This is a genomic window from Lactococcus sp. EKM203L (assembly GCF_011800585.1).
Classification (GTDB): domain Bacteria; phylum Bacillota; class Bacilli; order Lactobacillales; family Streptococcaceae; genus Lactococcus; species Lactococcus lactis.
In genome coordinates, this window is sequence record NZ_JAALEQ010000004.1 from 54379 (window position 1) to 112049 (window position 57671).

The 57671-nt window shown below is 34.8% G+C and carries 56 protein-coding genes and 1 tRNA gene (1 of these 57 running past the window's edge); 46 read left to right on the forward strand and 11 right to left on the reverse strand.

Features of this window, described 5'->3' with window-relative positions; genetic code table 11:
• The 8 genes from rpsK to radA all read left to right on the forward strand — a co-directional run.
• Positions 1-160, forward strand: the 3' portion of a protein-coding gene (gene rpsK, locus HFD15_RS08565) for a 30S ribosomal protein S11 (RefSeq protein ID WP_010906297.1). Its footprint begins 224 nt before the window's first position; 160 of the gene's 384 nt are visible here — the last part of the coding sequence; its start codon lies beyond the left edge, outside the window; the stop codon is at positions 158-160.
• 47 nt (positions 161-207) lie between these two features.
• Complete coding sequence (locus HFD15_RS08570) at positions 208-1146, forward strand: DNA-directed RNA polymerase subunit alpha (RefSeq protein ID WP_003130557.1); 939 nt, start codon at positions 208-210, stop codon at positions 1144-1146.
• 18 nt (positions 1147-1164) lie between these two features.
• Positions 1165-1545 (forward strand): 50S ribosomal protein L17, encoded by a 381-nt coding sequence (gene rplQ, locus HFD15_RS08575; protein ID WP_003130558.1) that lies wholly within the window; start codon positions 1165-1167, stop codon positions 1543-1545.
• A gap of 185 nt (positions 1546-1730) precedes the next feature.
• Positions 1731-1803, forward strand: a tRNA-Thr gene (locus HFD15_RS08580).
• Between the two features lie 419 nt (positions 1804-2222).
• Positions 2223-2477 carry a hypothetical protein gene (locus tag HFD15_RS14345; protein ID WP_058207951.1) on the forward strand — a complete coding sequence of 85 codons (255 nt, stop codon included), beginning with the start codon at positions 2223-2225 and terminating at the stop codon, positions 2475-2477.
• 2 nt (positions 2478-2479) lie between these two features.
• The gene (locus tag HFD15_RS14350; RefSeq protein ID WP_074453832.1) at positions 2480-2710 is read left to right on the forward strand and encodes a hypothetical protein; all 231 of its coding nucleotides are present in this window, start codon (positions 2480-2482) and stop codon (positions 2708-2710) included.
• Positions 2711-3008: 298 nt separating this feature from the next.
• Complete coding sequence (locus HFD15_RS08590; RefSeq protein WP_023188599.1) at positions 3009-3236, forward strand: heavy-metal-associated domain-containing protein; 228 nt, start codon at positions 3009-3011, stop codon at positions 3234-3236.
• 161 nt (positions 3237-3397) lie between these two features.
• Complete coding sequence (gene radA, locus HFD15_RS08595) at positions 3398-4759, forward strand: DNA repair protein RadA (RefSeq protein WP_003130563.1); 1362 nt, start codon at positions 3398-3400, stop codon at positions 4757-4759.
• 42 nt (positions 4760-4801) lie between these two features.
• On the opposite strand, the gene HFD15_RS08600 is transcribed toward radA, so the two are convergent.
• The gene (locus HFD15_RS08600; RefSeq protein WP_167593409.1) at positions 4802-5488 is read right to left on the reverse strand and encodes a YoaK family protein; all 687 of its coding nucleotides are present in this window, start codon (positions 5486-5488) and stop codon (positions 4802-4804) included.
• Between the two features lie 230 nt (positions 5489-5718).
• Between HFD15_RS08600 and HFD15_RS08605 the strand changes: the two genes are divergently transcribed.
• From HFD15_RS08605 to HFD15_RS08625, 5 genes are all read left to right on the forward strand, one after another.
• Positions 5719-6804, forward strand: a complete 1086-nt coding sequence (locus HFD15_RS08605) for a PIN/TRAM domain-containing protein (protein WP_012898597.1) — start codon at positions 5719-5721, stop codon at positions 6802-6804.
• A gap of 64 nt (positions 6805-6868) precedes the next feature.
• Positions 6869-7498 carry a hypothetical protein gene (locus HFD15_RS08610; protein WP_023188601.1) on the forward strand — a complete coding sequence of 210 codons (630 nt, stop codon included), beginning with the start codon at positions 6869-6871 and terminating at the stop codon, positions 7496-7498.
• A 119-nt stretch (positions 7499-7617) separates the two neighbouring features.
• Positions 7618-7980, forward strand: coding sequence for a PadR family transcriptional regulator (locus HFD15_RS08615; RefSeq protein ID WP_003129889.1), 363 nt, complete (start codon positions 7618-7620; stop codon positions 7978-7980).
• Positions 7967-8314 (forward strand): DUF1048 domain-containing protein, encoded by a 348-nt coding sequence (locus HFD15_RS08620; protein WP_058207950.1) that lies wholly within the window; start codon positions 7967-7969, stop codon positions 8312-8314. Before HFD15_RS08615 ends, HFD15_RS08620 begins: the two co-directional genes overlap by 14 nt.
• Positions 8301-8624 carry a DUF1048 domain-containing protein gene (locus HFD15_RS08625; protein WP_003129893.1) on the forward strand — a complete coding sequence of 108 codons (324 nt, stop codon included), beginning with the start codon at positions 8301-8303 and terminating at the stop codon, positions 8622-8624. Before HFD15_RS08620 ends, HFD15_RS08625 begins: the two co-directional genes overlap by 14 nt.
• A gap of 91 nt (positions 8625-8715) precedes the next feature.
• On the opposite strand, the gene HFD15_RS08630 is transcribed toward HFD15_RS08625, so the two are convergent.
• On the reverse strand, positions 8716-9210 hold the full coding sequence (locus tag HFD15_RS08630; RefSeq protein WP_012898594.1) for a GNAT family N-acetyltransferase: 495 nt from the start codon (positions 9208-9210) through the stop codon (positions 8716-8718).
• A gap of 196 nt (positions 9211-9406) precedes the next feature.
• Here HFD15_RS08630 and HFD15_RS08635 point away from each other — a divergent pair, with 196 nt between their 5' ends.
• The 4 genes from HFD15_RS08635 (at position 9407) to HFD15_RS08650 (ending at position 14003) form a co-directional block, all read left to right on the forward strand.
• On the forward strand, positions 9407-10330 hold the full coding sequence (locus HFD15_RS08635) for a phosphatase PAP2 family protein (RefSeq protein WP_023188605.1): 924 nt from the start codon (positions 9407-9409) through the stop codon (positions 10328-10330).
• 98 nt (positions 10331-10428) lie between these two features.
• The gene (locus HFD15_RS08640) at positions 10429-10959 is read left to right on the forward strand and encodes a cysteine hydrolase family protein (protein WP_074453830.1); all 531 of its coding nucleotides are present in this window, start codon (positions 10429-10431) and stop codon (positions 10957-10959) included.
• Between the two features lie 163 nt (positions 10960-11122).
• On the forward strand, positions 11123-12574 hold the full coding sequence (gltX, locus tag HFD15_RS08645) for a glutamate--tRNA ligase (RefSeq protein WP_010906290.1): 1452 nt from the start codon (positions 11123-11125) through the stop codon (positions 12572-12574).
• 106 nt (positions 12575-12680) lie between these two features.
• Entirely contained in the window at positions 12681-14003 is a 1323-nt protein-coding gene (locus HFD15_RS08650; RefSeq protein WP_167593408.1) for an FAD-dependent oxidoreductase, read from the forward strand.
• Positions 14004-14090: 87 nt separating this feature from the next.
• On the opposite strand, the gene HFD15_RS08655 is transcribed toward HFD15_RS08650, so the two are convergent.
• The 3 genes from HFD15_RS08655 to HFD15_RS08665 all read right to left on the reverse strand — a co-directional run bounded on the left by HFD15_RS08655 (position 14091) and on the right by HFD15_RS08665 (position 18086).
• Positions 14091-14933 (reverse strand): amino acid ABC transporter substrate-binding protein, encoded by an 843-nt coding sequence (locus tag HFD15_RS08655; protein ID WP_039116268.1) that lies wholly within the window; start codon positions 14931-14933, stop codon positions 14091-14093.
• Positions 14934-15082: 149 nt separating this feature from the next.
• Positions 15083-15793 (reverse strand): gamma-glutamyl-gamma-aminobutyrate hydrolase family protein, encoded by a 711-nt coding sequence (locus tag HFD15_RS08660; protein WP_058207948.1) that lies wholly within the window; start codon positions 15791-15793, stop codon positions 15083-15085.
• A 1-nt stretch (position 15794) separates the two neighbouring features.
• Positions 15795-18086, reverse strand: a complete 2292-nt coding sequence (locus HFD15_RS08665; protein WP_058207947.1) for a Xaa-Pro dipeptidyl-peptidase — start codon at positions 18084-18086, stop codon at positions 15795-15797.
• Between the two features lie 171 nt (positions 18087-18257).
• On the opposite strand from HFD15_RS08665, the gene gla reads away from it, so the two are divergent.
• Entirely contained in the window at positions 18258-19127 is an 870-nt protein-coding gene (gla, locus tag HFD15_RS08670) for an aquaglyceroporin Gla (protein WP_012898588.1), read from the forward strand.
• A gap of 42 nt (positions 19128-19169) precedes the next feature.
• Here gla and HFD15_RS08675 read toward each other — a convergent pair whose 3' ends face one another.
• Entirely contained in the window at positions 19170-19955 is a 786-nt protein-coding gene (locus tag HFD15_RS08675) for a CPBP family intramembrane glutamic endopeptidase (protein WP_004254455.1), read from the reverse strand.
• 353 nt (positions 19956-20308) lie between these two features.
• Between HFD15_RS08675 and HFD15_RS08680 the strand changes: the two genes are divergently transcribed.
• The 8 genes from HFD15_RS08680 (at position 20309) to murC (ending at position 31469) form a co-directional block, all read left to right on the forward strand.
• Complete coding sequence (locus tag HFD15_RS08680) at positions 20309-21088, forward strand: CppA N-terminal domain-containing protein (RefSeq protein ID WP_023188612.1); 780 nt, start codon at positions 20309-20311, stop codon at positions 21086-21088.
• 72 nt (positions 21089-21160) lie between these two features.
• The gene (locus HFD15_RS08685; RefSeq protein ID WP_012898586.1) at positions 21161-22147 is read left to right on the forward strand and encodes a serine hydrolase domain-containing protein; all 987 of its coding nucleotides are present in this window, start codon (positions 21161-21163) and stop codon (positions 22145-22147) included.
• A gap of 196 nt (positions 22148-22343) precedes the next feature.
• A complete protein-coding gene (spxB, locus tag HFD15_RS08690; protein ID WP_012898585.1) occupies positions 22344-24047 on the forward strand; it encodes a pyruvate oxidase in 1704 nt (567 codons plus the stop codon).
• Between the two features lie 415 nt (positions 24048-24462).
• Positions 24463-24744 (forward strand): hypothetical protein, encoded by a 282-nt coding sequence (locus HFD15_RS08695; RefSeq protein WP_167593379.1) that lies wholly within the window; start codon positions 24463-24465, stop codon positions 24742-24744.
• A gap of 87 nt (positions 24745-24831) precedes the next feature.
• On the forward strand, positions 24832-25767 hold the full coding sequence (locus tag HFD15_RS08700) for a hypothetical protein (protein WP_039116261.1): 936 nt from the start codon (positions 24832-24834) through the stop codon (positions 25765-25767).
• A gap of 253 nt (positions 25768-26020) precedes the next feature.
• Entirely contained in the window at positions 26021-29125 is a 3105-nt protein-coding gene (locus HFD15_RS08705) for a DEAD/DEAH box helicase (protein ID WP_017865107.1), read from the forward strand.
• Between the two features lie 215 nt (positions 29126-29340).
• A complete protein-coding gene (locus HFD15_RS08710; RefSeq protein WP_010906281.1) occupies positions 29341-29934 on the forward strand; it encodes a hypothetical protein in 594 nt (197 codons plus the stop codon).
• Between the two features lie 203 nt (positions 29935-30137).
• Complete coding sequence (gene murC / locus HFD15_RS08715; protein WP_025016838.1) at positions 30138-31469, forward strand: UDP-N-acetylmuramate--L-alanine ligase; 1332 nt, start codon at positions 30138-30140, stop codon at positions 31467-31469.
• Positions 31470-31649: 180 nt separating this feature from the next.
• Here the strand turns inward: murC and argR are convergent, their stop codons facing one another.
• Positions 31650-32108, reverse strand: coding sequence for an arginine repressor (gene argR, locus HFD15_RS08720; protein WP_004254487.1), 459 nt, complete (start codon positions 32106-32108; stop codon positions 31650-31652).
• A gap of 67 nt (positions 32109-32175) precedes the next feature.
• On the opposite strand from argR, the gene argS reads away from it, so the two are divergent.
• From argS to dinB, 10 genes are all read left to right on the forward strand, one after another.
• The gene (gene argS, locus HFD15_RS08725; protein ID WP_010906279.1) at positions 32176-33870 is read left to right on the forward strand and encodes an arginine--tRNA ligase; all 1695 of its coding nucleotides are present in this window, start codon (positions 32176-32178) and stop codon (positions 33868-33870) included.
• A 301-nt stretch (positions 33871-34171) separates the two neighbouring features.
• A complete protein-coding gene (arcA, locus tag HFD15_RS08730) occupies positions 34172-35404 on the forward strand; it encodes an arginine deiminase (RefSeq protein WP_004254504.1) in 1233 nt (410 codons plus the stop codon).
• Between the two features lie 183 nt (positions 35405-35587).
• Positions 35588-36652: an ornithine carbamoyltransferase gene (gene argF, locus HFD15_RS08735; RefSeq protein WP_004254507.1), complete on the forward strand. Its 1065-nt coding sequence runs from the start codon at positions 35588-35590 to the stop codon at positions 36650-36652.
• A gap of 130 nt (positions 36653-36782) precedes the next feature.
• Positions 36783-38363 carry a basic amino acid/polyamine antiporter gene (locus tag HFD15_RS08740; protein WP_167593418.1) on the forward strand — a complete coding sequence of 527 codons (1581 nt, stop codon included), beginning with the start codon at positions 36783-36785 and terminating at the stop codon, positions 38361-38363.
• Between the two features lie 16 nt (positions 38364-38379).
• Positions 38380-39324: a carbamate kinase gene (gene arcC, locus HFD15_RS08745; RefSeq protein WP_038602274.1), complete on the forward strand. Its 945-nt coding sequence runs from the start codon at positions 38380-38382 to the stop codon at positions 39322-39324.
• A 31-nt stretch (positions 39325-39355) separates the two neighbouring features.
• Positions 39356-40300 carry a carbamate kinase gene (arcC, locus tag HFD15_RS08750; protein ID WP_167593407.1) on the forward strand — a complete coding sequence of 315 codons (945 nt, stop codon included), beginning with the start codon at positions 39356-39358 and terminating at the stop codon, positions 40298-40300.
• Between the two features lie 262 nt (positions 40301-40562).
• Entirely contained in the window at positions 40563-41693 is a 1131-nt protein-coding gene (locus tag HFD15_RS08755; RefSeq protein WP_014570781.1) for an aminotransferase, read from the forward strand.
• Positions 41694-41884: 191 nt separating this feature from the next.
• Positions 41885-43378: a basic amino acid/polyamine antiporter gene (locus tag HFD15_RS08760; protein WP_015427125.1), complete on the forward strand. Its 1494-nt coding sequence runs from the start codon at positions 41885-41887 to the stop codon at positions 43376-43378.
• A 78-nt stretch (positions 43379-43456) separates the two neighbouring features.
• Complete coding sequence (locus HFD15_RS08765; protein WP_010906273.1) at positions 43457-43948, forward strand: prolyl-tRNA synthetase associated domain-containing protein; 492 nt, start codon at positions 43457-43459, stop codon at positions 43946-43948.
• A 78-nt stretch (positions 43949-44026) separates the two neighbouring features.
• On the forward strand, positions 44027-45121 hold the full coding sequence (dinB, locus tag HFD15_RS08770) for a DNA polymerase IV (protein WP_023164600.1): 1095 nt from the start codon (positions 44027-44029) through the stop codon (positions 45119-45121).
• On the opposite strand, the gene HFD15_RS08775 is transcribed toward dinB, so the two are convergent.
• Positions 45072-45737 (reverse strand): A24 family peptidase, encoded by a 666-nt coding sequence (locus HFD15_RS08775; RefSeq protein WP_033900770.1) that lies wholly within the window; start codon positions 45735-45737, stop codon positions 45072-45074. The genes dinB and HFD15_RS08775 overlap by 50 nt on opposite strands.
• 166 nt (positions 45738-45903) lie before the next feature.
• On the opposite strand from HFD15_RS08775, the gene HFD15_RS08780 reads away from it, so the two are divergent.
• A complete protein-coding gene (locus HFD15_RS08780; RefSeq protein WP_004254538.1) occupies positions 45904-46350 on the forward strand; it encodes a DNA starvation/stationary phase protection protein in 447 nt (148 codons plus the stop codon).
• A gap of 82 nt (positions 46351-46432) precedes the next feature.
• Here the strand turns inward: HFD15_RS08780 and HFD15_RS08785 are convergent, their stop codons facing one another.
• Genes HFD15_RS08785 through HFD15_RS08795 form a run of 3 tightly spaced genes read right to left on the reverse strand, consistent with a single transcriptional unit; the run spans position 46433 to position 48048 of the window.
• Positions 46433-46819 carry a rhodanese-like domain-containing protein gene (locus tag HFD15_RS08785; protein WP_004254540.1) on the reverse strand — a complete coding sequence of 129 codons (387 nt, stop codon included), beginning with the start codon at positions 46817-46819 and terminating at the stop codon, positions 46433-46435.
• 2 nt (positions 46820-46821) lie between these two features.
• Positions 46822-47793, reverse strand: coding sequence for an ROK family glucokinase (locus HFD15_RS08790; RefSeq protein WP_017865099.1), 972 nt, complete (start codon positions 47791-47793; stop codon positions 46822-46824).
• A gap of 33 nt (positions 47794-47826) precedes the next feature.
• On the reverse strand, positions 47827-48048 hold the full coding sequence (locus tag HFD15_RS08795; RefSeq protein ID WP_010906270.1) for a YqgQ family protein: 222 nt from the start codon (positions 48046-48048) through the stop codon (positions 47827-47829).
• A 191-nt stretch (positions 48049-48239) separates the two neighbouring features.
• On the opposite strand from HFD15_RS08795, the gene HFD15_RS08800 reads away from it, so the two are divergent.
• From HFD15_RS08800 to HFD15_RS08840, 9 genes are all read left to right on the forward strand, one after another.
• Positions 48240-48968, forward strand: coding sequence for a LytTR family transcriptional regulator DNA-binding domain-containing protein (locus HFD15_RS08800; RefSeq protein WP_023188628.1), 729 nt, complete (start codon positions 48240-48242; stop codon positions 48966-48968).
• Positions 48969-49267: 299 nt separating this feature from the next.
• Entirely contained in the window at positions 49268-49594 is a 327-nt protein-coding gene (locus HFD15_RS08805; RefSeq protein ID WP_058207945.1) for a lactococcin 972 family bacteriocin, read from the forward strand.
• A 9-nt stretch (positions 49595-49603) separates the two neighbouring features.
• Positions 49604-51580: a bacteriocin-associated integral membrane family protein gene (locus HFD15_RS08810; RefSeq protein ID WP_238785342.1), complete on the forward strand. Its 1977-nt coding sequence runs from the start codon at positions 49604-49606 to the stop codon at positions 51578-51580.
• On the forward strand, positions 51581-52207 hold the full coding sequence (locus HFD15_RS08815; RefSeq protein WP_167593405.1) for an ABC transporter ATP-binding protein: 627 nt from the start codon (positions 51581-51583) through the stop codon (positions 52205-52207).
• 156 nt (positions 52208-52363) lie between these two features.
• Positions 52364-52822 carry a hypothetical protein gene (locus HFD15_RS08820; protein ID WP_058207943.1) on the forward strand — a complete coding sequence of 153 codons (459 nt, stop codon included), beginning with the start codon at positions 52364-52366 and terminating at the stop codon, positions 52820-52822.
• A 187-nt stretch (positions 52823-53009) separates the two neighbouring features.
• A complete protein-coding gene (gene typA, locus HFD15_RS08825; RefSeq protein ID WP_025016832.1) occupies positions 53010-54842 on the forward strand; it encodes a translational GTPase TypA in 1833 nt (610 codons plus the stop codon).
• A 100-nt stretch (positions 54843-54942) separates the two neighbouring features.
• Entirely contained in the window at positions 54943-55194 is a 252-nt protein-coding gene (locus HFD15_RS08830) for a DUF3165 family protein (RefSeq protein ID WP_004254583.1), read from the forward strand.
• An 87-nt stretch (positions 55195-55281) separates the two neighbouring features.
• On the forward strand, positions 55282-56220 hold the full coding sequence (locus HFD15_RS08835; protein ID WP_167593404.1) for a class I SAM-dependent methyltransferase: 939 nt from the start codon (positions 55282-55284) through the stop codon (positions 56218-56220).
• Positions 56221-56415: 195 nt separating this feature from the next.
• Positions 56416-57603: an acetate kinase gene (locus HFD15_RS08840; RefSeq protein ID WP_167593403.1), complete on the forward strand. Its 1188-nt coding sequence runs from the start codon at positions 56416-56418 to the stop codon at positions 57601-57603.
• Positions 57604-57671: the final 68 nt, after the last annotated feature.

Genomic DNA, 57671 nt, shown 5'->3' on the forward strand with positions numbered 1-57671 from the left:
AGGTTTGAAAACTGTATCTGTTACAGTTAAAGGTCCTGGTTCAGGTCGCGAATCAGCTATCCGCGCACTCGCTGCAGCTGGTCTTAATGTAACATCTATCAGTGATGTGACTCCTGTACCTCACAATGGTGCACGTCCTCCAAAACGTCGTCGTGTATAATTAGTTGCTCTTGTCACTAATCACTTTTCGCTTAGAGGAGAACATACATGATTGAGTTTGAAAAACCAAAAATTACTAAATTTGACGAATCAGAAAATTACGGTAAATTCGTTGTTGAACCACTTGAACGTGGTTATGGTACAACTTTAGGTAACTCTCTGCGTCGCGTCCTTTTGTCATCACTTCCTGGTGCTGCTGTGACTTCAATTCAAATTGAAGGTGTTCAACACGAATTCGCAACAATCCCTGGCGTACGTGAAGATGTCATCCAAATCGTTCTTGCGGTTAAAGGAATTGCCATCAAATCATACGTAGAGTCTGAAAAACAAATCGAACTTGACGTAACTGGTCCTATGGATGTTACTGCTGGTGATATCTTAACTGATAGCGACATTGAAATTGTCAACAAAGACCATTACTTGTTCTCTATTGCTGAAGGTCACTCAATGCGTGCTGTAATGACTGTTAAAAAAGGATACGGCTATGTTCCGGCTGACGAAAATAAAGTCGATGGAGCGCCAATTGGCACAATTGCTGTAGACTCAATTTACACACCAGTAAGTAAAGTAAATTATCAAGTAGAACCTGCCCGTGTTGGTGGAGATTCTAGCTATGATAAATTAACACTTGAAATTACTACAAACGGTACTATCGTTTCTGACGAAGCTTTGTCACTCTCAGCTAAAATCTTGACAGACCACTTGAACTTGTTCGTTGATCTTTCAGAAGTTGCAGCTGAAGCCGAAACACTTGTTGTTAAAGATGAAGTTAAAACAGAACGTGTGCTCGATAAAATTATTGAAGAAATGGACTTCTCAGTTCGTGCTTACAATGGTTTGAAACGCGCAGGTATCAACACTGTTGCTGATATTGTTGAAATGAGCGAAGCTGACATGATTAAAGTCAAAAACCTCGGTCACAAATCAGTAGAAGAAGTCAAAGTTAAATTGACTGAATTGGGACTTTCCCTTAAAAAAAGAAAATAATAATATAGGAGGAAACAAATGAGCAATCGTAAACTCGGACGTACATCTTCACAACGTAAAGCTATGCTTCGTGATTTGACTACAGATTTGATCATCAACGAAACTATCGTTACAACTGAAGCTCGCGCTAAAGAAGTTCGTCGTACAGTAGAAAAAATGATTACGCTTGGTAAAAAAGGTGACCTTTCAGCTCGTCGTGCAGCAGCTGCTTACGTACGTAATGAAATCGCAATTAAAGATTTCAACGAAGAAACTGAAACTTTCCCAACTGCCCTTCAAAAATTATTCAACGACCTTGCTAAACGCTACGAAGGACGTAACGGTGGTTACACTCGTATCCTTAAAGTAGAACCACGTCGTGGTGATGCTGCGCCTATGGCAATCATTGAATTGGTTTAATTGTATTAAATCTTGAAGTAATAATAAAATACTAAATTGAGTGTTATGATGTTGGCGGGGGTTTCTGTGGGTGCATGTGTTGAGTTGTGATTGACTCTCTTTCGCATCAGCCTTGCTTATAGTCTAGCTCTGTCTGATTAGATTAAATTTCTAATCTAGTCAGGCCACTCAATTTATTTATTTTAGCCGTTGTAGCTCAGTCGGTAGAGCAGCACCATGGTAAGGTGAAGGTCGACAGTTCGATTCTGTTCAATGGCATATTTTTTTACAGTAGATATATTTAAATATGAGAAGTCTTATTTTATAAATAAGACTTTTTATTTACTTTAAAAGCTTTAAAAAGCGAATAATGTCCACGGTTAAATACATTTGTTTTACAAAAACGGCTCCTAGCCGTTTTTTTTGTTTCCCATATTCCATATTCCAGATTTCAAATTTTAATTTTAGTTTTTGTAGTTAAAAGTATATCGTTAAGTAATTTCATAATTATATTAAAGAAATAATTATATTAAAGAAATAATTATATTATCTCTGGCAAAAAACATAATGGTTTATAATATAGATGTATTAGAAAAATTTCACTATTTAATATAGTAATTAAGTAATCTGTAATATTATTTTCTAAAAACTATATAGATGCTCTAGACAAAGAGTTCCTAAATTAGGTCATCAATCTTTTGCAAGAAGCATACAAAAATGAATTAAAAATTTATGTTTGTGGAAATGGTGGAAGTGCAAGTACTGCTTCACACTTGATGAACGCTTTTAATAAAGATCTCTCATACGATCAAGAAAAGAAATGGCACGTTATTTCTTTGATTAATAATGTGGCGACTGTGATGGCTATTACCAATGATAATAGTTATAATAAGGTCTTCTCAAAACAACTTGAGGGTAATATGGTAATATCACAAAAGATGACATTCTTCTAGCAATTTCTGGAAGTGGAAATTCTAAAAATATCATTGAGGCTGTGAAAGAAGCTCAAAAAGTTGGAGCAAAAATTGTTGGAATGACAGGATACAGCGGTGGGAAACTTTATAAAATGAGTGATGATAATATGCAAGCACCTATTAATGATATGCAAATTGCTGAGGATATTCATCTTACTTTCAATCACATGATGATGTCAATTTTTCATAGAATAGTTGTGAACAAAAAATGAGAAAAGCAATTTTCGTTGCCTTTGATGGAACAATTAATATTCGTAAGACAAAAAGTACTTTCAAAATTTGAATATTGGCAAAAAGCGGCAGACTTTTTTTACTTTGCAAGCCATTTTCCTTATACTACTGGCTTGTCCAACCATTTCTACAGAATGTTAAGAAGAAACTAAATGCTGATGAAAACTATTTTGGACAAAAATAATAATATTTTCTTGATGTAAATCAATGTTTTATAGTCTTTTTAAACTTATACTAAGACTATAAATATTGATGCGTAATTGCAGGAGGAAAGTATAAATGTCAAAAATAGTAATGAAATTAGATGAATTGAGCTGTCCATCATGTATGGCTAAGATTGAAGGAGCTTTGAATACAACAAATGGAGTAGAAATGGCAAAGGTGCTGTTCAACGCTTCAAAAGTCAAGGCAGAATTTAATGACAATCAGGTAACTGCTACTGACTTAGTTAGTAAAGTTGAGGGACTTGGCTATGTTGTCCAAAAGAGTAAAGTCACGGAAATTTAAAGCTATGATGTGCTAACTATTTTTTATCTAAGATTCGTGTCAGACACTCTGAAATATGATAAAATGGTAAAAGAATAAAATCCTTAATCAAATAAAACAGCGGATTATCCGCTGTTTTGTTACATTTTAATAAATTTTACGTATGAATAAGTGGAGGGAAAATGGCGAAGAAAAAATCATCATTTGTTTGTCAAAATTGTGGCTATAAGTCTGCAAAATACTTAGGACGTTGTCCAAACTGTGGCGAATGGTCTTCTTTTGTTGAAGAAGTTGAAGTCCAAGAAGTTAAAAATCAACGTGTTTCAATGACTGGCGAACGTTCAAAACCATTGAAGCTAGATGAAGTTGAATTATTTGATACTCCTCGGATTGAAACGGACCTAGATGAATTTAATCGTGTATTAGGAGGGGGCGTCGTTCCTGGTTCTTTGGTTCTGATTGGGGGAGATCCTGGGATAGGTAAATCAACTTTACTTTTACAGGTTTCTACTCAATTGGCTTCTAGAGGGCGTGTGCTTTATGTGAGTGGTGAAGAATCAGCCCAACAAATTAAACTAAGAGCTGAGCGTTTAGGAGATATTGACCGTGACTTTTATCTCTATGCTGAAACAAATATGCAGTCGATTCGTGCAGAAGTTGAGCGTTTAAAACCTAACTTCTTAATTATTGATTCCATTCAAACAATCATGACACCAGAAATTCAATCAACTCAAGGCTCTGTAAGTCAAGTTCGTGAAGTGACTGGAGAATTGATGCAAATTGCTAAAACGAATGATATTGCGACTTTTATTGTTGGTCATGTGACTAAAGAAGGACAGCTGGCTGGGCCGAGGATGTTGGAGCACATGGTTGATACGGTGCTGTATTTTGAAGGAGAACGAAATAATACATTTAGAATTCTTCGTGCTGTAAAAAACCGTTTTGGTTCAACTAATGAAATTGGAATTTTTGAGATGCAGGGTCATGGCTTGGTCGAAGTAACTAATCCCTCAGAGGTCTTTTTAGAAGAACGCTTAGAGGGCTCAACTGGATCTGCGATTGTTTGTGCACTTGAGGGAACGCGGCCTATACTAGTTGAAATACAAGCACTGACGACACCGACAATGTTTGGAAATGCTAAAAGGACGACCTCAGGCCTAGATTTTAACCGTGTAAGTTTAATTATGGCGGTGCTTGAGAAGAGAACGGGGCTCTTGATGCAAAATCAAGATGCCTACCTCAAATCTGCGGGGGGAGTAAAATTGGATGAGCCAGCCATTGACCTCGCGGTTGCGGTTGCTGTGGCTTCAAGTTATAAAGAACTTCCAACAGATGCGCGTGAATGTTTTATTGGTGAAATTGGTTTAACGGGTGAAATTCGTCGGGTGACCCGAATTGAACAAAGACTAAATGAAGCTGCAAAACTAGGTTTTAAAAAAGTATATGCTCCTAAAAATTCAATTGTAGGGATTGATATTCCTGAACAGATTCAAGTGATTGGAGTGACAACTTTAACTGAATGTTTAAAACTGGTCTTTGGCTAATATAAAAACAAGGCTATTTCATTAATGAAATAGCCTTGTTTTTTATGAATGACTTATCCTATAAGAATAATAAGCTAATAGAACTAATAGACTAGAGCCGATTAATGTAAAATCACCTAACCATAAACTTAAAAGAGAAGAAATAAAGGCTCCCACAACAAATGATAAAGCAAGAGATAAGAAGATGAGTGAATTTTTTAAGTCCTTAGTGTTTTTAGAAACTAAATATTGACCTAGATTTGTTCCAAAAGCTTTGATATTACCTGTGGACATGATATTAGCATAAGGAAGTCCTCTGACTCGAGTAAAGGTATCACCTTGAATAACCATAAAAAAGGAGAGAATTCCAACAAAAAGTGAGGCTGATAAATGTAAAAAAGTAGCGAAGGCGAGAGAAATGAGTAAAATACCAATCATTTGTATGAAGAGAAGGGATTCAATTTCACTTTGATTATTTTGGGTTTTATATTTGGTGAATAAGGTCTTGAAAAGTGCACCTAGTGCAAAAAATAAAATTGGAATAATAAATTGAAAAGCTTTCTCCAAATTTCCATGAGCTAAATTAATTCCAGTCTGAATCAAATTCCCAGTTTGGAGACTAGCGAAACGGCCGTCAAAATGAAAAAAGGTAAAGGCATCAACAAAGCCTGTATTCATGGCAAGTAATAGAGCAACAAGTAAACTTTCTTTAGAATGGACTGCGGATTTAAGCATAATTTTTTCCTTCATAATCTGTAAAAGATAAGGTCATTATAGCACAATGATAATCTAATGTACTCTATTTAAAATAAAAAATTAATTGATCGCTAATAAGGGATATAAGTTATAAAATAATAAATATAGCATGAGAAATTAAATAGATTTCTTGTGTTTGTATAAGCAATATTAAAGGAGCGTGTGGTATAATTGACACAGGGCTTTCTTGTAAGCCTATCCATTTTCTAAAAGGAGGAAAAGATATGCGTCGTTGGATTATTCATCTTGTTATGACTGTCATCGGAGCATCGCTAGGTGTTGCTGTTGTACCATCAATTTTAAAGGTATTTGGTTGGGACACAGGGATTTTGCAGAACGAAGCTGTTGACGGTGTGATTGGTGCAATTATTTTTATTATTCTTTCATTTATATTTGCCGGTTCAATGCTTAATGGGTTGAAAAAAATAGATTCTAGAATTTCCAAAATGAATATGTCAAAAATGGTCTTCAATATTATTGGGATTGTTCTTGGTCTTCTAGTTGGGGTTATTGGAAGTATTCCATTAAGATTTTTAAATGTTCCTATTTTAAGTAATATCATTTCATTCATACTTGTTTTGGTGATGATTTATTTGGGATATGTTTTGTTTGATCGACGAGGAGACGAAATTGCTCGAGTGCTTTTTCGTAAGCGCCGTGAAGCAATGGCAACTGAACCAGCAGAAGTTGCTGAGGAAGTTGTCGGTGAATCTAAGAGTGATAATAGTATTTTATTGGATACAAGTTCAATCATTGATGGCCGGATTTTAGATGTAATTAAAACAGGGTTTATTTCAGATAAAATTATTGTTCCTAATTTTGTGATTTTAGAATTACAATTAATTTCTGATAGTTCAGACCCACTGAAAAGGGCTAAAGGACGTCGGGGCTTGGATTTGGTTAATGAATTGACTAAATTTGATCAAGTTGAAATTTCTCAAGTTGATTTTCCAGATGTTCGAGAAGTTGATACTAAACTTCTTAAATATGCAAGTTCTACTGGCTCAAAATTAGTGACGAATGATTTTAATCTTAATAAAGTTGCTGAAATTCAGGGTGTTCAAGTTCTTAACATTAATGACCTTGCTAATGCTGTGAAAACACAACTTGTTGTGGGCGAACATATTAACGTACAAATTATTCGTGCTGGTTCTGAACGTCAACAAGGCGTGGCTTATTTGCCAGATGGAACAATGATTGTCATCGAAGATACTGCAAAATTGATTGATAAAACAGTTACTGTTGAAGTTGCTAAGGTGCTACAAACAAGTGCTGGTCGAATGATTTTTGCTGATTTAGTAAAAAAATAAAGAAGAAAACCGATAAATTATCGGTTTTTATCTTAAATGAATTTTGAGTATTTAGGAGTTTAATATGTATTTAAAACGTTTTATTCAATTGTTTGTAGTTTTTTTAATTTCTTTAGCTGTTTTTGCTTTGATATTAGAAATGAATTTTGGAAATTATTGGTTAAGATTTGTTTTAGGACTTATCATTGCTTATGTTTTTCTTACTTTACCACTTGTTCTCTTAACAATTTTTAAAACTAATAAAAAGGCTAATGTTGTTGGTACGAATGCTGTAGAAAATGAACTTGCTTATCTTTTAAAAGACTTTCCAGGCTACCTTGCTTTAAGTGTGACTGATGAAAATTCAAAGAGTTCAACAACGATTATGAGTTTTATTCAAGCTCAAAAAACGGAAAATATTTTCTACATGGTTGCGGATAAAAAAGCTTCAAAGATTAGTGATATAAAAAGAAATTCACAAGTGAGTTTTACGACTTGGTTTGATAAGTTGGAAAAAGGAGGGCGCTTGTCTTCAAATCGGGTTCATGCAGAAATCTTAGAAGAGGCTAAAGCTCAAGAAATTGTGAAAAAAGAAGGATTAATCCTGTCTCTTCATGAAAATGCGGAGAATATGTCAATTATTGCTTTAAGGATTGAATCGGTCCTTTATGAAAATTTTAAAGGTCAAACTAAAGTTATTAATTTTGAAAAATAATTTATTAAAACTGCTTTTTAGCAGTTTTTTATTTTAATAAAAGTGGGAAATATTGATATTTTAGCTATATTGTATTATTATATAGATGTAGTTAGTATTACTAAATAGCGGAGGAAAAAATGAATCAAATTACAGAAATGTTGAAAGGAGTTCTTGAGGGTTGTGTTTTAGAAATCATTGGTCAAGGGGAAACTTATGGTTATGAAATTACTCAAAAACTGCGAGAACTTGGTTTTGAAGACGTTGTAGAAGGAACGGTATATACGATTACGATGCGTCTTGAAAAGAAAGGGTATGTTGAGATTAGAAAAAAGCCTTCAAAACTTGGCCCCGCTCGAAAATGGTATCGTTTAAATGAGGCAGGGCAAATTGAGCGAGGAAATTTTTGGAAAAAATGGGCTTTTATTTCAGAAAAATTGGAGTTTTTACGTCATCAAAATTTATTGAGTGAGCAGAAGGGAGAAAATCATGGCGGAGCATAGAAATATTGTTGATAGAATGATTGGTCTTGAAGAAAAAAGAGAATTTCGCGAATTTGAAAATCGTGCTCAGAAACTTGGAGAGAATTATTATGAAGATTATAAGGAATTAAAAAAATATATATGGCACTCTGGGGTAACGAAATGGGCAGATTTCAAATTTATTTTTGGACAAGTTCTTGATTTACTTGAAGAAGCTAAAATCCAAGACAAAGAATTGACTGATTTAATTGGTTCAGATGTTGCGACATTTATTGATGAAATGGTGGATGATAATAGTTGGGAAAAAAAGCAAAAAAATAAACTTAATAAGGAGCTGAAAAATGGTTTTAGATAAAATTAGTGACCTTCTTGCTGAAAAAAAAGACTGGCAAGAAATGCAAAATCGAGCTAAAAAATTACCTAAAGATTTTTATCAGGCTTATCGTTCAATTCAAAAATATATGTTCAAAATGGGGGCAACAGATTGGCATATTTTTAATGATATTATTGAATTATTTGAACTGGCAGTAGTTGATGGGCGAAGCCCAGCAGAGGTTCTGGGCGATGATGTTGCAACTTTTGCTGATGAATTATTAAGTGATAATAAAGAGGATTGGCGAAATAAATATCGTCAAGCTTTGAATGATTATTTTGCTCAAAAGTAATAAATAGATTTTACTGATAAGTCTGTCAGTAAAATTGAAAATTTATCAATAAAAAAAGTTACTGACAGGTTTGTTAGTAACTTTTGTTTTTTTAAAATTCCATGACCATATTGTACCAAGTTTCTCCACCGAATTTTGACTCGGAAAGTCCTTCGTCAGTAAAGCCGTGTTTTTCATAATAGGGAACTAAATAATCGTGGCAAGTAAGACTAATTCCCAAACGTTTTTTCGATTTGGCTTCTTTTTCAAGTAAAAGGAGTAAGTTTGTCGCAATTCCTAAGCCTTGATAATCAGGGTCAACGGTTAAACTGATGATTTTTTGGAAACCACCTGTTTTGGGATTGGCTTCGGTACGTTCAAAAGATTCATCATCCAAGTAACGACCTTCTGTAACAGGACCAGAAACGTAACCTACGACAGTTCCTTCACTATTTCTTGCTGCGATAAAGCTATCAGGAATTAAGTTAATTCTTTCGATCATTGACTCTACAGAGAGGGCTTCATTTTCTGAGAAAGTAGCTCTTTCAATACGGATGACATCATCTATATCATTTGGCATAATTTGAGTATAAGTAATTTCATTCATACAATTAATTCTAACATAGACTAAGAAGAAAGAAAATCCAAAACCATTATTTGTCATTAAAAGATTATATAATGTGTGGTTTTATAAAAAAAGATGAGGTTAACAAAGGGTTTACTAGAAATTTACCAAGGGTTTACATTAGAGTTTTTAGAATGGGATAAAATGAAAGGGTAGTAATCAAACCAATGGAGGTTTTATGAACACAAGCGGAAAAAAATTCCTAGGAATTTTAATTGGAATTTCAGCTCTTTTATTAATTATTGCGTCTTTGGGGGATTTGCAAATTTCTAAAATGGTTATGGATCAAAATTCAATTTTTGGTAATCTTTTTCAGATATTTGGAATGTTTCCGTCAGCGCTTATCCCTTTTATTTCAGCGGAAATTATCTTCATTTATGGTCTAAGACAAGATAATCAACTGACAAAATGGATTTTAGCGATTTCTGGACTTGGCTTTGCTTATTGGTCAGCATGGGGCTGGGTTGATGGTTGGATGTTTTACGGTGTGACCACACTTAATAACATCAAAAATCATCAGCCACTGGGTGCGGCAAATAACAGTATTGGAGCCACAGCGACTTATTCTTTCGGACTTGAAGCACTTTTTACATTTATTATCCTGGTCATCGGGACATTTTTGATTTATAGATGGCTGAGCAAGAAAACTTACGAAGAATTAAGTCAATTGATTATTGTGGCGATTGCTGGGATTGCTGTCGTTTATGTCAGCAACTCAATTGTCAATATGATGAAAGTTAACTGGGGGCGTTTTCGCCCTTATGAGGTTAAGGAAATTGTTTCCTCTACCAAAGGAACGTTCACTAATTGGTGGCATTTGAACGGTCAAACAGGTCATCAATCATTCCCGTCAGGTCATACAATCGCAGCGGCTGCAGCACTCTTTTTACCATTTTTTGCTGACAGAAAAAATCTTAAAGGCCAAAAGATTCTGGCTTACAGCGGATTTGTTTTCACACTTTTAATGATGGCTGCTCGGGTCCGAATTGGTGCACATTTCTTATCGGATACCACGATGTCATTAATTATCGCGTCTTTAGTTACTTTTGTTGCCACAAAGGCAATTGGTTATTCATTTATTGAGGAAGAGTCTCTCAACTAGAAAATTATAAAAGATTACTACAAAAATAACATTCTTTGGGGTGTTATTTTGATTTTGGTTGTAAATTCTTTGTTTTCTGGAGAGATTGTCTTATACTAATGCTAAGAAAATCAATTTTTGAAAGGAATAAAAAGATGAAAACAAGTGATGCTTTGATTGTAATTGATATGCAAAATGAGGTATGTGCGGGGATTTATCGGCGAGAAGAATTAATTGAGCAAATTAATCAACGAATTATTACTTATCGAAAGGCTAAAAAACCGATTATTTTTATCCAGCATAATGATGATGAACTGATAAAAGAAAGTTTTGGTTGGCAAATGATTCCAGAATTGCTGACAGCATCTACTGACAAGTATGTTGAAAAAACGCATGCCAATGGTTTCTATCAAACGGAACTGCAAAAATTACTGACAGACTTGTCAGTAAAATTGATTGAATTTTGCGGTGCTCAAACTGAATTTTGTGTTAACACGACGCTTGTTTTTGCTCATGGTCTGGGCTATCAAAATTGGATGCAAAGAGGGGCAAGTTCAACTTTTGATAGTAAATGGCTGTCAGCAAAAGAAATCGTTGATTTTTATGAAAACCATCTTTGGGATGAACGATTTCTTCAATTCTTAGATTAAATTTGTCAATGATAGATTACAAATGAATTTTAGGTCGGCATGCTTTCTTAATTTGTGGTAAAATAGAGGTGATTGTTAGAGTAGTTTAGGCTATTTAAAACCAAGAACGATTCATTTCTTACAGAAAAGAAGTGAACGAATTAATGAGGAGAATTGGATTAATATGAATAAAAAAATCCGCGTCCGTTACGCACCATCACCAACAGGACTTTTGCATATCGGGAATGCTCGTACAGCCCTTTTTAACTATCTTTTTGCCCGTCATCACGGGGGAGATTTTATCATCCGTATTGAAGATACAGACCGTGAACGTCACGTAGAAGATGGTGAGCGTTCACAACTTGAAAACCTTCGTTGGTTGGGAATGGATTGGGATGAAAGTCCTGAAACACATGAAAACTACCGTCAATCAGAACGTTTGCCTTTATATCAAAAATATATTGACCAATTGTTGACTGAAGGAAAAGCTTATTATTCTTATAAAACGCCAGAAGAACTTGAAGCTGACCATGCGAAACAAGAAGCGGCAGGAATTGCTCCACATTATATTAACGAATATGCTGGCATGAGTGATGATGAAAAAGCAGCTTATATCGCGGAGCGTAAAGCGCAAAATATTGAACCGGTTGTTCGTATTTCTGTTGATGAAAAAGCAATTTATAAATGGAATGATATTGTTAAAGGCGACATTGAATTTGAAGGTAAAAACATCGGTGGAGATTGGGTAATCCAAAAACGTGATGGTTATCCAACTTACAATTTTGCTGTTGTTGTTGATGACCATGATATGCAAATCTCACATGTTATCCGTGGCGATGACCATATTGCCAATACACCAAAACAATTAGTTGTTTACGATGCTTTGGGTTGGGAAGCACCACAATTTGGTCACATGACTTTGATTATTAATTCTGAAACTGGGAAAAAATTATCAAAACGTGACACAAATACACTTCAGTTTATTGAAGACTACCGTAAAAAAGGTTACATGTCTGATGCCATTTTCAACTTTATTGCACTTTTGGGCTGGAATCCTGGTGGAGAAAAAGAAATTTTCTCTCGTGAAGAATTAATTGAACTTTTTGATGAACATCGTTTGTCTAAATCACCAGCAGCCTTTGACCAAAAGAAATTGGACTGGTTGGATAATGAATACATCAAAAATGCTGATTTTGCTAAAGTATTTGAATTGACAAAACCATTCCTTGTTGCTGCTAATCGCTTTGATGAACGTGCTGAGGAACTGGTTAAACTTTATCAACCACAAATGAAATCAGCAGATGAAATTGTTGAATTAACAGACCTTTTCTATGGAGATTTCCCAGAATTGACTGATGAAGCTCGTGAAATGTTGGCTGCTGAAACAACACCATTAGCTTTGAGTACTTTCCGTGCAAAATTGGCTGAACTTCCTGAAAATGATTTTACAGTGGAAAATATTTTCCCACTCTTTAAAGCGACTCAAAAAGAAACTGGCGTAAAAGGTAAAATGCTTTGGATGCCAATTCGTATTGCAGCTTCAGGTTCAATGCATGGTCCAGAATTACCAGAAACAATTGCACTTCTTGGAAAAGAAAAAGTATTGGCTCATTTGGACGCTGCTTTAAATAAATAATATAATAAAAAGACGCCGTGTGGCGTCTTTTTATTAAACCAAAATAGAACACTCAGACATTCAAATGGTATAAAATAAGGAGATAAACTAACGAAAAGAGAGACTTATGGAAACAAGACATTTCAAAAATATTATTATTGGATTCGGTAAGGCTGGTCGAGCTTTGGCAAAAACATTGTCGCAGCACGGAGAAGAAGCTCTGATTATTGAACGTGACCAGGAGATGTACGGCGGAACTTGTCCCAATGTTGGCTGTGCACCTTCTAAAACTCTAATTGTTGCCGGACAAAAAAATATGAACTTTTCAGAAGCAATGGCTACTAAATACAAAGTTCGTGAAATTTTACACAATGGAGCCTATTACGGGGCAGCTGACGAACCATTGGTTTATGTCATGGATGGAATTGCGCGTTTTATTAATCAAGAAACCCTTGAGGTCGTTAATGGTGACAAGATAAGCAAAGTGATTGGAGAACGCATTTTCATCAATACGGGAGCAACTCCAGTGATTCCCGAAATTTCAGGAATTCAAGAATCCAAAAATGTAATTACATCTGAAGGAGCGATGGAACTTTCTGAACTTCCTAAGAAATTAGTTATCATCGGCGCGGGCTATATTGGTTTAGAGTTTGCCGGAATGTTTAATAAATTTGGGTCTAAGGTCACAATTTTAGAACCTCATTCAACATTTTTACCCAAAGAAGACGATGATATTTCAAGGGAAATTTTTAAAGATTTAAAGGCTTCAGGAGTTGAAATTCATCTTGGGGTTAAAGTTGAAAAAATTACTGACAGCGAAGTTTTGGCAGGAGGTCAGACCTATTCAGCTGACAAGATATTAGTGGCAACAGGTCGCAGGCCTAATATTACTGACTTAAATTTGGAAAAAGCTGGTGTTGAACGTTCAGAAAGTGGTTATATTAAAGTTGATGATGATTTAAAAACAAGTACAGAAAATATCTGGGCACTTGGTGACGTTCGGGGAGGTGGACAATTCTACTATCTGTCAACAGATGATTTTCGGATTGTCAATAATCAATTGTTTGGTGATCACTCGCGTAAATTAAGTGACAGAAACCTCGTGCCCTATTCTATTTTTATTAGTCCAACCTTATCTCGAATTGGCTTGGATGAAAAACAAGCGAAAAAATCTGGGGTTAATTATCGTTTATTTAAGATGGCTGCGGCACCAATTGTTAAGTCCAAAGTTGTTCAAGATACTCGCGGAATTCTTAAAGCTCTTGTTGACCCAAAAACAGATGAAATTCTCGGTGCAACTTTATATCATGAAGATTCTCATGAGGTCATCAATCTTGTAAGTTTGGCTATGAAAATGCATACGCCCTATCAAATTTTACGCGACCAAATTTTCACTCATCCAACAATGGGCGAAGGTCTGAATGATTTATTTCAAAATGAAGTGAAATAAAAGTTACTGACAGCTTTCTTTTATGAGTGAGTATCGCACAAAAAATTTCTGTCAGTAAAAAAAACTCGTCATTGACGAGTTTTTTAATTATTTGAATTGGTCAGCAGCTGGAATATGGCTGTCATGGAAATATTGTTCTGACAGTTTTTTAAGTGTGCCGTTATCATAAAGTTTTTTGAGTTCAACATTCAAATCTTTTTGCAACTTGCTTTGGCTGTTATCAAGAATAAAGTAATCATAAGTCTTAAATTCTGGTTGTTTATCTAAGTCTGTTGGAACAGTATCCACTAAACCTGTGATTGCATGTTCTTTAATCAAATTTTCTGCGGGTGCTTTAGAAGCAAATAAGAAATCAATTTGTCCACTAGAAACAGCAGATAAACGGTCGGCTAAAGGACGTTGGCTGTATTTTACATTGATTTTTTTGTCTGGATGATTTTTGTTCCAGCTTTCAAACATATCACCATAGTTGGTTCCAGCAGGAATTTCTGTCGTTTTACCAGCAAGTTGAGAGATTTTTGTAATATTTTCTTTAGATGTTGAGAAAATCGCATCAATTCCTTGGCGAACAGGATAGCTAAAGAGATATTTTTCAGAACGTGCTTTTGTCTTACCAAAATTATTTGCCGCAATTTGTGCACGACCACCGTCTAAAGCAGCTAAAATCGCACTATCTTCATAGACTTTAAAGTTGAATTTATAATCCTTCATGTCTTTGTCAGCAGCTTTTAAAATATCATATTCAAAACCAGTCATTTTGCCATTTTCGCTGTATTCATAAGGGACAGAAGCGGCAGAAGTTGCAACAGTTACGGTTGTTACTTTATCTGTTGATTTAGAAGATGAATTATCTTTTGACGAGCAGGCAGCAAGTAAGCCAATTGAGGCAATTCCAACTGTTGCAAGAGTCAACAATTTTATTTTTTTCATATCAATTTCTCCTCAGAAATTTTGTCAGCTCAGTTTTTATTTTAAATTTGGAAGTTGGTTACGAGTGAGCTGACTTTTAATATAGACATAATATTAACATAATCTTAAAAAAACCACCATAAAAAAGATTTATGACGGTTTTTTAACTTTTATATGGTTCCGTTAGCGAAAATTTCAAAAATTTTCTTATCAAAATGCTCAGTTTCCCAAGTACATTCTGGGTGCCATTGGACAGCAAGCACATGTTTTTCTTTATTTTCAATCGCTTCAACTAAGCCATCGTTTCCATGAGCAATGGCCGTCAAGCCTTGGCCCAAATCTTTAATGACTTGATGATGGAAAGAATTAACCATATAATTTTCAGGCAAGAAGCCCAAGGCACTTTCTTGTTCAACACTAATATGATGAGTTGGAATTTCTTGTGGTGTTGGACTTTGGAGATGTTTTATCTGACTTGAAGTTTGACTCAAGTCTTGATAAAGACTTCCGCCAAAATAAACATTGAGTAACTGTAGGCCACGACAAATGCCCAAAATAGGTTTATTTGCTTCTAGAGCAGCTTTGATTGTGGCAAGCTCAAAACGGTCACGAATCGGATCAGTTGTTCCTAATTTAGCATTAGGCTCCTCACCATATAGATAAGGACTGACATCTGCCCCACCAGTCAGTACAATTTTATCTACCAGTGTCAGGTAATTTTTTATATTTTCGGTTTTGTCAACAGGAAGAATAATCACAGTATGACCTAAATCCTGAAAAACATCAATAAATGATTGACGAGTATAGCTTACTTTGTTCCACCAAAAGGGGGATTGTTCAACTGTATTGTAAGGAGTTCCAAGAATTCCAATAATTGCCATCTTATTTTTTCACACTTTCAATAGGAATAATGAGTTTGGATTGAGATAAATCAATCTCGTAAGTCACTTTACGATTATCACGAACCGTATGTTCAAAGTCAGTACTATAGAGTATGACCCGAAGTTTATCCGCTTTTTCTAAATGATAAATCGTTGGTTGTAGTTCAAATTTGAGCGTAAACCATTCGTCAGCTTTTAAATCACTGACCGTCAGTAAATCTTTGTTTTGGAGATTGGTAAATCCTTTAGTGACCAACTGATAAGGACTTTCGACAAGAGGAAGTTCAACCAAATCATCTAACATGAAGTTTCGGCCACGGTCAAGAACTTTAAAATCTTTTACTCTTGCTTTATCTTCCAGCCGTTTTTTGGGACCAAAATCAAGAATTTGAGCAGATAAGAGCCCTTTACTATCATTTAATTTTAGTCTGATTTCTAGTTCAATTGGACCATTAATTGTTAACTCAGAAGGAAGTTCTAAATCAATGACAGCTTCGTTAGCTTTATTTTCAAATAAATCTTTTTTAAAGACATTGAAATCTTTAGAATACTTTTTGAAGCTTTCATCATCATAGTGGTTATCAAATTGAGCAAAAGAAACCGCCGTTTTCCCAAGAGGGAGTTTGAGCTGGTCATCGCCCCCAAATTTACTGACAGCTGACCAAACTTGTTCTTTAGAATTTTCCTGTAAAATAATGGGTGGAAGATTTAAATTTAAATCTCTATCTAATAATTTGGCAGAGAAATAAGCATTGATTGTCTCAGAAAAATCAATGGATTGCCAAGAATTCATATAAATATGAGCCCCACGATGTAGAAAGGCATGCTTGGCATGACCTTCTGGCAGAGCCTGCCAAAAATTATAAGCTTGTTCGGGTGTAACATTCCAGTCTTGTAAGCCGTGAACAATTAGGACGTCAGCTTTAACTTGGTCAGAATTGATTAAATAATTTCGGTCATGCCAAAATTGATTGTAATCACCAGACTTACGGTCTAAAGCAGTGGTCATTTCTGCTAAACGTTTTTCGTATTCATCATTTCCTTTTAAATAATCAGCACCATCAAGATTTCGTGAGTAAGTCAGTGCAGCAAGCACATCTAAATCTTCACCAGGAAAGCCACCAGGAGAACGGACAAGACCATTTTCACGATAGTAATTATACCAAGAAGAAATTCCAGCTTCAGCTAAAATGACTTCAAGTCCATCGACTCCAGTAGTAGCAGCACCATAAGCCATCGTTCCTAAATATGACTTTCCAGTCATGGCTACTTTTCCGTTTGCCCAAGTGGCCTTAATTTCATGCGTCTTTTTACGAGAAGTATAGGCACGAGTTCGGCCATTTAACCAATCAATGACAGCAGTCATACTATAAATTTGCTGATAATCGCCTGAAGTTTGGAAGCCATTTGAGCCACGCGTTCCAACACCAGCCACATAAATAGAAGCAAAACCACGCGTCAAAAAGTAGTCATTTAAAGAATAAGTCCAACCATGAGTAAAGCGATAAGGTGCTTTATCTACAATAGGAAGTTCTTTGGTTTCAGATGGACGTTTTTGTGGAAGCTTTCCTTGGACATGAATTTTGTGACTGTCCTTTTTTTCCAAATCAACATTCATTTCATGAAGCGCTAAATCATTTGCTTTCTCATTGATTCCCAAATGATAAGGACTTGCGGTCATCACAACCGGAAGCTTTTCTGTACTTTTTGGACGGATAATTTGAATTTTAATTAAGTCATTTTTTCCTTTTTGCTCAGTATCAACTGGACTTTCAACCCAAACTACCTCACGTTCAAGGAGCGAAGAATCAAAAGTTGCCAATGATTTGTCATTGAAAAAGTGATAGTGATTATCCAAAGGAAGAAGACCTTCTGAAACCCAATGTTCAACAAGAATCATCCCGCTTTTACGACGGCTACAAAGTAAATAGTAAAAAGCAGAGATGATAGTTTCAGTTGTCATTTCAACATCCCTTTGTGGAAGATTAAGTTTTTTAGCAAATTCAGTTGCTTTTCCTATTTCAAAATCAAAATTTGGAACAAAGTCAAGAAGTTGCAAAGCAATATTCCAGAAAATTTCCCAATCTAATTCAATAGAGGATTTTAAGAATTCAATGACATCTAGCTCAGTATTTGCTTGTAAAACAGTCATATCAGTAGGACTTTGAATGAGAAAATCTTTTAAAATTTTCTTTTCATCCCAAAAAACAGACCAACGAAACCCAAGCTGATCAAGTTCTGCTAGTTGTTCATCAAAGTTTTTATCAACAATTGAAAAATGATTAAAGCGCATCTTAAGTCCTCCATAAAAAGCATGATAATTCTTTTAATTATAGCAAATTTTCAGTAAATAATCAGACTAAAAGGGTCTAATTTCCAATGAATATTTGAAGCAAGCGCGCTTTTCTGATATAATAGCTGAGGTTATTATATTAAAATCAAATTTTGGAGGGTTCCATAAAAAATGGATGTTACATGGACAGTGAAATATATCACTGAATTTGTCGGAACTGCGCTACTCATCATCATGGGTAATGGTGCGGTTGCCAACGTTGAACTTAAAGGTACAAAAGCTCACGCACAATCTTGGATGATTATTGGTTGGGGTTATGGACTTGGTGTAATGCTACCAGCAGTTGCTTTCGGTAATATTACTTCACAAATTAATCCAGCTTTCACACTTGGACTTGCAGCCTCAGGACTTTTTCCTTGGGCACATGTTGCTCAATATATTATTGCGCAAGTTTTAGGTGCGATGTTTGGACAATTATTGATTGTTATGGTTTATCGCCCATACTATCTTAAAACACAAAATCCAAATGCTATTCTTGGAACTTTCTCAACAATCGATAATGTTGATGACAATGATGAAAAAACTCGTTTGGGAGCCACAATTAATGGTTTCTTGAATGAATTTGTTGGATCATTCGTCTTGTTCTTCGGAGCAGTTGCTGCGACAAATATCTTCTTTGGTAGTCAATCAATTACTTGGATGACAAACTACTTGAAAGGTCAAGGAGCAGATGTTTCTTCATCAGACATTATGAATCAGATTTGGGTTCAAGCCTCAGGAGCTTCAGCTTCTAAAATGGTTGCTCACTTATTCTTAGGATTCCTTGTTATGGGACTTGTAGTCGCTCTTGGCGGTCCTACAGGACCTGGTTTGAATCCAGCGCGTGACTTTGGTCCACGTTTGGTTCACAGTCTCTTACCAAAATCAGTTTTGGGTGAAGCAAAAGGTTCTTCTAAATGGTGGTATGCATGGGTTCCAGTTTTGGCACCAATTCTTGCATCACTTGCAGCCGTAGCTCTATTTAAAATGATTTATCTTTAAAAAATAAAAAAAATACTGACAGAATTTCTGTCAGTAATTTTTTTATTTAAGCACAAGCGCAATTACTAACCCAAAGAGATTCCAAAGAAGATGGACGCTCATATTAAGATAAAAATTGCGATATTTAGCATAAAGGCTGGTAAGCACGAGACTCATTAAACCGTAAGTTAACCAGCTGTAGAGGTCAGTAGGACCATGCATGTAAGCAAAAAGGAGCAATGCCGTTAAAAAAGCAAAATATTTTTGATTTTTGAAAATGACTTCAAAAATTCCTACCCGATAAACAAGTTCCTCTAAAAAACCAGCAGCAAGTGTTTGGGTCGCAAAGACAGCAATTGGAATCACTTTTTGTAATTCGTTTAGTGAATCTTGATTACTGGTTGTTGGACTTTGATTGATAATTTGAGCAAAAATTCCTGTCAGAATAGAGACAAGAAAAAGCAAAGCAAAACCAATTATTATTTTTAAAGGAGGAAAATATTTCCAACTTATTTTAGGGATAATATCAGCTTTACGAGCAATCAGATAAGAAGAAATAATCGTAAGTAAAAAGATAATGAAAAAGATGACGGTATCTAAGGTTGTGAAATGGTGCTGATAAGCAAAAATGGTTGTCGCAAGCATTGGTAAGTTAGATAAAATAAAGAGCACCAACCAAACTGATTTGTGATAAGCAAAAATTAATCCAACAATCGATAATACGAGAGCTGTCATTAAAAATGGCAAATGAAAAATACTGACAGATAAGGCTGAAAAAAGTAGCGCCAAAATAATTACAATTACCCAACGATATTTGGCTAATGATTGAAGTTTTTCTATATTAAACATGTCAATATTATAGCATAGTAATAGCTGTCAGCAGAAGAAAATATTTCATTTTTGTTGATAACTTTTGTTAATCTGGACTTGAATAAATTGTAGTAAAATAGAGCTACCTCAAAAATGTGCATATCTGGCAACCACACTAAAAGGTCAGTCTAACTTTGTTCGTACCTAGATATGTACTTAAAACTATCCTTAAAAATGCCCATGGTTAACGACTATGAGTTTTTTTATTGAGATTTTAAAATTACACATTTAATGTAGAAAGAAAAACTAAAAGATATAAATCGTTGATAATTTCCTTGAAATTTGCGAAAATAAGAGATAGTTATTTGTAAATGTAATCAATGGAGGCTAAAATGAGCGAGATTATAAATCATATTACCGCTTTTCAACCAGTCTATCGTGTGCTTAACCGTGAAGAAAATTTAGATTTCTACCGTGAAGTGCTTGGCTTTAAAGTCTTGGTAGAAGAAGGCGCAATGGTATGGCTTGGTGGGCATGAAGCGAAAAAAGATCGGTTTCAATTAGAAGAATCACCAGGTTTTCGTCCTGTCGAAGGATTGAAAAAACACGGGCAAACGGTGATCAAAGCTAATTCATCTGAGATTGAGCAATTAATTGTTCGTAACTTGGACAAGATTTCTAAGGTCTATAAAGGAAAAAACGGCTTTGCTTTTTCAGCACTTTCGCCTGAAGCAGAACTTTTTTTGGTAACATCAGATTTACTGACAGATTTATCATCACTGACAGAAATTGATAAATCAGAAATTGAGCTTGAGGAAGATAAAACTTTTAAAGGTTTGTCAGATTTTGAAATTATAGCAATGGATTTGAATGTTGCTAACCAATCAATTATTGAATTTTATGAATCAGTTTTTGGTCTTAAAGCAATCAATAACCAAATTGAATTTCCTTTTGTAACTTTGACTTTTAGTGTTGAAGAAAGCGAAGATTTAGCTGCAGGAACCGATGAAGTACTTGACCTTGAGTTTTTAGTGTTCATGATTGATAAAGATTTTGATTTGAAAGATTTTGCTCATCAATTTTCTGATGTGGACGGAACATATTTGGATGGCTCAGCTAAAACTTTTTCATTAGAAGTTCCTGACCATGTAGAACTTTGGTTTGTAAAATAATAATTTTAAAAAAACTTGTTAATTTTTGACAAGTTTTTTTACTCAAAGTAAATCAGAAACGAAGGTTGAAACATGAAAAATCAACAAGAATTTTTAAAAATAATCGAAGATTATATTGAGTGTGACGTTTTCCCAGGTGTCAATTTCGCAATTATTGAAGGAGAAAAAGTCGAGGAGTATCTTTTAGGAAATTCAGCAATTTATCCTGAAACAATCAAGCTCACTCAGGGAAAAAAATGGGATTTAGCTTCTTTGACAAAAGTAGTGGGCACCGGAACAGCCGTCATTAATCTTGTCCTAGCAGGAAAGTTAGAAATTGATGCCCCTCTTCAAAAATATTATTCTAAATTTACTGACAGAAGCGTCAGCTTGCGGCAATTACTGACACACACTTCTGGTATTGATCCTTTCATAAAAAATAGAGATAAGCTAAACGCAAAAGAACTGACAGAAGCAATTAATCAGATTAAAGTTACTGACAATAAGACCTTCAAATATACAGATATTAATTTTATTTTACTAGGTTTTTTATTAGAAGAATATTATGGAGAAAGTCTAGATAAAATCTTTTACAAACAAGTATTTGAAGACTGGAAAATGACTGACACAAGTTTTGGACCAGTAGAAAATGCAGTACCAACAAGTCAAAACATCCCAGTAGGAACAGTTCATGACCCTAAAGCTCAAGTTTTAAAAAATCATTGTGGCTCAGCCGGCTTATTTTCAACGATGTCTGATTTAATTTTATTTAGTCAAGCTTATTTTCAAGAAGAAAAATATTTAAAGCTGACAAAAAATTATGCTGACGGAGATAAAAAAAGAAGTTTGGCTTGGGACTTACTCGGGTCAAATGATGATTGGTTGCTTCATACTGGTTATACCGGAACTTTTTTATTAATTAATCCTCGCATCAAAAAAGCAGTCGTTTTCTTATCAAATCGTGTCCATTTAAAAGATAATCGAGAAAAATGGATTGAAGAACGTGACTTCTTGATAAAATTTTTAATCAGCCATTTGACCTTAGATCAAGACTTAAATAAAAAGAACTGTACTGTTTAGTTTACAGTTCTTTTTTAGTTATTGCTGACAGACTAAAAAAATAAATGGCTGGACTCAAATAGTTTACATTTAGATTTTTTTGACCTATAATTTACTTGAAAAGTAATTTATTTACTTACGGCGAAAGGAGAAATTAGTATATAAAGTAGTTTCAAAGTAGTTAGTAGTTGATAGATTTAAGGGCAAGGAGAATATCATGACAAAAATAAATGCATCAGATGCAATGTTAAAAGTTATTGAAGATTGGGGTGTCAAAAATATTTACGGTTTACCCGGTGGGTCAATTGATTCGACAATGAACGCATTATATAACCGAAGAGACACATTAAATTACATTCAAGTTCGTCACGAAGAAGTGGGTGCTTTAGCAGCCGTTGGGGAAGCAAAAGTAACCGGAGAAATCGGAGTAACCTTTGGTTCAGCAGGACCAGGAGCCGTTCACTTGTTAAATGGATTATATGATGCTCAATATGACCATGTTCCAGTACTTGCCTTGGTTGGTCAAGTTCCAACGAGTGCAATGAACACTAATTATTTCCAAGAATTAAATGAAAATCCAATGTTTGCTGACGTTAGTGTCTATAACAGAACAGTAATGACCGCAGAACAAATGCCAGCAGTAGTTGATGAAGCGATTCGTCAAGCCTATGCCAAACGTGGTGTTGCCGTCATTACCATTCCCAAAGATTTAGGTTGGCAAGAAATTGAAGATAATTATGTTTCTAGCGCTAATCTATATCAAAAACCTTTGCCACTAGAACCTGCGGCTGAAAAAATCCAAGAAGCATGGAAAATACTAAAAGAAGCAAAACGCCCTTTGATTTATATTGGTCAAGGAACAAGAGGAGCCCGCAAGGAAATCTTAGAACTTTCTAAAATGCTTCATGCTCCAATTTTGAGTTCTGCCTTAGGAAAAGGAATTATTCCTGACAATGCCCCTGCTTACATGGGGTCAGCTGGTCGAGTGGCCTCTAAACCTGGGGTAGAAATTGCGTCTAACACAGATGCTGTTTTGTTCTTAGGTTCAGACATGCCATTCCAAAGTTTCTTTATTCCTAAAGATGCTAAATACATACAAGTTGATATTGACGGAACTAAATTTGGACGTCGTCATCAAGTAGATTTAGCTATTTTGGCAGATGCCAAACTGACAATTAAGAAATTAATGGAAGTGGGAGAACAACTTCCAGAAACAAATTGGTATCGCGCAGCACTAGCAGACAAAGAAAATTGGGTAGAGTGGCTTGAAAAACGTTCAGTCATTGACAGCTCACCTTTGGAAGTAGAACCTGTCTTTAAAGCCATTAATGACATGGCCACTGATGACGCCATTTTCCAAGTTGATGTAGGAAATGTCACAATTGATGGAATGAGACTTCTCGATACAAGTAAGGATCAAAAGTTTACAACAAGTGGCTGGTATGCGACAATGGGTTATGCTCTACCTGCAGCAATTGGTGCGAAAGCGCAATATCCAGACCGTCAAGTTTGGTCAATTTCTGGTGACGGAGCTTGGGCAATGGTGATGCCTGATATTCTTACTCAGGTCAAATATAACTTACCAATTATCAATGTTGTTTTGACCAATAAGAGCCTTGGATTTATCGAAGCAGAACAAGATGATGCCAAACAACCACACTCAGGAATTGATTTGATAGGTGCTAATTTTGGCGCTTCTGCGGCGGCTTTGGGAGCTTTAGGTTTTGATGTTAATAATTTGTCAGAATTAAAAGAAGCTTTTGCAAAAGCTAAAGAAGCGAATCGTCCAACGGTCATCAATGTCAACATCTTTGACCATCGTCCATTACCTGTTGAACAATTGCAACTTGATTCTGCTGAATTTGAAAAAGAATATCAAACTCAAGGATTGATTCCATTTAGCAAATTGATTCAAGAATAAAAATAAATAATATTAGAATAAAAAGACATTAGAAGAGAGCTCTAATGTCTTTTTTATATAGATTAAAATAAAAGAATAAATTAGAATAAAATTAGTTTTTGTTAGATAGGGATTATAAAAAAATAAAGTCAAATCATAGTATTATTAGTCACTATATATGAATTTGTAGGCTTTATTCATTATCTTAGCGAATGCACTTTTATAAATACTAAAGCAAAACAATGTGTTTCAATTTTGAAAATAAGAACAATATGAGATAATAATTATGTAAAATGAGTTTATGGTTGTGAAAATAATAAAATTATAAATCAAAAAGATTTAATCTAAAACTCAAATATGAAGCATGGATAAAAAATAGAAAGGAGTAGAATTCTACCAAAATAATTTCGATAAATATGAAATTCGCAAGAAAGGAATGATAGATGATAAAAAATGGATGGTTTGTTTAAGTATAATAATCTTAGTTCTAAACTTTATTCCAAACTTACTGCAAGGTCATCAAGTATTTGCAGAAAATCAAAAAATTTATAAAGATAAAGTTGAGCTTATTAATGATGAATCATTCAATATCTCATATAGTATGCGAGCTTTAGAAAATCAATACGAATGGGAAATTGATTATAGAATAAATAAAACAGAAAATGATAAAGAATTAAAGTTAAAGTTTTCTTTTGAAGGGAATCAGCCTATAGTATGATACTCAATATAAATTGGTTAAAAAAGTTCGATTGGATTATTTCCAAATTTTGGAGAAACCTCCCAATGGATAATCACAACACCAAATATGGATGAACTTAAAGAACATGAAGAAGATAATAACATTGAAATTGATGGTGGAGATTTACTTGAAACCCCAGATGAATCAATACTAGAAAGTATCAATCAAACGCCAAGTACACTCGGTGTCGTTTCGCTTATTAAAACAAAGAATCCAGAATTCAAAGCATTAGAGAGTACTGATTCTCAGGTCGAAAAAGTAAAAAGTGACTCATCTTTCCAAGAAAAAATCTCAGAATATTTAATTTCTTTTGAGATTCATTCTAATATTACTCATAGTTTTACAATAAAAAAAGTTGATGGAGAAAGTAATAGACCAATGGACACCCAATTTGCTTTAAGGTGGGTTGAGAAGTTTGAACCGACTCAAGATTTTGACAGCCTTGAGCGTTTAAATCTAGACACTTTGGACTTGTCAGGGAATGATATTTCAACGAGTAGTAAGACTTCTATTGATGCCAACGCAGGAGCCACTCTTTCTACTGAAAAGGGTTCTAGAACCTTAGACCATATGGCTAGAGGTAATCTTTATATCATAAGTGAAGAGGAGGTGGCTACAGGTTATCAAAAGACCAACACTGTTATTGTGGCATACATGGATAAGGCACAAGGATATGCAGATAAAGCTACCATTCATATTAGATTAGCCAAACGTTCGGCAACTCATCCAGAAATCCTAGAGTTTGGAAGTTTAGAAGACTTTAAAGAATATAGAGGTGATTTGGAAGATGAAATAGGGATAGTATTTGCAAATTACAAAATAGCTGAAGGAGGAAGTGAAGAAAAAGAGAAAGAAAAAGAAGAAAATAATGAGATGCAGAATAAGCAAGAAACAAATAAACCGAACATAGAACTCCCTGCTCTTGGAGCAATCGGTGTAGGAGGAGTCGGGTTACTACTTATCATCTCAGCTTACTTATTGAAAAAGTATCGTGGAAAGTAGAAAATATATTTGTAAATAATGATGATTAAAAAATACTGACAGCTAGTCGGTATTTTTAATATTTGTTATAATAAGATTATTAGTCAAAACCATGACACCGAATAAGTAGTAAAAAGAGGAGGATATTCTTTACTAAAACAGCTCTTATTGAAAAAATTGATAAGAAAGAGGAAAACTCTAGCAAAAAAATGGTAATTATGGTATAATATACGCAAAATTTTGAAATAATTGATTCGAGGAAAAATATAAAAATATGAGTAGAATGATGCCGGCACGAGTGCGAAGTGAGGGAATCGCCCTCTATGCGAAAGGCTTCTTAAATGACCCAATTGAAACTGATTTTAAACTAACAGCAGAAATTGATGGTGAAGAGGTAAGTTATGACCTAGATGGCGCGCAAGATAGTTGTACTTGTGCAGTCTTTCAACAAAACCACCGCTATTGCAAACATATTGCAGCGATAGAAGAGTATCTAAAAAATCAAGATAAAGGAAGTCAGGAAACAAAAGACAAAGAAATCAAAGGAGCTGAACGAGCGCTTTTTGGTGAAAATGTTGCTTTTTTAGATGCTGTAAATGGTGAGACACAATTAAATTTCAATACAGACCAATACTCTATCGAAGTTCAAATTGAGGATAATAGTCAGCTTTATGATTATTTTTCAATGGATTATTTTTTGTATTTTGATTTAAAATTAAGAAGTAAAAATTTGGGCCGCTCATACGTTATTAAAGATATTCCTTATTTTCTACGTGCTTTAAAAAATTATAGTCAGTATTCTTTGGGTTCTCTACACTATATTGACCTCTTTTTTGATAATTTTGATGAAGCAAGTCAAGAATTTTTAACTTTTCTTTTAAAAATTGATAGTAAATCCGATGAAGCACTTACCAAATCCTTATATATTAAAAATGGGCGTTATCTTAATATTCCATTTTTATTCCTTGAAGAAGCAATGGACTTAGTTTCAGCTTTAGAGAATTATCAACTTCAGATTACAGGTAGAACGGTCAATTATTTTACATTTATAGCCCTTGATAATGATTCGGAGATTTTTAAATTTAAGGTTGAAAGTCAGCAAGATTATATCGAGTTGAAACTCTACAGTGAGGATTATCATAATTTTTATGATTATTCACTTCTTTATGCCAATAATGTATTTTATAAACTCAATCAAGAACAACGGCGTCTGCTCCTTGTTTTAGATAAGCAATTTGCTAAAAAATCACAAATTAAATTTTCATATGCTGATAAGGATAAATTAGCTCAGGCTCTTCAACAATTATCAACTTTGGGAGAGATTGAAGCGCCAGACCATTTTGTTGTCAGACCTTTTGATGCTAAATTTACTTTTGATTTGTTGGAAGATCAGACCATTAGTTTGGCAATGACTTTTGATTATGGAAGTTTCTCAATAGATAGTTTCCACGATTTAGAAACCCTAGAATTTTCAAGAGATTTGCGTAAAGAGCAAAAGATTTTTGCACTGATGGAACGTTTGCAGTTTGCTAAGGCTTTTAATTCGTCATTAAATATTCCAGAAAATTTATCAGAGAATTTCTTTTTGAAAATCTTACCTGCTTTTCAAAAACTTGGTCAGATTGAACTATCGCCAACTTTAAGAAATATGAGAATGGATGAAGTTCCTGAAATTCATATTGATAGTCAGGGAGGACTCTTAGATATTTCCTTTGATATTCCTCAGGTTGAAGATGGTGAATTTGCAAATGTTATTGCAAAATTACAAGAAAATGCTGAATTTTATATCAGTGAAAGTGGGAAATTTTATCATTTTAATGAAAAATTTGACCGCTTGAAAGCTGCATTAAACGAACTTGACGACCAATTTGTTATTCAAGGAAGCAGTTTACATGTTAATATTAATCGAAGTTTCCAAATTTCTAAAATATTTGAAAATATTGGTGGAGCTTCCTTCTCTGAAAAATTTAAATCACTCTATCAACACTTGACGCATCCTGAAGAGTTTCCTTACGAGAAACCAGAACATATTAAGGCTTCCTTGCGTTCTTATCAGGAAACGGGTGTTCGCTGGATGAGTATGCTCTCTCATTATAATTTGGGAGGAATTCTTGCTGATGACATGGGATTAGGTAAAACGGTTCAAGCGATTACTTTTATTCTTTCTAATCTGAAAAAAGATGAGAGTGTTCTAATTACCGCACCAGCTAGTCTTACTTATAACTGGGCAAGTGAATTTGAAAAATTTACTGATGAGATTGATTTTGCTGTTATTGACGGGACAAAAGCCGAGCGAAGTAAAGAAATTCAAGAAAAACATCAAATATATATCACAAGTTATGGTAGCTTCTTGAAAGATTTTGAAGACTATCAGGATAAAAAATTGAATTACTTACTTTTGGATGAAGCTCAAGTTGTCAAAAATTATAGTAGTAAAACCAATAAATCACTATCTGCTCTGAATGTTGAACATACCTTTGCCCTTTCAGGAACACCACTAGAAAATCGAATTGAAGAAATTTGGGCCATTTTCCAAGTGGTGATGCCAGGCTTTTTACCAAAACGTGAAAAATTCAATAAGATGGAACCATCTGTTATCTCAAGATTGATTCAGCCTTTCATTATGCGTCGTAAAAAAGAAGATGTGCTTGAAGAACTTCCAGAAAAAATGGAAATTACGGTCTATAACCAATTAGCTGATGATCAAAAAGTAATCTATTTAGCACAACTCGAATTGATGCAAAAACAAGTTTTAGAAATGGATAGTGCGGCTTTATCACGTTCAAGAATTGAAATTCTGGCAGGAATTACACGACTTAGACAAATTTGTAATACACCAGCATTATTTATGGATGACTATAAAGGAAGTTCTGGGAAACTTGAACGTTTACGAGAATTATTGGCCCAAATTAAAGATTCAGGCCATCGTCCTTTGATTTTCTCTCAATTTACAAAAGTTTTTCCACATATTGAAAAATTGATGGAAGAACAAGAAATGACCGCTTATAAACTGACTGGTTCTACTCCAATTAAAGATCGACTTTCAATGGTTCAAGCCTTCAATGCTGGTAGTCGTGATGCTTTCTTAGTTTCACTAAAAGCTGGTGGGGTTGGGCTTAATTTAACCAGTGCTGATGTCGTCATTTTGGTTGATTTGTGGTGGAACCCAGCTGTTGAAGAACAGGCTATTGCGCGTGCCCATCGGATGGGACAAAAAAATACGGTAGAAGTCATTCGCTTGATTACCAAAGGTACAATTGAAGAAAAAATTATGGAAATCCAAGAGCGTAAAAAGGATTTAATTGCTAATGTTTTAGAAGGCGATACAGTGGATAAAGTCCTTAGTGAAGCAGAAATTCGTGAAATTCTTGGAGTATAGCTTTAAAAAACTTAGAAATTAAGCTATAATGGATATTGAAACGGTTATCTTAGAATCTAAATCTTGTTTTGATATTTTATCTAGTAGAAGAAAAATTTTATAAAAGCTAGGAAAGACAAGAGTTTTCAATATTCTTTGATAAACTTTCATCATCTTCATAAAGAATTAAAATGTAATTAATAGATTAAACAAACTATAAAAAAGTAGGGCAAAACATGGTAGAAAGAAGAGTGGTATTTCCAGTTATTGGTGATGACGAAGCACTTCAAAAAGATACTCGGGTAATTTTTACTAACCAGCAGTTGCTGACAAGAAATCCCAGCCTTCAGGATGAAGCTTCAATTGAAAATAATAAGCCAAAAACTGATGCCAAGAGACCTGAGAGTTTCAAACCTTATAAAGCTAAAACAAGCTTTAGCACACAGCATCGTCCGCTAAACTCTAATCATGACGGCGTAAGTTCCTATGATAAAATGCCTAAGAAAACTAGCGTTGACGAGTCAAAAGAACGGGCAAAACGTGCAGCAGCAACACTTCCAAAGCCTCCTAAACAGTATGTTTCACCATTGGAGCGGGACAAGGAGGATATCACAGTTCGTCGTTCAACATCAGCAATTTTGAATAAGCGACCTTCAGCTAATGATAACCCAATTCGGGATATGAAAAATCAAGGAATGAACGTTTCTGATGCAGTCGCTAAAGGCGGAATGAAGAAGGCAGTTCCACATGGAGCCGCTGCTAATGACACACAAAAAGGAAGTTATTTTGAAAATAAGCGGAAAAATATCTTTGACCGTGGAATCGTTTAATTTTCAAATTTAAATGAAAAAACTGACAGAAAAGTTAAATTTTATTATGGTAAAATTTACTTTGGAGATATCACTTGTCAGTTATTTTGTGTGTCTTTGAGCTCATAAAAATTTAAGTAAATAAAAAAATAATTGTAAGAAAAGAAGGGAAATTTCTGTCAGTGATTGATAAAGAAGTAGAATTACTGACAGAAAATTTTATCATGGAAAAAACATATCATTTTACCGGTATTAAAGGTTCAGGCATGAGTGCACTTGCGCTAATGTTACATCAAATGGGAAAGAAAGTTCAAGGTTCGGACTCAACAGATTACTTTTTCACACAACGTGGTCTTGAACAAGCTAACGTACCACTTTTGCCTTTTGACGAAAAAAATATTAAGCCTGAATTTGAATTGATTGCTGGAAATGCTTTTCGCGATGATAACAATGTTGAAATTGCATTTGCCCATAAAAATGGATTTCCATTCAAACGTTATCATGAATTTTTGGGACATTTCATGGAAGATTTTACTAGCATCGGGGTTGCAGGTGCACATGGTAAAACTTCAACAACTGGAATGTTAGCTCACGTGATGTCTAATATCGTGGACACTTCTTACTTGATTGGTGACGGAACTGGTCGTGGGATTGAGGGAAGTGAATATTTTGTTTTTGAATCTGATGAATATGAACGTCATTTCATGCCTTATCATCCTGAATATACAATTATGACAAATATTGACTTTGACCATCCTGACTACTTTGAAGGAATTGAAGATGTCACCTCAGCTTTCCAAGATTATGCAAATAATATTAAAAAAGGTATTTTTGCTTACGGGGAAGATGTTAACTTACGTAAATTGACTGCCAAAGCCCCTATTTACTATTATGGTTTTGAGGCTAATGACGATTATCGTGCCGAAAATTTGGTCAGAAGTACACGTGGCTCATCTTTTGATGCTTATTTCCGCGGTGAAAAAATTGGTCATTTTGTCGTTCCAGCTTATGGTAAACACAATGTATTGAATGCCTTGTCAGTTGTAGCCGTTTGTCATAATCTTGGGTTGGATATGACGGAAGTTGCAGACCACTTATTGACTTTCCGTGGAGTGAAACGTCGTTTCACTGAGAAAAAAGTAGGTGAGACAGTCATTATTGATGATTTTGCTCATCATCCAACTGAAATCGAAGCAACATTGGATGCTGCTCGTCAAAAATATCCTGATCGTGAAATCGTTGCTGTTTTCCAACCTCATACTTTTACTAGAACAATTGCTTTTGCTGACGAATTTGCAGAGGTGCTTGACCATGCGGATACCGTTTACCTTGCTCAAATTTACGGTTCAGCACGTGAAGTAGACCATCATGAAATTACGGCACAAGATTTAGCTGACAAAGTTCGTAAACCAGCCAAAGTAATTGATCTTGACAATGTTTCGCCATTGTTGGATCATGACCGTGGGGTTTACGTCTTTATGGGAGCAGGAAATATTCAAAAATATGAACTTGCTTTTGAAAAGTTACTTAGCCAAGTCTCAACTAACTTACAATAAAATAAAAAAGTACTGACAGCTTTTTGGTCAGTACTTTTTTTGTTTTATTCAATTTTTGTCAGTAAAAAAATTCAAGTCACGGGAGTGCGACTTGAATCAAAGGGGTTTATGAAGAAATTATTTAGGGAGTAATATGAGTATAAATGTAAACGCTTAAACGAACCTTAATTTGTTTAAAAATTATCCTAATAAAATATACTTTATTTCTGCAGTAAGAATATTTGCCGCTTTTTCGGACGCACAAATAACGAGCAGAGTATCTGCTCCGGCAATTGTACCTAAAATATCTGTCCGACTATCACGTTCGTCATCTAAAGCATTCGCCAACACATCGGCCTCACCCAATTTTGTCCGAATAACCACTAAAGCTCCGACAGATTTTGCTGAAATAACAAAATTATAAAAATACAACTGCAAATCAGAATTAATTTTGGAATTGCCAGAAGTCAAAAATGAGTAAAAACTCTCTCCTTTATCCCGTTTTTTTATAATATTTAATTTTCTGATATCTCTTGATAAAGTAGCTTGTGTTACCTCTACACCGCGTTCTAATAATAGAGATTGAAGCTCTTCTTGAGTCGATATTTTATTATTTGTCACAATTTCTTTAATAATTTCTAATCTTTTATCTCTTTTCATAGCATAATTATACCATATAATGGACTATATATTGACAAAATTAGTGTTTTTTCTGTATAATTAATGAATGGATGAAAAACAATTAGTAAGCCAAGCACTGTCTGCTGCAATCGATGGTGTTCTTGGAGTAGAACAAATCGCGGCTATTATCGAAAAACCTAAATCATCAGATTTAGGAGATTTAGCATTCCCAGCTTTTCAATTGGCCAAAACTCTCCGAAAATCTCCACAAATCATTGCTGGAGAAATTGCTGAGAAGATAGATACAAAAGGCTTTGAGAAAGTTATCGCAGTAGGACCATATGTTAACTTTTTCCTTGATAAAAATGCAACTGCCTCAGAAGTAATTCGAGAAGTTTTGACTGAAGGTGAACATTACGGTGATGCAAATATTGGTCAAGGAGGAAATGTTCCGATTGACATGTCTGCGCCAAATATTGCTAAACCTTTTTCAATTGGGCATTTACGTTCAACTGTTATCGGGGATTCAATCGCCAAAATTTATGAAAAATTGGGTTATCAGCCAATCAAAATCAATCACTTGGGCGACTGGGGTAAACAATTTGGTCTTTTGATTACAGCTTACAAGAAATATGGTGATGAAGCTACAATTACAGCTAATCCGATTGATGAACTCTTGAAACTTTATGTCAAAATCAATGCTGAAGCTAAAGAAGATCCAGAAGTCGATGAAGAAGGACGTCAATGGTTCCTTAAAATGGAACAAGGCGATGAGGAAGCACTTCGCATTTGGAAATGGTTCTCAGATGTTTCTTTGATTGAATTTAACCGTATTTACGGAAAACTTGGTGTAAGTTTTGACCACTTCATGGGTGAAAGTTTCTATAGTGATAAAATGGACGCCATTGTTGAAGATTTAGAAAGTAAAAATCTTTTACACGAATCAAAAGGTGCTTTGATTGTTGACCTTGAAAAATATAACCTCAATCCAGCTTTGATTAAGAAAACAGATGGTGCAACACTCTATATTACACGTGACCTTGCAACAGCAGCTTACCGTAAAAAAACTTTCAATTTCGTGAAATCTCTTTATGTTGTTGGTGGCGAACAAACCAATCACTTTAAACAATTAAAAGCAGTTTTGAAAGAAGCTGGTTATGATTGGTCTGACGATATGGTGCACGTTCCATTTGGTATGGTAACTCAAGGTGGGAAAAAATTCTCAACTCGTAAAGGGCATGTCGTGAAATTGGAAATGGCACTTGACGAAGCAGTTGATCGTGCTGAAAAACAAATTGAAGCCAAAAATCCTAATTTGGAAAATAAAGAAGAAGTTGCCAAACAAGTTGGGGTTGGTGCTGTTAAATTCTATGACTTAAAAACTGATAGAAATAACGGTTATGACTTTGACTTGGACGAAATGGTTTCATTTGAAGGGGAAACAGGCCCTTATGTTCAATATGCACATGCTCGTATTCAATCAATTTTACGTAAAGCAAACCGTAAGGTAGATATTAATAATATTTCTCTCGCAGTTTCTGACGCTGAAGCTTGGGAAATTGTTAAAGCATTAAAAGAATTCCCAAATGTTGTTAAACGTGCTGCAGATAATTATGAACCATCTGTTATTGCTAAATATGCAATTTCGCTTGCGCAAGCTTTTAACAAATATTATGCTCATGTTCGCATTTTAGAAGATGATGCTCAATTGGATGGCCGTTTGGCTTTGATTAGCGCTACTTCAATCGTCTTGAAAGAAGCATTGCGTCTTCTTGGGGTTGCTGCACCTGAAAATATGTAAAAAATAAATTTTTCACTTAATCTCTTATCAAAAAGATTTAATTCTTTAGGATAAGAGATTTTTTTGTTGCCTTTTTAAAATACTTTTGTAAAATAAGCTTTTTTAATAAAAGCCTAAGAATCGCATGATAACAAAAGAAATGAATAAACGTGAAATTGTCAGAATATAAAAAAACATGTATAAATGAATAAACCTTTGTAAAGTGTAGCATAAGTGCTTGACAAAAAATATGCATAGATGTATAATTTCCTTGTAAACGATTCCAATAATACCGAATCGAAATCAGAAAGGATACTCCAAAATGAACAATGGAATTAATGTTAACTCAGAAATTGGGAAATTAAAATCAGTCCTCCTCCACCGCCCAGGTGCGGAAGTTGAAAATATTACCCCAGACACAATGAAACAACTTTTATTTGATGATATTCCATATCTCAAAATTGCTCAAAAAGAGCATGATTTCTTTGCTCAAACTTTGCGTGATAATGGTGCAGAAACTGTTTATATCGAAAATCTTGCAACAGAAGTTTTTGAAAAATCATCTGAAACAAAAGAAGAATTCTTAAGTCACTTATTACACGAAGCGGGTTACCGTCCAGGACGCACATATGATGGTTTGACTGAATATTTGACTTCAATGTCAACAAAAGATATGGTCGAAAAAATCTATGCTGGCGTTCGTAAAAATGAATTGGATATCAAACGTACAGCACTTAGCGATATGGCAGGATCTGATGCAGAAAATTATTTCTACCTCAATCCATTACCAAATGCCTACTTCACACGTGACCCACAAGCTTCAATGGGTGTCGGAATGACCATTAATAAAATGACCTTCCCAGCTCGTCAACCTGAAAGCTTGATTACAGAGTATGTTATGGCTAATCACCCACGTTTCAAAGATACTCCAATCTGGCGTGATCGTAACCATACCACTCGTATCGAAGGTGGTGATGAATTAATTCTTAACAAAACAACAGTAGCTATCGGGGTTTCAGAACGTACTTCATCTAAAACAATTCAAAATCTTGCTAAAGAGTTGTTTGCAAACCCACTTTCAACATTTGACACTGTACTTGCGGTTGAAATTCCTCATAACCATGCAATGATGCATTTGGATACAGTATTTACAATGATTAACCATGATCAATTTACTGTCTTCCCAGGAATTATGGATGGTGCTGGTAATATCAATGTCTTCATTCTTCGCCCTGGTAAAGATGACGAAGTTGAAATTGAACATTTGACTGACCTTAAAGCAGCACTCAAGAAAGTCTTGAATCTTTCAGAACTTGACTTAATTGAATGTGGTGCAGGTGATCCAATTGCCGCTCCTCGCGAACAATGGAATGATGGATCAAATACACTTGCTATCGCACCCGGTGAAATCGTTACTTACGACCGTAACTATGTAACTGTTGAGTTATTGAAAGAGCATGGAATCAAAGTTCATGAAATTCTTTCAAGCGAACTTGGTCGTGGCCGTGGTGGTGCACGTTGTATGTCACAACCACTTTGGCGTGAAGATTTGTAATCTTAAAGATTTAAAAATATCTTCGTAAGTTCATTGATAGCTTAGGAAGAGAAACTTTAAACTTATAATTTCGTAGATTCGCTTGATAATTAAATTATTTAGGAAAGATTGAATTACTAGCTTATTAATGTAATTTAAAAAATTCATTAAATATAATAAAAATAGAAAAAGGAAGAAAAAATAATGACATCACCACTTATTACAAAAGCAGAAGTAAACTCAGTATTCCAAGGTCGCAGCTTACTTGCTGAAAAAGATTTCACACCAGCTGAAATTAACTACCTTGTTGATTTTGGTCTTCATTTGAAAGCATTGAAACAACAAAATATTCCTCACCACTACCTTGAAGGTAAAAATATTGCCTTGCTCTTTGCAAAAACTTCAACTCGTACACGTGCTGCCTTTACAACTGCTGCAATTGACCTTGGGGCTCATCCAGAATACCTTGGAGCTAACGATATTCAATTGGGAATTAAAGAATCAACAGAAGATACAGCTCGCGTGCTTGGTTCAATGTTTGATGCTATCGAACGTCGTGGATTTTCTCAAAAAGAAGTTGAAGATTTGGCAAAATACTCTGGTGTTCCAGTTTGGAATGGTTTGACAGATGATTGGCATCCAACACAAATGATTGCAGACTTTATGACTGTTAAAGAAAACTTTGGACATCTTAAAGGTTTGACATTAGTCTACGTAGGCGATGGTCGTAACAACATGGCAAACTCACTTATCGTAACTGGTTCTATGCTTGGTGTGAATGTTCATATTGTTGCTCCAGATTCACTTCATCCTACTAAAGAAGTTATGGATATTGCAAATAAATTTGCTGAAAAATCAGGTGCTAAACCTCTTGCAACTTCAAATATTGAAGAAGGTGTTAAAGGCGCAAACATTATTTACTCAGATGTTTGGGTATCAATGGGAGAATCTAACTGGGAAGAACGTGTTAAACTTTTGACTCCATATCGTATCACAATGGATATGCTTAAAATGACTGGAAATGCTGACAATGGTCAATTGATCTTTATGCACTGCTTACCAGCATTCCATGATACTGAAACTGAATATGGTAAAGAAATCAAAGAAAAATATGGTTTGACAGAAATGGAAGTGACTGACGAAGTATTCCGTTCTAAATATGCTCGACAATTTGAAGAAGCAGAAAATCGTATGCACTCTATCAAAGCAATCATGGCTGCAACTTTGGGTAATTTATTTATCCCAGCAGTTCCTGAAGATTTTAAATAATTAAAATAGATAATTTGTCAGTTTACTGACAGAGCTGTCAGTAAACTGATAGATTTTGATTTAAGTCGTTGAAAGCAGTCTAAGATAAAATTAGACTGTTTTGGCGGTTGAAATCACTGAAAGGATTGATATGGACGCAGAAAATAAAAAAGGAATTGGCCTTGCTGCTTTAGTTGCGATTATTGTTTCTGGAGCAATTGGTGGTGGGGTATTCAATCTCTCTAACGATTTAGCAACAAATGCATCACCTGGTGGTGTTATCATTTCATGGATCGTTATTGGTTTTGGTATTTTAATGTTGGTTTTATCACTAAATCATTTGGTGGTAAATAAACCTGAACTTTCAGGTGTATCAGATTATGCACGTGCTGGTTTTGGTAATATGGTTGGTTTCATCTCAGGTTGGGGTTATTGGTTATCTGCCTGGGCAGGTAACATTGCCTTTGCTGTTTTGATGATGACTTCCGTTGACTATTTCTTCCCCGGCGTATTTCAAGCTAAGAATGGTTCTTTGACCATTCTGTCAGTAATTGTTGTTTCAATTGTTTCGTGGGGATTGACCTTACTCGTTATGCGAGGTGTTGAAGGGGCTGCTGCTATTAATGCAATTGTCCTCGTTGCAAAATTGATTCCCTTGTTTGTTTTTGTAATTGCTGGAATAGTAACATTTAAAGCTGGAGTATTCAGCGCTCACTTCTGGCAAAATTTCGTTGCGAATACAAATGCTGATGGTGTCATCAAGAGTTTAACTTGGTCAAATATGACTGGCGGAAATTTATTCAGTCAAGTCAAAGGTTCACTTATGGTTATGATTTGGGTCTTTGTCGGTATTGAAGGTGCTGCTATGATGGGTGACCGTGCAAAACGTAAATCAGATGCCGGTAAAGCTTCAATTCTTGGTTTGATTGCCTTGTTAGTAATTTATATCTTGCTCTCATTATTACCATTTGGTTTTATGAGTCAACAAGAGTTAGCAAACACAGGACAACCTGGTTTAGTTTATATTTTGAACGCCATGGTTGGTGGTTGGGGTGGCTCACTAATGGCCATTGGTCTGGTGATTTCACTTCTTGGTGCTTGGTTATCATGGACAATGCTTCCAGTTGAGGCAACACAACAATTGTCAGAACAAAAATTACTTCCTAGTTGGTTTGGTAAACTTAATGACAAAGGTGCACCTAAAAACTCACTTTTGTTGACACAATTAATAGTTCAAATCTTCTTGATTGTTACTTATTTTGTAGCTGATGCTTACAATGTTTTTGTTTACCTTTGTACTGCTGTTATCATGATTTGTTACGCCTTAGTTGGTTTATACCTCTTTAAATTAGGGATTCAAGAAAAGAAAACAAGTAACATTATTATTGGTTTCATCGCAGCTGCTTTCCAAATTTTAGCATTGTACTATTCAGGTTGGCAATTTGTTTGGCTTTCATTAATTCTCTATGCTGTTGGTTTCATTCTTTATGCTTTGGGCAAAAAAGAATATGGCACTAAAATGTCCACAGCAGAATTAATTGCAACTTTTGTTTTAACAGTTTTAGGAATCCTTGCTGTTTTTGGAGTATATGGAAACTGGCTTGGCTTGCAAGATGCACTTGGAATTGATGGTAATACATTACTTGTTGCTGTTGTTCCACTGATTGTAGTGACATTTATTGTTTACTTTGTCGTTCGTAGCGATATTAACAAAAAAGAAATAAAAAATTAAGCGAAGGGGTACAGAAATGGTAAAACGTATTGTTGTAGCCCTTGGTGGGAATGCTATTCTGTCGAAAGACCCATCAGCGAAGGCTCAAAAAGAAGCACTTGAAGTTACAGCTGAACAATTGATGCCATTAATTAAAGATAATGACCGGCAAATGGTTGTGACTCATGGAAATGGACCACAGGTTGGAAACTTACTTTTACAACAACTAGGTTCAGATAGTGAAAAAAATCCAGCTATGCCATTGGATACAGTTGGAGCAATGACCCAAGGTGAGATTGGTTTTTGGACCGTTCAAGCATTTACAAGAGCAATGGCAAATAATGGCTTGGAGCGTTATCCAGTTATTTCAGCAGTGACTCAAACATTGGTTGATGAAAATGATCCAGCTTTTAAAAATGCTAGTAAACCAATTGGTCCTTTTTACACAGAAGAACAATTGCCAGAAATTAAGAAGCAATTTCCTGATTGGGAATTAATGGAAGACGCTGGTCGCGGATATCGCCGAGTTGTTCCAAGTCCTAAACCACTTGAAATTATTGAAGCCAAAGCTTTTGGACCAATCTTAGAATCTGGTAGTCTATTGATTGCTTCTGGCGGTGGTGGAATTCCCGTCATTAAAGATGGTAATGGTTATAAAGGTGTTGAAGCCGTAATTGATAAAGATTTCTCTGCAGCTAAACTGGCTGAGATGGTTGGAGCAGACGAGCTTTTGATTTTAACAAGCGGTGGTGACGTATATTTGAACTATGGGAAAGAAAACCAAGTTCATTTGGAAACAGTCAAAGTTTCTGAAATGCGCAAATATGTTGACGAAGAACGCTTTGCAAAAGGTTCAATGGGACCAAAAGTCGAAGCAGCTGTTAGTTTTGTTGAACGAACAGGTAAGACTGCTACAATTACTAGCCTTGACAATGTTGAAAATTTTGTCAAATCTGGTAGTGGAACAAGAATTGTTCCTTAAATAAGAAAAAAGATAGAGGAGAAATAATTTCATGGTAAGACGTATTGTCGTAGCCCTAGGTGGTAACGCTATTTTAACAGATGACCCAACAGCAAAAGCGCAAGAAAAAGCACTTGAAACAACAGCAGAACAATTAATTCCTCTTATTAGAAATAATGATGTGGAAATGGTTGTCACTCATGGTAACGGACCACAAGTCGGAAATCTTTTATTGCAACAATTAGCGGCGGATAGTCCTAAAAATCCAGCTATGCCAATTGATACAGCTGTTGCAATGACTCAAGGACAAATTGGTTTCTGGATGGGGCAAGCTTTTACAAGAGCTTTGATAAAAAATAATATGGAACGTGTTCCAGTCATCTCTGTAGTGACTCGTACAGTTGTTGATAAGGATGACCAAGCTTTTGAAAAACCTACTAAACCAATTGGTCCATTCTACGATGAAAAAGGATTGGCAGAAATGAAAGCTCAATACCCCGACTGGGTATTTGTTGAAGATTCTGGCCGCGGCTATCGAAGAGTAGTTCCAAGTCCTAAACCAACACGTATCGTTGAAGCCGAAGCGATTAAGCCACTAATCTCATCAAGTGTTTTGGTGACTGTATCTGGTGGTGGTGGAATTCCTGTCATTGAAACTAAGGATGGTTATGAAGGGGTTGAAGCTGTTATTGATAAAGACTTTTCAGCAGCGAAAGTAGCTGAACTTGTTGAAGCAGATAATCTTTTGATTTTGACTGCGGTAGATAATGTTTTTGTTAATTTCAATAAACCTAATCAGAAAAAACTAGAAACAGTAACAATGGCAGAAATGAAAGCTTATATTGAAGAAGGTCAATTTGCTGCAGGTTCAATGCTTCCGAAAGTCGAAGCAGCAATGGAATTTGTTGCTCGTACAGGTCGTCCTGCAACAATTACTTCTTTGGAAAATCTTGAAGACTTCCTCAATAATGATTCAGGAACAAAGATTATTCCTTAAAGATAAAAATGCTACATTTTTGATGTAGCATTTTTTTATAAATGTAGTCTAAAAATCGTTAAACTTTCCGATATTTTATCAATAATTATTGTACAATTAACATGTAAACGATTTATATTGATAAAGTTACTGACAAGATGTAAGTATCGGCGATAAATATTAAGGTAAAATGATTACTAAATCTGTCAGTAAAAAAATAAAGAGAGGAAGACAAATTTAAATGATTTTTTTAAAAAAATATTTAAATTTGCAAATAAAACTTATGGAACTTGTACAATTTGGTTGTGAAGACTGGCTCAATGTTTGGGAAAAATCTGCAACGATTGATATTGCTCAGTCAACCATTGATTCGTTATCTTTGGAAGAAGTTTTGGCCTTTGAAGAAGATAATGGCGAAGCTTTTATGTCACAGATGATGAAAGAAAAATTCAGTTATGGTTGGATTGAGGGTTCACCAGCCTTTAAATCAGAAGTGGCAAAACTTTATAAAAGAGTGCCAGAGGATAATATTTTATCTACAAATGGAGCTACCGGAGCAAATTTCCTTACAATTTTAGGATTAATTGGTCAAGGCGATCATGTGATTGCTCAATATCCTTCTTATCAACAACTGTATGATTGGCCTAAAACATTAGGTGCCCAAGTTGATTATTGGCATATTAAAGAAGAAAATAATTGGTTGCCACAAATTGAAGAATTACGTCGTTTAGTTAAAAGTAATACAAAACTCATTTGTTTAAACAATGCGGCCCAACCCACTGGAGCAATCATGAGTCCTAAATTTTTGTCAGAAGTGGTTGAAATTGCACGCAGTGTTGATGCTTATATTCTTTGTGATGAAGTTTATCTTCCACTAGATGAAGAAACGCCTTATTCACCTATTGCTGATTTATATGAAAAAGGAATATCAACTAACTCTATTTCTAAAACTTATTCTGTACCAGGAATTCGTGTGGGTTGGGTAGCCACTCAAGACCGTGACCTTTGTAATGAATTTAGAAAAATCCGGGATTATACCTTGATTTGTACCGGGGTATTTGATGACGCCGTAGCGGCTTTAGTATTGAAACATAAAGATAAAGTACTTGAACGCGCTCGTAAAATTGTCAAAGGTAATTTATCAATTTTGAAAGAATGGGTGGAAAATGAACCTTTAGTCTCAATGGTTTATCCCAATGCAGTCTCTGTAAGTTTTGTTAAATTTGAAGAACTTGATCCGACAAAAACTGAAGATTTTGCAATCCAACTTCTTCGTGAAAAAGGTGTCCTAATTATTCCTGGAAATCGTTTTGATTTACCAGGCTATGCTAGGATTGGATATTGTACAGATGAAACAACCTTACGTCAAGGCCTTAAACTCTTATCTGAATTTTTGAGAGAATATCAGGTTTGATATATTCTTTATAAAATACATTTCTGTTTTACTAAAGTGTATAAAAAGTGTATAATAAAGAACTGATAGTATAATTATAATTGAAGAATATAAAATAGTCTCTATATTCAAGAGACTCTTTTATATTTATAAATGATATTATACAAATTTAATTATAGGAAATTTATGATTAAATAGTAGAAAGTGAGTAAATGGAAAACAAGAAAACAAAAGGGATTAGCCTTTTTGCATTATTAGCAATTATTATTTCTGGAGCAATTGGAGGTGGAGTCTTCAATCTTGCTAATGACCTCGCCAATGGTTCAACACCCGGTGGAGTCATGATTTCATGGCTCTTTATCGGTTTTGGGATTTTCATGCTTGTCTTGAGTTTTAATCGACTGATTACAATTAGACCCAAACTTTCGGGAGTCTCTGATTATGCTCGAGAAGGTTTTGGAGACTTTATCGGTTTTCTATCAGGATGGGGTTACTGGATTTCAGCTTGGACTGGAACAATTGGTTTTGCAGTTTTAATGATGACATCTGCTGACTATTTCTTCCCTGGCAAATTTGCTAATTCCAATGGTTCGTTGACTGTTTTATCAGTAATTATTGTTTCAATAATCTCATGGATATTAATGTTTCTAGTTGACCGAGGAGTAGAAACTGCTGCCCTTGTAAATGCGGTTGTTATGATTGCAAAGCTCATTCCTTTAGTTGTATTTTCAATCACAGGGATTATCCTATTTAAAGCTGATGTATTCACTCAACATTTTTGGCAAACTTTCACAAGCAATCTAGCTGCGGATGGGTCAGTCAAAAGCCTAGTTTGGCATGCGATGACTGCTGGTGGACTCCTTGATCAAATTAAAGGCTCGCTGATGGTCATGGTCTGGGTATTTGTCGGGATTGAAGGCGCAGCGATGATGGGAAATCGGGCAAAGAAAAAATCGGATACAGCTAAAGCGACAATTATTGGTCTAGCAGTTTTGCTTGTCATTTATGTCCTTTTATCATTACTTCCTTATGGTTATATGGACCAGGCAAGTTTGGCAAATGTTAAAGCACCAGGCTTAGTTTATATTCTTAACGAGATGGTCGGTGGCTGGGGCGGAAGTCTGATGGCAATTGGACTAATGATTTCCTTATTAGGAGCTTGGCTTTCGTGGACAATGTTACCAGTTGAGGCGACACAACAATTGGCAGAGCAAAAACTATTGCCAAGTTGGTTTGGTAAGCTGAATAAATATCATGCGCCAAGTAATTCTTTGCTTATTACTCAGCTGATGATTCAAATCTTTATTATCATTACATATTTTGTAGCCAATGCTTATAATGTCTTTATTTATATGGCAACAGCTGTAATTATGATTTGTTATGCTTTGGTTGGAGCTTATCTTCTTAAAATTGGGATTAAAGAAGGTTCAATTAAAAATATATTAATAGGATTTTTCACCTTTGCTTTTCAAGCTCTGGCCCTTTATCTTTCAGGTTGGCAATATGTTTGGTTGGCGATGATTCTTTATACGATTGGTTTCATTTTATTTATTAAAGCGAAAAAAGAAAGTCGACAAGCAATATCAGTCAAGGAATGGGCAGGAATGTTCATTGTGGCCTTACTAGGAGTTTTAGCAATTCTGGTCTTGATTTGTGGCGCAAAATCAGGAACAGCTTTAGATCTTCGGGGATTACTAGGCTACTAAACAAAATATAAAAATAAGTTGTCTTATATAAATTAATTTTATCGGTATTTTTCTAAAAGTGAATAAAGGAGAGAATTGATGAGAACTTTTTCAGAAGTTAAGGAATTATTAGCTGAGCTTGAAATTCCTTATAATATAGTAGAACATCCAGCAAGTCATTCAACTGAGGAGTCGGATAACTACATTAAAGATTATGAAGGTTGTCGTTCCAAAACTTTAATCTTAGCCAATAAAAAGTCTACCCAGTTCTATATGATAATTATGGATGATGCTAAACAGGTTGATATGAATCGCTTGGGAGAAATTATTGGAGTGAAGAGACTTCACTTTGTCTCGGAAGAACGACTAGAAGATATGCTTGGATTAAACTCCGGAATTGTTTCTCTTTTTGGACTTGTTGGTAAACATTATAATAATATGCATATTTATTTTGACCAACAAATGCTAGATGACTATCAAATTCAAACTTTTCATCCTAATGATAATACCAAAACTATTTTCTTTGCGATGGATGCTTGTTTTACAATTTTGAAGTCGCAGGGTTATGAATATCAAATTATTGATTTATAAATTAAAACTCTTACTTGTTAAGAGTTTTTTTGTAATCAATCTATTGAGTCTGAAAACTAATTCTTGTATAATAGCAATATGTTAACTTTCCCACTCATCAATGACACTTCGCGAAAAATCATTCATATTGATATGGATGCCTTTTTTGCTTCTGTTGAAGTGCGTGATAATCCGAGTTTAAAAGGTAAGCCGGTTGTTATTGCCAGAAATCCATTACAGACAGGTGGACGTGGCGTGGTTTCAACTTGTTCTTATGAAGCGCGTGCTTTTGGAATACATTCGGCAATGAGTGCTAAAGAAGCTTATGATCTTTGCCCACAAGCTATTTTTATTTCAGGAAACTATGAAAAATACACAAAAGTAAGTAAACAAGTTCGTGAAATCTTTAAACGTTATACCGATGATATTGAAGCAGCTTCAATTGATGAGGCCTATTTAGATGTAACAGAAAATAAAATCGGTGCTCAATCAGCAATTAAAATTGCTAAGTTGATTCAGCATGATATATTTGTTGAGTTAGGTTTAACATGTTCTGCAGGAGTTTCTTATAATAAATTTTTAGCGAAAATTGCATCTGATTATGAAAAGCCCCATGGCTTAACCTTAATTATGCCAGAAGAAGCATTAGAATTTTTAGCAAAATTACCGGTGGAAAAATTTCATGGTGTTGGAAAAGCGACAGTTCCTAAATTGCACGCACTAGGTTTCTTTAATGGGGGAGATTTACAAAAAGCAGACCCAGTTGATTTAGCTGAAAGATTCGGAGTTTATGGTTGGGAGCTTTATCAAAAGGCCAATGGAATACATAACTCGAAAGTCAAAAATTATCGTGAGCGAAAGTCAGTTGGAAAAGAACGAACTTATGGTAAACTATTATATCTTCCGGATGATATTAAAGCAGAGTTGAGTAAAATTTCTGGCAAAGTTTCCGACTCATTAAAGAGTCATCAATTAAAAGGAAGTATTGTCATTTTAAAATTGAGATATTCTGATTTTACAACATTGACAAAAAGAAAATCTTTAGCAGAAAAGTTAGAAAGTCCCGAAGAAATTGCAGAAGTAGCACAAGAGATATTTGAAGAGCTTGAATATGATGAAAGTTTAGGAGTAAGGCTTTTAGGGGTTACGGTGACAGAATTTGGTGCCCAAAAAGCAACATTAGATATGCAATAGTTAGAAACGGGATGAAGGCAATTTCAACTCGTTTTTTTGTGATTAGATAATAAATGATACCAAGTGAACAAGCGATTTGAAGGAGCAGCATTTCGTTTAAGAAAGTTAGAGAAAATGAAGCGGTAAAAAACCATAAAAAATCACCGCTGCCAACTCTTAAATTGAATTTTTCAGCTAAGACGGCTAAAATAAGCCAAAAATAGAAAAGGGGAGAAAGAGGAAATATTAAAATAAAACTGAGTGCAAAAATAAACCAGATAACAAAAGGAAAACTGTGCTGACGATAATCAAAAGCAGATAAAATTAGTGAAAGAATAATCAGTAAAAATTGACTAGGTTTAAGATAATTTACCCAAGCTAAAACAAAAATTAAAGCTGATGAGAACTCCAAAAAAACATATAAATATGGAATTTTACTTTTACAATAACGGCAATGTGAGCCAGAGCTTATTTGAGAAAAAATAGGAATTAGATCACGATAGGCTAAAAGTTGCTGACAAGAATCACAATGTGAGCGTCCAAAAATAATTGATTTTCTTAGTGGAATACGGTCAACTATTAAGCCAAAAAAGGAGCCAAAAATACTTCCAATTACAAATATAAATAAAATGTCCATACTAATCTATACGAAATAAATGAAGAATTGTAACTTTAAATATAGCGAAAAAAGAAAATAAGTAAATCATTTGAGAAAAAAATCTCATTGGTTTATAATATATTTATAGAAAAGTTAATATTAAGTTTCTTTATGACATTTAATATTTAAAAAATGGAGGTTAGTTATGTCAAATGAACACACACAAGAAGTTTTAAATCAAACAGTTGCTGATTTATCAAAAGCATCAGCACTTGTTCATCAAATCCACTGGTATTTGCGTGGTCCGGGTTTTCTTTACCTACACCCAAAAATGGATGAATTGAAAGATCAATTGGATGAACATTTGGACGAATTTGCAGAACGTCTAATCACTATTGGTGGTTCTCCAGTTTCAACTTTAGCAGAATTTGATAAAAATTCTAAAATTGAAATGACTCCCGCCGTTTGGGGAAAATCTAATTCAGAACGTGTGAAAGAATTGATTGTTGCTTACAAATATTTGACTCAACTCTTCAAAGATGGCATTAAAATTGCTGGTGATGATGGTGATGATGTGACAGTTGACTTATATACGACTGCTCTTGGAGATATTGAAAAAACACTTTGGATGATTGAAGCTGAAGTAGGTTAATTACTTTATAAATAAAAAACTCTCTGTCAGTTAATGATAGAGAGTTTTTTTATTTGAAATTTACTACTAAGACGATTAGTAATTAGATACCAGATTTAGTTTTACCATTCCAAGAATTCAAACCACTTTTAAGGATATAAACTTCAGGAATGCCAGCTTTTTTTAGTTTTTTAGCAACTTTTGCTCCGCCAACAGGACGACCATTTTCATAAATGAGTACAGGTTTATGTTTACTTAAGGCATTTAAACTTTGGTCAATTTGTCCAGCAGGAAGATTACGTGCACCAAGAATATGTTTAATACGAAAATCTTTTGCTTCACGAATATCAATTAATTGAGAAGTAGGCATTAAACGAGCAAACTCAGCTTCTTCAACAAGTTTAGCATTACGACGAAGATTCCAACGAGGATAGACAAACATTCCGATAATTACTAAAACAAGAATGATATCAATGATAATAATAACCAAAATTATTCTCCTTTAAATTTAAGAGCAAGACTTGCGGCACCGATAATTCCAGCGTCATTTCCAAGGACAGCAAGTTTGATTTTACTTGAGTTACGAACAGTTGAAAAGGCATATTTAGTGAAATATTTTTCAACTTTTTCACGTAAGAATTCTCCAGCAGCAGAAACACCACCACCGATGACGATTGAAGCAGGGTTCAAAGTAGAACCAAGGTTTGCACAAGCAAAACCGAGATAATAAGCAAATTTATCAACAACGGATAAGCTGAAGTGATCTCCTTCTTGAGCTGCAAAGAAGATGTCTTTAGAAGTCACTTCATCACCATTGTCAATAGCTGCTTTAATAGTAGAATCACCTTCGTATTCTTCAGCGAATTTACGAGCTAAACGAACGATACCTGTTGCAGAAGTTACTGTTTCCAAGCAACCGCGATTTCCACAAGTACATTCAAAACCATCAGGGTCAACACAAATGTGGCCAATTTCGCCACCAGCTCCGGCAACACCATGAACGAGCTCACCTGAAGCGATAATTCCGCCACCAACACCAGTTCCAAGAGTAATGAAAACAACATCAGGATTGTTTTCACCTGCCCCTACCCAACGTTCACCAAGAGCAGCAACATTAGCATCGTTATCCAAAATGAAAGGAAGACCAACACCTTCAGAGATTGGTTTACCTACTTCTTGAGTATCTGACCAGTTCAAGTTAAAAGCAGCTTTGACAGTACTTTCAGAAATATTTACTGAACCCGGTGTTCCCATTCCAATTCCAAGAAATTCAGATTTGTCCAAGTTATAAAGGCTTAAACGGTGGTTGATTGATTCAATAATATCAGGAACGATATGTTTTCCATCTTCTAAAATATTTGTCGGGATAGACCATTTATCTTGAACCTCACCATCGAGTGTCAAAATTCCAAATTTAATTGAAGTTCCACCAAGGTCGATACCGATAATTTTACTTGCAGTCATGTTTTTTTCTCCAATCTGACAATAAAAAAAGAATCATTTTTTATTGGTCGTAGATTTTTTCTTTTCAATTCTCTCTTCACGTGCTAAAATCAAGCGAGCAGTCAAATAGTCATGGTCGCTTTTTTGAAATATTCCTGATTCAAGCATTTTTCCTAATTCAATTTGCATAAAAGCAATCGCATCCAAACGATCTGGAAAAAGATTGATGTATCCATATTTTTTCAGCATTTCTTGCACGTCATAGAGAGTTTTCATTACTACATTTTACCGTATTTGATAAAGGCTTTCAAGTCCAAGCTATATGTAAAAGAGAGTGAATAGCGCAGAATTTGCTTATAAAATGGTATAATACAATATAATTTGAAAACGTAACTAAAAAGATATTTAATGGTAATGATACTTTTGGAATAAGATTATAGTTAAAATTTACTTGTTGAGGGTAAAAAATGAATAGAATTTTGATTGATGCGGACTTTTATGCAGTAAATCGCTTGGAGCGATTTGTTCTTGAAAATGAAAAAGAACTTGGGATAAAAGACGAGATCGATGCAACAATGGTATTCTATAATCATCAGCATGTCTATAAATTTCTTCAAATTTACCTTAATGAAGTTAAGACTTGTTTTATAAAAATTGCACAAAAAGAAGAGTTCGAAATACTGAAAAAAATACAGAAGTTAGAAAGTAAGGCATTTTTTCTTATCTATACTGATAATCCTGACTTAAAAGATGAATTATTGAACTTTACTACCTCTCCGTTATGGACTCAAATGACTGTGGCCAGTGACTCTGATACTGAAGTTAGAGAAATGATTAAGAAAGTGTTGCTCTACTGTTTTACAAATGAGCTAACTATTGTCGAAATCAGTGGTTATCCAATTTCGATAGATTCTCTTTTATATATTGAAGCGGACAAAACACATCGAAATTATCTTAGAGCCATCACAAAAGATAATGAATGTTTAGTTCGTGGTACGATTTCTGATGTAAAAAAGAAAATTCCCAATTTACTTGCACTTGGACGCGGTTTACTTGTTGATACAAATAAAATTCGTCGAATTGAAGAAGACGGATTGACGCTATGTTTCAAACAAAGCTTGAAAAAAGTCAAAGCACCGGCGGTTTGCAAAAAAGAGTTAAAAGAACTCAAAAAACATTCAAAACGAATAAAATAATCACTCTTTTTTAGGGTGATTTTTGTTTTTACCTGATAAAAACTCAATTTCATCACAGAAAATGCGATTTCGTCACAAAAATGATGAAATTATGCAAAAAAAGATTGTAAGCAAAAATGAAAAGGTTTACAATCGAAATATAGAAATTTAACATCAACTTAAAAATGTTAAACAAACGAATTCGACCAGAGGCTTGTACACCCTCAAAGTGAGGAAAGGAGGTACTAAAAATTTTGTTGTAGTAGAATTTTTAAAAAGTTCTACAAAAGATTAAAAATTTTTAGAAAGGAAGTAGAAAAATGCAAACTAAAAAATTACTTGTTTCAACACTTATCCTTGCGACTCTCGGCGGAACGCTCCTTCAAGTAAGCCATGTATTCGCTATTAATCGTTCAACTTATTCTCAAGGCTCAACAAATGACAAAAAGTATGGTATGGGAGCTTACGCTGCCTACTGGAACAACTATGGGAACCATTGGGCTGAAGTAACTTACGGGGATAAATATGGAGGTAGAGTTGTCAGTGTTCATGCGAATCAACAGGCCTATGCATGGTTAAATACGCGTTGGGCAGAACCTGCAACTTTCTATCACAGCAATGGCTGGGTAGGCACTAGAAGTTGGTAATAAATGCAGATGAAAAAACTAAAGTATGTTTTTCTGACTGTGGCTATTGTGTTAGTCACAGCCTTTTATGCTATAAGTATTGAGAATAAAAGTCAAGATATTATTGCAGACCGCCTTCCGCAAGGGGCTCTTGTCATGAATAACATCAATCAAAAGTCAACGCAGATTCCGAAGAATGAGCAGGTTGTTGCGACGTTAGATAACTATGCAATGAGTCATCAGTCATTCATTGTTTCTACAGTTGTTAGACCTGAGGGAAACGGGAGTTTTAAGCCGAGCTATATGACTTTTGGAGATGGGAAGCTTGCGAGTAATATGCGTTTATTTCCTAAAGCTAATCGAGCTGAAAATGATTTACTGGGAATGGGAGCGACCTACCATATCATGACAGGTCATACGAGTTCTGAGGAACTGAGCAATTACTTGAGCAATAAATTTCACGTGATAGCTGTACCTGTTCAGCGATTGACAATCTTAGGAGAGTACTATAATATCTATGGTAATCCACAGGCTGTAACCTTATTGATAAGTATCTTTCTGGCTTTTGTCGGTTTAGCTATTTTTGTAAGAATCTCAGAGTTACGAAAATCAGGAATAGAGCTTTTGTCTGGAAAGACCTTGTTGAATACTGTATTTTCAGATAGTATTCGTGATATAAAGTTTATCTCAATTTTGACGATTATTGCTATGATAGGGACTTCTAGTTACTTGCTCATAACTGGTCTAAGCAACCTGTCGCTTCACATTTTTGCTTTATTTTCTATCCTCTTTTCTTCTTCGATATTTGTGCTACTGTCATGCTTAGTAAGTGCAATAATCATGCTTATCCTCTCTCGGAGTCAACTCAATTCACTTATTAAAGGAAAATTGCCGACAACAGTTTTGATGGTTCTTGTGGTTTTGATGCAATTTGTTGTGAGTATTGTCCTTGTCACAAGCCTATCAGGAATTCACTATAATCAAATCGAATTAAAAAAACAGGACGCTGATTTAGACAAATGGAAGCAACAAAAAGATTATGACACGATTTCTGGTGCACCAAATCTTAAGGTTAGCTCTCAGGAAGTAGAAGCATGGTGGAACTTTTATAATATTGAAGTAATGAAAGATGATGCGATATTCGTTAGACATAATTTGTTTGATGGACCAGAAGAAAGTAGCGACGAACAACTCATTGTCACACCAAGTTATCTGAAAGCACAACATATAAATGTTAAAGAAGACTTTTCTAATCTCAAACTTGGAGAATATGGACTCCTGATACCAAAAAATCAAATGAAAAATCGTCAAAAATTGATTGCTCAGTACGACAAACTATTGACGGAAACAACACAAAATGGCAAAAAAGAGACCAAGATGAAGGCGAAATACGTTGAAGAAGTACCAAATGGCGAAAAACGTTTTATTTACAATGTGGCTTATGAGAAAATGACAACGCAACAAGAAATCTCTGACCCAATTATTGTTGTGATAACACCGCAATCATCAGGAGAAGAAACGGGCATATCATGGGCAGGGGATAATGATTACTTTTTTGTGAAAGGTAAAGAACAAACGCTTAATAGGCTGAAAGAGTTGGGACTATACGATAAGGTTCATTATTTAGTTAATGCCTATGGACAGTATGAAGCACAGACAAATCTTGTAAAAGAGAGTTTAAGTATGGCAATCATATCAGCCATTATAACGATTATTGTCATTAGCTTTTTCTATATTTTACTCCATGTCCTTTACTTTACTCATTTCAGAAGAACAATCGTAATAAAATTTATTTCTGGAATGCCCAACTTGAGAATTCATCGTCGGTTCATTTTTGTAGAGTTGGGATTACTTTTGATTTTATTACCAACATTGACAATAATCAGCAATGAGTTTTTATATTCTCTTTTTGTTGTAAGTGCTTTGTGGTTTATTTCGCTCATTATCCTACTTGTTCAAATGAAGAATTTTGAAAATGGACAAATAAATAGTTTGAAAGGAGAATAGATGTTTGAATTAACTAATATTACAAAAGAATTTTTACATAGAAAGGTTTTTGATAACTTTAAATTAACCTTTGAAGCTGGGAAAGTTTATGCCATTATTGGTCAATCAGGTTCTGGTAAAACAACCTTACTGAATATGATTGCTAAACTTGAATCCTACGAAGGAAGTATTCTTTATGAGGGAAAAGAATTATCAAAAATCAAGAAACATTCCTATTTTCTAAATGATTTGTCTTATCTTTTTCAAAATTTTGGATTGATTGAAAATGAAACGATTGATAAAAATTTGGATTTGGGATTGATTAATCAAAAGTTATCCAAGAAAACTAAACAAGAAAAAAAGTTTGAAACTCTGGCACAAGTTAATGTAGCCTATTTAAAACTCAATCAAAAAATTTATGAATTGTCAGGTGGTGAGGCACAGCGTGTAGCACTTGCTAAAGCGATTTTGAAAGATTCACCGGTTATTTTGGCGGATGAACCAACAGCAGCACTAGATTCTGAGAATAGTGAAGAAGTGATGAAACAGCTTTTGAGTATGAAAAATGAAAAGCGAATTATCATCATTGCAACGCATAACCCTGCCATTTGGAAAATGGCAGATGAGGTTGTTGAATTGTCCAGATAGAGAGTGATAGATATGAAAAAATATATAGTATTTACATTTATTTTAGGGTTGCTCAGCTTCTTTCTTCCATTTCTTCTTGATTTTTAATATTTTGATTTATGTAGATGTTTATAAAATGCGAGTGTAGATATAGTAATGAATATGGAGGGCAGAAAAATGTTGATAAGAAAAATAAAAATCTGGCAAGTATCTCTTGCACTTGTCATTTGGATAGGAACCATGTTTCTTCCTGCAACGGTAAATCAGGCTAAATTGAATACGAATTTTGACTATAAAAAAAGTCGAGAAAATTTCTTTTATTTTCTTTTTCATCAAGTCCCTTTTTATAGTTTCATTTTGGGATTGGTGTTGCTTATATCATTTTTTTTCATTTATAGGAAAATAAATTTTAGTGTCTATTTTTCTTTTGCTAGTCTTATTTTTTACATTAGTTTCTTAGTTATAGCTTTTCCGTCTATGATTATTTTTAATCATAGTTTATCTGGGAATACTTTTGGGGCTGAACTTTCTATCTTTCTAACCTTTTATGGAGCTGGATATATTATTGCTGTTCTATTTGGTTTAGTTGCTTTTCTTTTACTCTTTCTCTACAGTTTAAGAATAAAAGAATGTTAACAACATAATCATTTTTACTGATTTTATTAATTATAAAAAAATAAAGAACTCCTTAGAAATTTTTCTTTGGGGTTTTCATTTTGGAAGTAAAAAAATCTTTGTTAGGCTTGTAAACGTGTGCATTTACAGCTTTTAGAAAAGTGTGCTATAATGGGTTAGATATATACGAAAGTAAGGTATGATAAAATTGACTAAATTACGCGAAGATATTAGAAACGTCGCTATTATTGCCCACGTTGACCATGGTAAAACTACATTGGTTGACGAACTCTTAAAACAATCTCAAACGTTGGATGCTCGTAAAGAATTAGCTGAACGTGCGATGGACTCAAATGCACTTGAGCAAGAACGTGGGATTACTATCCTTGCCAAAAATACAGCAGTTGAATATAACGGAACTCGTATCAACATCTTGGACACACCAGGTCACGCGGACTTCGGTGGAGAAGTTGAACGTATTATGAAAATGGTTGATGGGGTTGTCCTCGTTGTCGATGCTTATGAAGGAACAATGCCTCAAACACGTTTTGTTTTGAAAAAAGCTTTGGAACAAAACTTGACTCCAATCGTTGTTGTTAATAAGATTGACAAACCATCTGCTCGTCCAGCTGAAGTTGTTGATGAAGTTCTTGAACTTTTCATCGAACTTGGTGCTGATGACGAACAATTGGATTTCCCAGTTGTTTATGCTTCAGCAATCAATGGTTCTTCATCAATGTCTGATAATCCAGCTGATCAAGAACACACAATGGCAAATATTTTTGATACAATCATCGACCATATCCCTGGCCCAGTTGATAACTCTGATGAACCTTTACAATTCCAAGTTTCACTTTTGGACTACAATGACTATGTTGGACGTATTGGTATTGGACGTGTTTTCCGTGGAACAATCAAAGTTGGGGACAGCGTTACTTTGTCTAAACTTGATGGTTCAACTAAAAACTTCCGCGTTACTAAACTTTTTGGTTTCTTCGGTCTTGACCGTCAAGAAATCCAAGAAGCAAAAGCTGGTGATTTGATTGCTTTGTCTGGTATGGAAGATATCTTCGTTGGGGAAACTGTTACACCTTCAGACCACGTTGAACCATTGCCAATCTTGCACATTGACGAACCTACTTTGCAAATGACTTTCCTTGCTAACAATTCACCTTTCGCTGGTCGCGAAGGAAAATGGGTAACATCACGTAAAGTTGAAGAACGTTTGGTTTCTGAATTGCAAACTGACGTTTCACTTCGTGTTGAAAACACTGAATCTCCTGATAAATGGGTTGTTTCTGGTCGTGGTGAATTGCACTTGTCAATTCTTATTGAAACAATGCGCCGTGAAGGATATGAACTTCAAGTTTCACGTCCTGAAGTTATCATCAAAGAAATTGATGGTGTTGCTTGCGAACCATTTGAACGTGTTCAAATCGACACTCCTGAAGAATACCAAGGTTCAATTATCCAAGCGCTCTCTGAACGTAAAGGTGATATGCTTGATATGCAAATCACTGGTAACGGTCAAGCACGTTTGATTTTCCTTGTTCCTGCACGTGGTTTGATTGGATTCACAACAGAATTCATGTCAATGACTCGTGGATACGGAATCATGAACCATACTTTCGACCAATATCTTCCAGCTGTTAAGGGAGAAATCGGTGGACGTCACCGTGGTTCTTTGATTTCTATGGATTCAGGTCAAGTTACTTCTTACGCAATGGGTTACGTTCAAGAACGTGGACAACTTTTTGTTGATGCAGGTACTGAAGTTTATGGTGGGATGATTGTTGGTGAACACAGTCGTGATAATGATTTGACTGTAAATATCACTAAAATGAAACAACAAACAAACGTTCGTTCTTCAAATAAAGACTCTACATCTGTTTTGAACACACCAAAAATTCTTTCACTTGAAGAATCTTTGGAATTCCTTGGAGATGATGATTACTTGGAAGTAACTCCAGAATCAATCCGCTTGCGTAAACAAATTTTGGATAAAGCAATGCGTGAAAAATCAACTAAGAAGAAAAAATAAGTTTAATCAAATAGAGAAACTTGATTTTCAATTATTGAAAGTTTGATGATGAATAAATTAATTTTTCGTTAGTTCTTGTCATAACTTGGAAAGGAGAAAAATGTTCTATATTATCTTGTTGATTTTAGTTGCCTTTGCGTATATTTTCATGATGCCCAAAGATGTTCGGCGGAGTATGGACATTTTCTTCTTTGCTGGTGTTGGAGTTCTAGTTCTTGCTTTTGCTGTGGCCCAGGCGGTAAGCCATCGGTCATTACTTTTAGAAATTATCGGTATTGTGGCGATGCTTGTTGTAACGGTCAGAGCTTGGATGGAATTGGAAAAGTTGGACAGTCGAAAAAGAAAAAAATAAATGATTGCTTGATTAATAATCAAGCAATGAATAAAACTGTCAAAGTTTGGCAGTTTTATTTTGATTTTGTAGAAATGGAGAAAAAACATGGATATGGAAAAAGTGGCTCAAGGTTTTGAGCTAGTTGTTGCAAATATTATGTTATTATCTGAGAAATTGGATACAGATTTTTATGATGCTTTTGTAGAACAAAATGCTGCTCTTTTAGATGATACTGACCAAGGAATTGTTGAATTGTCAGTAAATAATGACAAACTTCGTCAGTTAAATTTATCAAATAAGGAGTGGCAAAAACTTTTTCAATTTGTTTTGTTGAAAGGGTCACAAGTCGCACCACTTCAGCCCAATCATGCAATGACTCCAGATGCAATTGGCTTAATTTTTAATTTCATTATTGAACATCTTAATAAAAATTCTGAACTTCGTTTAATTGAATTTGGGTCTGGTATGGGTAATCTTGCTGAAACGCTTTTGGTTAATCTTAATAAAAAGGTTGATTATGTAGGCTTTGAAGTTGATGATTTACTTTTAGATTTGTCTGCTTCAATGGCTGAAATTATGGGGAGTCAGGCTGAGTTCATGCAAATTGATGCAGTACAAAAGCGTTTGATGGAACCTGCAGACGTTGTTGTCAGTGATTTACCAATTGGTTTTTATCCAGATGATGAAGTTGCAAAGAATTTTGAAGTTGCGACTACTGACGGACATACTTTTGCTCATCATCTTTTGATTGAGCAATCATTTAATTATTTAAAAGAGGGTTCTTTTGCCATTTTCCTAGCTCCAGAAGATTTACTGACAAGTCCTCAAGGACTTCTATTAAAGGAGTGGATTAGTAAACATGGGAGTGTGATGGCTGTCATCACTTTACCAAAATCACTTTTTAATGCTGATGCTAAGGCGATTTATGTTTTGAAAAAGGGGCCGGCTGCACATGCAACTTTTGCTCACCCTTTGTCTTCACTGACAGACAGAGAAAGTTTAGAAGTCTTTATGGAAGAATTTACAAAAATTGTAAAATTATAAGATTGAAATTACTGACAGGTTCTGTCAGTAATTTTTTTGGTTAAAATGTATGAAAATGATTGAATTTGAAAACGTTTTTTATTTTAAAAACTACATCTTAAATTAAGCTCGTGAATCATGACCGAAAAACACAAAAGGAATTGTAATTGTGTTATAATTTAACCGTATTTCAAATTCAAGGAAGGTTTATTAAACATGACCAAAACATTAGCAGTTAACGCTGGTTCATCATCTATGAAATGGCAAATGTATGAAATGCCAGAAGAAAAAGTTCTTGCCAAGGGATTAATCGAACGAATTGGTTTGAAAGATTCGATTGTGACCGTCAAATTTGGTGAGCAAAAAGAAGAACGCGTTTTTGACATTCCAAATCATACAGAAGCAGTAGAAGTTTTACTTGAAGATTTAAAACGATTGAAAATAGTAGAGGAATTTGCTGAAATTACAGGTGTAGGACATCGTGTGGTTGCTGGAGGTGAAATTTTCCAAAAATCAACAGTTGTTACACCAGAAGTTTTGCAACAAGTTAAAGATTTGTCAGCTCTTGCTCCTTTGCATAATCCAGCAAATGCTGCAGGAATTGAAGCTTTTTTGAACTTACTGCCTGATGCAACTTCAGTAGTAGTTTTTGATACAGCTTTCCATACAACGATGCCTGAAAAAGCATTCCGTTATCCATTGCCTAAAAAATATTATACAGATTATGCTGTCCGTAAATATGGGGCTCATGGAACTTCACACATGTATGTTTCACAAGAAGCTGCAAAATTACTTGGAAAACCAATTGAAGAAACTAAAATTATCACTGCTCATATCGGGAATGGTGCATCACTGACAGCAGTGAAAGGTGGGAAATCAATTGATACTTCGATGGGATTCACACCACTTGCTGGAGTGATGATGGGAACACGTACAGGTGAAATGGACCCTTCTGTTTTTCCATACCTTATTGAAAATGACTCTGAGTTAAAAGATGCTCAAGGTGTTGTTGATATGATGAACAAAGAATCTGGTCTCTATGGTGTATCTGGTATTTCATCAGATATGCGTGATATCATTGCTGCTAAAGAAACAGATACTGATGCAAAACTTGCATTTGATATGTATGTTGACCGAATTCAAAAATTTATTGGTCAATATTTGGCCGTTTTGAATGGGGCTGATGCTCTTGTCTTCACCGCTGGTATTGGTGAAAATTCGGTTCCTGTTCGTGAAGCAATTCTTTCTGGATTGACTTGGTTTGGAATTGAAGTTGACCCTGAGAAAAATGTCTTTGGCGTCGAGGGAGAAATTTCAACACCTCATTCACGCGTAAAAGTTTTTGTGATTCCAACTGACGAAGAGCTTGTAATTGCTCGTGATGTTGAAGCACTTAAAAAATAATTAATTAAAAGATTTTGTTCTAAAACAAAATCTTTTTTATTTTTAAAATGACATAAAATGATAAGTTC

Excerpts from the sequence above, each read along its gene's own strand:
- HFD15_RS08570 (WP_003130557.1), top strand. The coding sequence starts at position 208 with ATGATTGAGTTTGAAAAACCAAAAATTACTAAATTTGACGAATCAGAA.
- rplQ (WP_003130558.1), top strand. The coding sequence starts at position 1,165 with ATGAGCAATCGTAAACTCGGACGTACATCTTCACAACGTAAAGCTATG.
- HFD15_RS08590 (WP_023188599.1), top strand. The coding sequence starts at position 3,009 with ATGTCAAAAATAGTAATGAAATTAGATGAATTGAGCTGTCCATCATGT.
- radA (WP_003130563.1), top strand. The coding sequence starts at position 3,398 with ATGGCGAAGAAAAAATCATCATTTGTTTGTCAAAATTGTGGCTATAAG.
- HFD15_RS08600 (WP_167593409.1), bottom strand. The coding sequence starts at position 5,488 with ATGAAGGAAAAAATTATGCTTAAATCCGCAGTCCATTCTAAAGAAAGT.
- HFD15_RS08605 (WP_012898597.1), top strand. The coding sequence starts at position 5,719 with ATGCGTCGTTGGATTATTCATCTTGTTATGACTGTCATCGGAGCATCG.
- HFD15_RS08610 (WP_023188601.1), top strand. The coding sequence starts at position 6,869 with ATGTATTTAAAACGTTTTATTCAATTGTTTGTAGTTTTTTTAATTTCT.
- HFD15_RS08615 (WP_003129889.1), top strand. The coding sequence starts at position 7,618 with ATGAATCAAATTACAGAAATGTTGAAAGGAGTTCTTGAGGGTTGTGTT.
- HFD15_RS08620 (WP_058207950.1), top strand. The coding sequence starts at position 7,967 with ATGGCGGAGCATAGAAATATTGTTGATAGAATGATTGGTCTTGAAGAA.
- HFD15_RS08625 (WP_003129893.1), top strand. The coding sequence starts at position 8,301 with ATGGTTTTAGATAAAATTAGTGACCTTCTTGCTGAAAAAAAAGACTGG.
- HFD15_RS08630 (WP_012898594.1), bottom strand. The coding sequence starts at position 9,210 with ATGAATGAAATTACTTATACTCAAATTATGCCAAATGATATAGATGAT.
- HFD15_RS08635 (WP_023188605.1), top strand. The coding sequence starts at position 9,407 with ATGAACACAAGCGGAAAAAAATTCCTAGGAATTTTAATTGGAATTTCA.
- HFD15_RS08640 (WP_074453830.1), top strand. The coding sequence starts at position 10,429 with ATGCTAAGAAAATCAATTTTTGAAAGGAATAAAAAGATGAAAACAAGT.
- gltX (WP_010906290.1), top strand. The coding sequence starts at position 11,123 with ATGAATAAAAAAATCCGCGTCCGTTACGCACCATCACCAACAGGACTT.
- HFD15_RS08650 (WP_167593408.1), top strand. The coding sequence starts at position 12,681 with ATGGAAACAAGACATTTCAAAAATATTATTATTGGATTCGGTAAGGCT.
- HFD15_RS08655 (WP_039116268.1), bottom strand. The coding sequence starts at position 14,933 with ATGAAAAAAATAAAATTGTTGACTCTTGCAACAGTTGGAATTGCCTCA.
- HFD15_RS08660 (WP_058207948.1), bottom strand. The coding sequence starts at position 15,793 with ATGGCAATTATTGGAATTCTTGGAACTCCTTACAATACAGTTGAACAA.
- HFD15_RS08665 (WP_058207947.1), bottom strand. The coding sequence starts at position 18,086 with ATGCGCTTTAATCATTTTTCAATTGTTGATAAAAACTTTGATGAACAA.
- gla (WP_012898588.1), top strand. The coding sequence starts at position 18,258 with ATGGATGTTACATGGACAGTGAAATATATCACTGAATTTGTCGGAACT.
- HFD15_RS08675 (WP_004254455.1), bottom strand. The coding sequence starts at position 19,955 with ATGTTTAATATAGAAAAACTTCAATCATTAGCCAAATATCGTTGGGTA.
- HFD15_RS08680 (WP_023188612.1), top strand. The coding sequence starts at position 20,309 with ATGAGCGAGATTATAAATCATATTACCGCTTTTCAACCAGTCTATCGT.
- HFD15_RS08685 (WP_012898586.1), top strand. The coding sequence starts at position 21,161 with ATGAAAAATCAACAAGAATTTTTAAAAATAATCGAAGATTATATTGAG.
- spxB (WP_012898585.1), top strand. The coding sequence starts at position 22,344 with ATGACAAAAATAAATGCATCAGATGCAATGTTAAAAGTTATTGAAGAT.
- HFD15_RS08695 (WP_167593379.1), top strand. The coding sequence starts at position 24,463 with ATGATAGATGATAAAAAATGGATGGTTTGTTTAAGTATAATAATCTTA.
- HFD15_RS08700 (WP_039116261.1), top strand. The coding sequence starts at position 24,832 with ATGGATGAACTTAAAGAACATGAAGAAGATAATAACATTGAAATTGAT.
- HFD15_RS08705 (WP_017865107.1), top strand. The coding sequence starts at position 26,021 with ATGAGTAGAATGATGCCGGCACGAGTGCGAAGTGAGGGAATCGCCCTC.
- HFD15_RS08710 (WP_010906281.1), top strand. The coding sequence starts at position 29,341 with ATGGTAGAAAGAAGAGTGGTATTTCCAGTTATTGGTGATGACGAAGCA.
- murC (WP_025016838.1), top strand. The coding sequence starts at position 30,138 with ATGGAAAAAACATATCATTTTACCGGTATTAAAGGTTCAGGCATGAGT.
- argR (WP_004254487.1), bottom strand. The coding sequence starts at position 32,108 with ATGAAAAGAGATAAAAGATTAGAAATTATTAAAGAAATTGTGACAAAT.
- argS (WP_010906279.1), top strand. The coding sequence starts at position 32,176 with ATGGATGAAAAACAATTAGTAAGCCAAGCACTGTCTGCTGCAATCGAT.
- arcA (WP_004254504.1), top strand. The coding sequence starts at position 34,172 with ATGAACAATGGAATTAATGTTAACTCAGAAATTGGGAAATTAAAATCA.
- argF (WP_004254507.1), top strand. The coding sequence starts at position 35,588 with ATGACATCACCACTTATTACAAAAGCAGAAGTAAACTCAGTATTCCAA.
- HFD15_RS08740 (WP_167593418.1), top strand. The coding sequence starts at position 36,783 with ATGGACGCAGAAAATAAAAAAGGAATTGGCCTTGCTGCTTTAGTTGCG.
- arcC (WP_038602274.1), top strand. The coding sequence starts at position 38,380 with ATGGTAAAACGTATTGTTGTAGCCCTTGGTGGGAATGCTATTCTGTCG.
- arcC (WP_167593407.1), top strand. The coding sequence starts at position 39,356 with ATGGTAAGACGTATTGTCGTAGCCCTAGGTGGTAACGCTATTTTAACA.
- HFD15_RS08755 (WP_014570781.1), top strand. The coding sequence starts at position 40,563 with ATGGAACTTGTACAATTTGGTTGTGAAGACTGGCTCAATGTTTGGGAA.
- HFD15_RS08760 (WP_015427125.1), top strand. The coding sequence starts at position 41,885 with ATGGAAAACAAGAAAACAAAAGGGATTAGCCTTTTTGCATTATTAGCA.
- HFD15_RS08765 (WP_010906273.1), top strand. The coding sequence starts at position 43,457 with ATGAGAACTTTTTCAGAAGTTAAGGAATTATTAGCTGAGCTTGAAATT.
- dinB (WP_023164600.1), top strand. The coding sequence starts at position 44,027 with ATGTTAACTTTCCCACTCATCAATGACACTTCGCGAAAAATCATTCAT.
- HFD15_RS08775 (WP_033900770.1), bottom strand. The coding sequence starts at position 45,737 with ATGGACATTTTATTTATATTTGTAATTGGAAGTATTTTTGGCTCCTTT.
- HFD15_RS08780 (WP_004254538.1), top strand. The coding sequence starts at position 45,904 with ATGTCAAATGAACACACACAAGAAGTTTTAAATCAAACAGTTGCTGAT.
- HFD15_RS08790 (WP_017865099.1), bottom strand. The coding sequence starts at position 47,793 with ATGACTGCAAGTAAAATTATCGGTATCGACCTTGGTGGAACTTCAATT.
- HFD15_RS08795 (WP_010906270.1), bottom strand. The coding sequence starts at position 48,048 with ATGAAAACTCTCTATGACGTGCAAGAAATGCTGAAAAAATATGGATAC.
- HFD15_RS08800 (WP_023188628.1), top strand. The coding sequence starts at position 48,240 with ATGAATAGAATTTTGATTGATGCGGACTTTTATGCAGTAAATCGCTTG.
- HFD15_RS08805 (WP_058207945.1), top strand. The coding sequence starts at position 49,268 with ATGCAAACTAAAAAATTACTTGTTTCAACACTTATCCTTGCGACTCTC.
- HFD15_RS08810 (WP_238785342.1), top strand. The coding sequence starts at position 49,604 with ATGAAAAAACTAAAGTATGTTTTTCTGACTGTGGCTATTGTGTTAGTC.
- HFD15_RS08815 (WP_167593405.1), top strand. The coding sequence starts at position 51,581 with ATGTTTGAATTAACTAATATTACAAAAGAATTTTTACATAGAAAGGTT.
- HFD15_RS08820 (WP_058207943.1), top strand. The coding sequence starts at position 52,364 with ATGTTGATAAGAAAAATAAAAATCTGGCAAGTATCTCTTGCACTTGTC.
- HFD15_RS08830 (WP_004254583.1), top strand. The coding sequence starts at position 54,943 with ATGTTCTATATTATCTTGTTGATTTTAGTTGCCTTTGCGTATATTTTC.
- HFD15_RS08835 (WP_167593404.1), top strand. The coding sequence starts at position 55,282 with ATGGATATGGAAAAAGTGGCTCAAGGTTTTGAGCTAGTTGTTGCAAAT.
- HFD15_RS08840 (WP_167593403.1), top strand. The coding sequence starts at position 56,416 with ATGACCAAAACATTAGCAGTTAACGCTGGTTCATCATCTATGAAATGG.